53 protein-coding genes and 1 pseudogene (1 of these 54 only partly in view) are annotated in these 56427 nt (G+C 62.1%); 18 read left to right on the top strand and 36 right to left on the bottom strand.

Annotation, left to right across the window (positions count from 1 at the left end; genetic code table 11):
- A pseudogene (locus tag AC04SF_RS00005) lies at nt 1-227 on the bottom strand (5-aminolevulinate synthase); the annotation flags it as partial.
- Nucleotides 228-408: 181 nt separating this feature from the next.
- Entirely contained in the window at nt 409-813 is a 405-nt protein-coding gene (locus tag AC04SF_RS00010; protein WP_096454943.1) for a universal stress protein, read from the bottom strand.
- A 91-nt stretch (nt 814-904) separates the two neighbouring features.
- Between AC04SF_RS00010 and AC04SF_RS00015 the strand changes: the two genes are divergently transcribed.
- Nucleotides 905-1168 (top strand): hypothetical protein, encoded by a 264-nt coding sequence (locus AC04SF_RS00015; RefSeq protein ID WP_488475968.1) that lies wholly within the window; start codon nt 905-907, stop codon nt 1166-1168.
- On the opposite strand, the gene fixJ is transcribed toward AC04SF_RS00015, so the two are convergent.
- The gene (gene fixJ / locus AC04SF_RS00020) at nt 1165-1779 is read right to left on the bottom strand and encodes a response regulator FixJ (RefSeq protein WP_488475969.1); all 615 of its coding nucleotides are present in this window, start codon (nt 1777-1779) and stop codon (nt 1165-1167) included. The genes AC04SF_RS00015 and fixJ overlap by 4 nt on opposite strands.
- Nucleotides 1766-3418, bottom strand: coding sequence for a PAS domain-containing sensor histidine kinase (locus tag AC04SF_RS00025; protein WP_488475970.1), 1653 nt, complete (start codon nt 3416-3418; stop codon nt 1766-1768). The genes fixJ and AC04SF_RS00025 overlap by 14 nt, the downstream gene beginning before the upstream one ends.
- Before the next feature lie 138 nt (nt 3419-3556).
- Between AC04SF_RS00025 and AC04SF_RS00030 the strand changes: the two genes are divergently transcribed.
- The 6 genes from AC04SF_RS00030 (at nt 3557) to AC04SF_RS00055 (ending at nt 9843) form a co-directional block, all read left to right on the top strand.
- Entirely contained in the window at nt 3557-4369 is an 813-nt protein-coding gene (locus AC04SF_RS00030; RefSeq protein ID WP_488475971.1) for a universal stress protein, read from the top strand.
- A 7-nt stretch (nt 4370-4376) separates the two neighbouring features.
- Entirely contained in the window at nt 4377-7046 is a 2670-nt protein-coding gene (gene mgtA, locus AC04SF_RS00035; protein ID WP_488475972.1) for a magnesium-translocating P-type ATPase, read from the top strand.
- Between the two features lie 66 nt (nt 7047-7112).
- The gene (locus AC04SF_RS00040; protein ID WP_488475973.1) at nt 7113-7382 is read left to right on the top strand and encodes a DUF6455 family protein; all 270 of its coding nucleotides are present in this window, start codon (nt 7113-7115) and stop codon (nt 7380-7382) included.
- A 190-nt stretch (nt 7383-7572) separates the two neighbouring features.
- Complete coding sequence (gene ccmI / locus AC04SF_RS00045; RefSeq protein WP_488475974.1) at nt 7573-8706, top strand: c-type cytochrome biogenesis protein CcmI; 1134 nt, start codon at nt 7573-7575, stop codon at nt 8704-8706.
- Between the two features lie 3 nt (nt 8707-8709).
- Nucleotides 8710-9153, top strand: a complete 444-nt coding sequence (gene ccmE / locus AC04SF_RS00050) for a cytochrome c maturation protein CcmE (RefSeq protein ID WP_488475975.1) — start codon at nt 8710-8712, stop codon at nt 9151-9153.
- 138 nt (nt 9154-9291) lie between these two features.
- Complete coding sequence (locus AC04SF_RS00055; RefSeq protein WP_488475976.1) at nt 9292-9843, top strand: hypothetical protein; 552 nt, start codon at nt 9292-9294, stop codon at nt 9841-9843.
- A gap of 223 nt (nt 9844-10066) precedes the next feature.
- Here the strand turns inward: AC04SF_RS00055 and AC04SF_RS00060 are convergent, their stop codons facing one another.
- From AC04SF_RS00060 to AC04SF_RS00115, 12 genes are all read right to left on the bottom strand, one after another.
- Entirely contained in the window at nt 10067-10765 is a 699-nt protein-coding gene (locus AC04SF_RS00060) for a CBS domain-containing protein (protein WP_096454957.1), read from the bottom strand.
- 309 nt (nt 10766-11074) lie between these two features.
- Nucleotides 11075-11752 (bottom strand): CBS domain-containing protein, encoded by a 678-nt coding sequence (locus AC04SF_RS00065; RefSeq protein ID WP_488475977.1) that lies wholly within the window; start codon nt 11750-11752, stop codon nt 11075-11077.
- Nucleotides 11753-11834: 82 nt separating this feature from the next.
- Nucleotides 11835-11999, bottom strand: a complete 165-nt coding sequence (gene ccoS / locus AC04SF_RS00070) for a cbb3-type cytochrome oxidase assembly protein CcoS (RefSeq protein WP_488475978.1) — start codon at nt 11997-11999, stop codon at nt 11835-11837.
- Nucleotides 11996-14278 carry a cation-translocating P-type ATPase gene (locus AC04SF_RS00075; RefSeq protein WP_488475979.1) on the bottom strand — a complete coding sequence of 761 codons (2283 nt, stop codon included), beginning with the start codon at nt 14276-14278 and terminating at the stop codon, nt 11996-11998. Before AC04SF_RS00075 ends, ccoS begins: the two co-directional genes overlap by 4 nt.
- Complete coding sequence (locus AC04SF_RS00080) at nt 14275-14772, bottom strand: FixH family protein (RefSeq protein ID WP_488475980.1); 498 nt, start codon at nt 14770-14772, stop codon at nt 14275-14277. Before AC04SF_RS00080 ends, AC04SF_RS00075 begins: the two co-directional genes overlap by 4 nt.
- On the bottom strand, nt 14769-16334 hold the full coding sequence (ccoG, locus tag AC04SF_RS00085) for a cytochrome c oxidase accessory protein CcoG (protein WP_488475981.1): 1566 nt from the start codon (nt 16332-16334) through the stop codon (nt 14769-14771). The genes AC04SF_RS00080 and ccoG overlap by 4 nt, the downstream gene beginning before the upstream one ends.
- 161 nt (nt 16335-16495) lie before the next feature.
- Nucleotides 16496-17359: a cytochrome-c oxidase, cbb3-type subunit III gene (gene ccoP, locus AC04SF_RS00090; RefSeq protein ID WP_488475982.1), complete on the bottom strand. Its 864-nt coding sequence runs from the start codon at nt 17357-17359 to the stop codon at nt 16496-16498.
- Nucleotides 17360-17361: 2 nt separating this feature from the next.
- Nucleotides 17362-17511: a cbb3-type cytochrome c oxidase subunit 3 gene (locus AC04SF_RS00095; protein WP_202351169.1), complete on the bottom strand. Its 150-nt coding sequence runs from the start codon at nt 17509-17511 to the stop codon at nt 17362-17364.
- A gap of 10 nt (nt 17512-17521) precedes the next feature.
- Nucleotides 17522-18253, bottom strand: coding sequence for a cytochrome-c oxidase, cbb3-type subunit II (ccoO, locus tag AC04SF_RS00100; protein ID WP_488475983.1), 732 nt, complete (start codon nt 18251-18253; stop codon nt 17522-17524).
- A 10-nt stretch (nt 18254-18263) separates the two neighbouring features.
- Entirely contained in the window at nt 18264-19874 is a 1611-nt protein-coding gene (gene ccoN, locus AC04SF_RS00105) for a cytochrome-c oxidase, cbb3-type subunit I (RefSeq protein WP_488475984.1), read from the bottom strand.
- A 239-nt stretch (nt 19875-20113) separates the two neighbouring features.
- Nucleotides 20114-20827, bottom strand: a complete 714-nt coding sequence (locus AC04SF_RS00110) for a Crp/Fnr family transcriptional regulator (RefSeq protein WP_488475985.1) — start codon at nt 20825-20827, stop codon at nt 20114-20116.
- A gap of 143 nt (nt 20828-20970) precedes the next feature.
- The gene (locus tag AC04SF_RS00115) at nt 20971-21693 is read right to left on the bottom strand and encodes a Crp/Fnr family transcriptional regulator (RefSeq protein ID WP_488475986.1); all 723 of its coding nucleotides are present in this window, start codon (nt 21691-21693) and stop codon (nt 20971-20973) included.
- 121 nt (nt 21694-21814) lie between these two features.
- Here AC04SF_RS00115 and hemN point away from each other — a divergent pair, with 121 nt between their 5' ends.
- On the top strand, nt 21815-23188 hold the full coding sequence (gene hemN, locus AC04SF_RS00120; protein ID WP_488475987.1) for an oxygen-independent coproporphyrinogen III oxidase: 1374 nt from the start codon (nt 21815-21817) through the stop codon (nt 23186-23188).
- Between the two features lie 21 nt (nt 23189-23209).
- On the opposite strand, the gene AC04SF_RS00125 is transcribed toward hemN, so the two are convergent.
- From AC04SF_RS00125 to AC04SF_RS00150, 6 genes are all read right to left on the bottom strand, one after another.
- Entirely contained in the window at nt 23210-23641 is a 432-nt protein-coding gene (locus tag AC04SF_RS00125; RefSeq protein ID WP_202351164.1) for a potassium channel family protein, read from the bottom strand.
- Between the two features lie 75 nt (nt 23642-23716).
- On the bottom strand, nt 23717-24166 hold the full coding sequence (locus AC04SF_RS00130; protein WP_488475988.1) for a group III truncated hemoglobin: 450 nt from the start codon (nt 24164-24166) through the stop codon (nt 23717-23719).
- A 41-nt stretch (nt 24167-24207) separates the two neighbouring features.
- Complete coding sequence (locus AC04SF_RS00135) at nt 24208-25071, bottom strand: SUMF1/EgtB/PvdO family nonheme iron enzyme (RefSeq protein WP_488475989.1); 864 nt, start codon at nt 25069-25071, stop codon at nt 24208-24210.
- A gap of 64 nt (nt 25072-25135) precedes the next feature.
- The gene (gene nirK, locus AC04SF_RS00140) at nt 25136-26242 is read right to left on the bottom strand and encodes a copper-containing nitrite reductase (RefSeq protein WP_488475990.1); all 1107 of its coding nucleotides are present in this window, start codon (nt 26240-26242) and stop codon (nt 25136-25138) included.
- Between the two features lie 264 nt (nt 26243-26506).
- A complete protein-coding gene (locus tag AC04SF_RS00145) occupies nt 26507-26953 on the bottom strand; it encodes a pseudoazurin (RefSeq protein ID WP_096454989.1) in 447 nt (148 codons plus the stop codon).
- Nucleotides 26954-27106: 153 nt separating this feature from the next.
- Nucleotides 27107-28309: an NnrS family protein gene (locus AC04SF_RS00150; protein WP_488475991.1), complete on the bottom strand. Its 1203-nt coding sequence runs from the start codon at nt 28307-28309 to the stop codon at nt 27107-27109.
- Between the two features lie 230 nt (nt 28310-28539).
- Between AC04SF_RS00150 and AC04SF_RS00155 the strand changes: the two genes are divergently transcribed.
- Nucleotides 28540-29244 carry a Crp/Fnr family transcriptional regulator gene (locus AC04SF_RS00155; RefSeq protein WP_488475992.1) on the top strand — a complete coding sequence of 235 codons (705 nt, stop codon included), beginning with the start codon at nt 28540-28542 and terminating at the stop codon, nt 29242-29244.
- Here AC04SF_RS00155 and AC04SF_RS00160 read toward each other — a convergent pair.
- The 3 genes from AC04SF_RS00160 to AC04SF_RS00170 form a co-directional block, all read right to left on the bottom strand.
- Nucleotides 29241-29450, bottom strand: coding sequence for a DUF1858 domain-containing protein (locus AC04SF_RS00160; protein ID WP_488475993.1), 210 nt, complete (start codon nt 29448-29450; stop codon nt 29241-29243). The two genes, AC04SF_RS00155 and AC04SF_RS00160, sit on opposite strands and share 4 nt — an antisense overlap.
- A 107-nt stretch (nt 29451-29557) precedes the next feature.
- Nucleotides 29558-30001 carry a hypothetical protein gene (locus tag AC04SF_RS00165; protein WP_488475994.1) on the bottom strand — a complete coding sequence of 148 codons (444 nt, stop codon included), beginning with the start codon at nt 29999-30001 and terminating at the stop codon, nt 29558-29560.
- Nucleotides 30002-30404: 403 nt separating this feature from the next.
- Entirely contained in the window at nt 30405-31352 is a 948-nt protein-coding gene (locus AC04SF_RS00170) for a LysR substrate-binding domain-containing protein (RefSeq protein ID WP_488475995.1), read from the bottom strand.
- A 121-nt stretch (nt 31353-31473) separates the two neighbouring features.
- On the opposite strand from AC04SF_RS00170, the gene AC04SF_RS00175 reads away from it, so the two are divergent.
- The 8 genes from AC04SF_RS00175 to AC04SF_RS00210 all read left to right on the top strand — a co-directional run bounded on the left by AC04SF_RS00175 (nt 31474) and on the right by AC04SF_RS00210 (nt 40745).
- Nucleotides 31474-32514: an aromatic ring-hydroxylating dioxygenase subunit alpha gene (locus AC04SF_RS00175; protein WP_488476648.1), complete on the top strand. Its 1041-nt coding sequence runs from the start codon at nt 31474-31476 to the stop codon at nt 32512-32514.
- Complete coding sequence (locus AC04SF_RS00180) at nt 32511-33632, top strand: 2Fe-2S iron-sulfur cluster-binding protein (RefSeq protein WP_488475996.1); 1122 nt, start codon at nt 32511-32513, stop codon at nt 33630-33632. The genes AC04SF_RS00175 and AC04SF_RS00180 overlap by 4 nt, the downstream gene beginning before the upstream one ends.
- Before the next feature lie 45 nt (nt 33633-33677).
- Entirely contained in the window at nt 33678-34799 is a 1122-nt protein-coding gene (hisC, locus tag AC04SF_RS00185) for a histidinol-phosphate transaminase (protein ID WP_488475997.1), read from the top strand.
- Nucleotides 34796-36292: an FAD-binding oxidoreductase gene (locus AC04SF_RS00190; protein WP_488475998.1), complete on the top strand. Its 1497-nt coding sequence runs from the start codon at nt 34796-34798 to the stop codon at nt 36290-36292. Before hisC ends, AC04SF_RS00190 begins: the two co-directional genes overlap by 4 nt.
- Nucleotides 36293-36407: 115 nt before the next feature.
- Nucleotides 36408-38330 carry a DUF2817 domain-containing protein gene (locus AC04SF_RS00195; RefSeq protein WP_488476649.1) on the top strand — a complete coding sequence of 641 codons (1923 nt, stop codon included), beginning with the start codon at nt 36408-36410 and terminating at the stop codon, nt 38328-38330.
- 80 nt (nt 38331-38410) lie between these two features.
- Nucleotides 38411-39208: a transporter substrate-binding domain-containing protein gene (locus AC04SF_RS00200; RefSeq protein WP_096455011.1), complete on the top strand. Its 798-nt coding sequence runs from the start codon at nt 38411-38413 to the stop codon at nt 39206-39208.
- 81 nt (nt 39209-39289) lie between these two features.
- The gene (locus tag AC04SF_RS00205) at nt 39290-39997 is read left to right on the top strand and encodes an ABC transporter permease (protein ID WP_488475999.1); all 708 of its coding nucleotides are present in this window, start codon (nt 39290-39292) and stop codon (nt 39995-39997) included.
- 4 nt (nt 39998-40001) lie between these two features.
- A complete protein-coding gene (locus AC04SF_RS00210; RefSeq protein WP_488476000.1) occupies nt 40002-40745 on the top strand; it encodes an ABC transporter permease in 744 nt (247 codons plus the stop codon).
- Nucleotides 40746-40917: 172 nt separating this feature from the next.
- On the opposite strand, the gene AC04SF_RS00215 is transcribed toward AC04SF_RS00210, so the two are convergent.
- Nucleotides 40918-42252, bottom strand: coding sequence for a four-carbon acid sugar kinase family protein (locus AC04SF_RS00215; protein ID WP_488476001.1), 1335 nt, complete (start codon nt 42250-42252; stop codon nt 40918-40920).
- Nucleotides 42253-42255: 3 nt separating this feature from the next.
- Nucleotides 42256-43506 carry a 3-oxo-isoapionate-4-phosphate decarboxylase OiaX gene (gene oiaX / locus AC04SF_RS00220; RefSeq protein WP_096458789.1) on the bottom strand — a complete coding sequence of 417 codons (1251 nt, stop codon included), beginning with the start codon at nt 43504-43506 and terminating at the stop codon, nt 42256-42258.
- A 177-nt stretch (nt 43507-43683) separates the two neighbouring features.
- Here oiaX and AC04SF_RS00225 point away from each other — a divergent pair, with 177 nt between their 5' ends.
- Nucleotides 43684-44397: a transcriptional regulator NanR gene (locus AC04SF_RS00225; protein WP_096455019.1), complete on the top strand. Its 714-nt coding sequence runs from the start codon at nt 43684-43686 to the stop codon at nt 44395-44397.
- Nucleotides 44398-44400: 3 nt separating this feature from the next.
- Here the strand turns inward: AC04SF_RS00225 and apnL are convergent, their stop codons facing one another.
- The 9 genes from apnL to AC04SF_RS00270 all read right to left on the bottom strand — a co-directional run.
- On the bottom strand, nt 44401-46239 hold the full coding sequence (gene apnL / locus AC04SF_RS00230; RefSeq protein ID WP_488476002.1) for a D-apionate lactonase: 1839 nt from the start codon (nt 46237-46239) through the stop codon (nt 44401-44403).
- Nucleotides 46236-47270 carry a Gfo/Idh/MocA family protein gene (locus tag AC04SF_RS00235; protein ID WP_488476003.1) on the bottom strand — a complete coding sequence of 345 codons (1035 nt, stop codon included), beginning with the start codon at nt 47268-47270 and terminating at the stop codon, nt 46236-46238. Before AC04SF_RS00235 ends, apnL begins: the two co-directional genes overlap by 4 nt.
- Nucleotides 47271-47272: 2 nt before the next feature.
- The gene (locus AC04SF_RS00240) at nt 47273-48337 is read right to left on the bottom strand and encodes an ABC transporter permease (protein WP_488476004.1); all 1065 of its coding nucleotides are present in this window, start codon (nt 48335-48337) and stop codon (nt 47273-47275) included.
- Nucleotides 48330-49901 carry a sugar ABC transporter ATP-binding protein gene (locus AC04SF_RS00245; protein ID WP_488476005.1) on the bottom strand — a complete coding sequence of 524 codons (1572 nt, stop codon included), beginning with the start codon at nt 49899-49901 and terminating at the stop codon, nt 48330-48332. Before AC04SF_RS00245 ends, AC04SF_RS00240 begins: the two co-directional genes overlap by 8 nt.
- On the bottom strand, nt 49898-50581 hold the full coding sequence (locus AC04SF_RS00250) for a DUF2291 family protein (protein ID WP_488476006.1): 684 nt from the start codon (nt 50579-50581) through the stop codon (nt 49898-49900). The genes AC04SF_RS00245 and AC04SF_RS00250 overlap by 4 nt, the downstream gene beginning before the upstream one ends.
- Nucleotides 50582-50660: 79 nt before the next feature.
- Nucleotides 50661-51602 carry a D-ribose ABC transporter substrate-binding protein gene (locus tag AC04SF_RS00255; protein ID WP_096455029.1) on the bottom strand — a complete coding sequence of 314 codons (942 nt, stop codon included), beginning with the start codon at nt 51600-51602 and terminating at the stop codon, nt 50661-50663.
- Between the two features lie 420 nt (nt 51603-52022).
- The gene (locus AC04SF_RS00260; protein ID WP_096455031.1) at nt 52023-52850 is read right to left on the bottom strand and encodes a phosphogluconate dehydrogenase C-terminal domain-containing protein; all 828 of its coding nucleotides are present in this window, start codon (nt 52848-52850) and stop codon (nt 52023-52025) included.
- A 107-nt stretch (nt 52851-52957) separates the two neighbouring features.
- On the bottom strand, nt 52958-53989 hold the full coding sequence (locus AC04SF_RS00265) for an ABC transporter permease (RefSeq protein ID WP_096455033.1): 1032 nt from the start codon (nt 53987-53989) through the stop codon (nt 52958-52960).
- On the bottom strand, nt 53986-56427 hold the 3' portion of the coding sequence (locus AC04SF_RS00270) for an ATP-binding cassette domain-containing protein (RefSeq protein ID WP_488476007.1). The gene runs 42 nt beyond the window's last position; only the last 2442 of its 2484 coding nucleotides appear in the window; the start codon falls outside the window, past its right edge; the stop codon is at nt 53986-53988. Before AC04SF_RS00270 ends, AC04SF_RS00265 begins: the two co-directional genes overlap by 4 nt.

A 56427-nucleotide genomic window follows, 5' to 3' on the forward strand; every position in this document is an offset into this window, starting at 1 on the left:
CCCATCTTGCCGGCCGCTTCCTGGAACGCGGCGATGACATCGGCGTGCTGGCCCATGCCGAGATAGTCGTTGGAGCACCAGACGGTGATTTCCTCGGCGCGGCCATTGGAACGCCAGATGGCGCGCGGAAACTTGCCCGCGATGCGCTCGAGGTCGGCGAAGATACGATAGCGACGCTCCGCATGGAGCTGGTCGATCGCTTCTTCGAAGAACCGCCGGTAGTTCATGTCAAAGTCTCCTGAGGGAACGGAATGGCCGCGACACCTCGTCGAAGCTCGTGGCATCACCTTTGTGCTTGGCGGGCAGGCTCGCATTGAGCCAAGTCAATTCATTGATGTGTTCGATAGCTCGTCTCAAGAGGATCGCGGTGCTTGGGCACGCTTTTGCGATCGGCGGATTGGAGTAGGTTCATCCGGTGGATGATCCGCTCGCCATTGAGGGTTTGTCGTGTGCTTCCTGCACACGGCTGTACCCATAGCGACCCAGCACAACGAGATCGGCGGCTATAGTGCTTGCCAGTTGAAGGGCCGCTTCAGAAGCCTCTCCAAGGCGCCGATCCAGTATTTCCGAGCGGGCTTTGGCGCCGTGGCGCCCAAGGAAGAGCTTGACGTCGGCCACATTCTCGCGCGGTGCCAGCTCTGCATCGCGCACGGTTGCAATGAGCACATCACGAGCGCCAACGAGCAGGGGCAGGGCGTCGACGACCACGTGTCTCGTCGTCGTCGATGATTTGAACTTTTCGCCAGCCGTCTGCGCGGTGACGCAGATCGCGTACTCGCGGTTCCTGCGTTCCGGCGATGCGGGCTTCTTCATGAGCCGCCATGCTCGGGCAGACGCTAACTGTGCGGCCCGATGGGTGTGCTAACCCTAAATCATCGCGAACAGCACTTGGCGGTCGCGAAAAATGATTCAAATCAAAGCGTATCACGAGCCCTTCATTCACGATGGCTCGATGTGGAATCCGATCGCAAGCGCCCCATATGGCCGCAGCCTCGAACTGGCCGTCATCGATGAAGACGGCCCGCACACGCTCGTATTTCCGTGTGAAAAAGCGCGAGAAGGCTGGAAGGACGCCACGACTGGTGCTCGCGTCGACATCCGTCCGACCCATTGGCGTGACTGGGAGCCAGGCAACAAGCAGGCGGAGTCGCGTCCTGCTTCGTCCTAATGGTTGGAGTCGGCGATCAACGCCATGCGGACAAGATGCGAGAGGCTGCCTGCCCTCATCTTGCTCATGACATTCGCGCGGTGGATCTCGACCGTGCGTGGGCTTATTCCAAGATCATAAGCGATTGTCTTGTTCGGCAGGCCGGAGACAAGACCATCGAGCACTTGCCGCTCGCGCTCTGAAAGCGTGGATAGGCTCTTGTGAATCTCCGAGGCTTGCGGGTGGGCGACAGTCGAATGACTACGATTATCCAGGGCCAGGCGGATTGCATCGATGAGGATTTGATCGTCGAAGGGCTTCTCAATGAAATCGGCAGCTCCCTCTTTCATCGCCTGAACAGCCAGCGCAACATCGGCGTGACCCGTCATGACGATCACGGGGACAGTCTGTCCGCGCGCTCTCAGCTGCCGCAGAAATTCAATACCATCGATGCCTGGCATGCGCACGTCGGTAAGGATGCAGCCTTCAATATCTTTCGTCGCCGTGGCCAAAAAGGCCGTGGCCGACTCGTGCAGGCGCACGGCAAAGTCAGCCGTTGCGAGAAGAAATCCCAGCGACTTTCGAACGTCGACGTCGTCGTCGACCACGTGCACGACTTCATTGCTTGCCATTGGCGACCTCATCCTTCTCGACAATGCGCAGGGTGAACCTGAAAGCTGTTCCACCCCCAGGCATTGCCTCAGCCCAGATATGACCGCCATGCGATTCGACGATAGTGCGGCAAATGGACAGCCCCACACCCATGCCCTGTTTCTTGGTGGTTACAAACGGTTGGAACAGCTGCGCCGAAATCTCCGGCGCCAGGCCGGGGCCGGTGTCTTTCACGCTGACCTCCGCCATGCCGTCCGCGCGTGTCCTGGTAACCACTCGCAGTTCACGACGTGGCGCTCCCTGCATGGCTTCCACCGCGTTGCGCATCAGGTTGAGCAGAACCTGCTGGATCTGGATGCGGTCGGTCAAGACAAGTTCTGCTGCCGGGTCGAGCTCATAGCTGACGCGCACGTCGGCTTCCCTTGCGCCCACCAGGGCAAGGGACGAGGCTTCCTCGATAATTGTCGTTAAACGCTCAACCTGACGCTCGCTTTCGCCTCTGGCGACGAAATCCCGCAGGTGGCGAATGACGTCTCCGGCGCGCAAGGCCTGCTCCGCAGCCTGCTCGACGGCCTCACGCAACATATCGGCGTTGTCATCCTTACTCTTTTCCAGAAGCCGGCGACTGCCCTTGAGATAGTTGGTGATGGCCGTCAGGGGCTGGTTGATCTCATGGGCGAGTGTCGAAGCCATTTCGCCCAGCGCGGTGAAGCGAGCCATATGAAGCAGCTCCTGCTGCTGCTCCTGTATGCGGGCTTCCGCCTTATGCCGCTCGGTGAGATCGCGGCAGAAGCCGGTAAAGAAACGTCCCGTCCCCGGGTGCATCTCGCCGACGGCAAGTTCCATGGGAAACGTCGAACCGTCCTTGCGCATCCCTGTTACGGTTCGGCCCAGACCAATGATCCGGCGCTCGCCCGTGCTCAGATACCGGTGCAAATACTCATCGTGCTCCTCCCGATAGGGTGACGGCATAAGGATACTGACATTGGCTCCGATGACTTCGCTTGACTTATAGCCGAACAGCGCCTCGGCCGCGGTGCTGAAGGACTGGATATGCGCCTGCTCGTCGATGACGACCATTGCGTCGGGAACCGTCGCCAGAATTGAGCGCAGATGGTCCTCGCGCAACTGCAGGGCAGCATTGGCGAAGGAAAGGTCGCTGACATCCGTGCCCTGGACGAAGATCGCGGTGATGTGACCGTCCTCAGCCTTGATGGGCTGGTAGACGAAGTCGAGGATGCGTTGCTCCGTGGTTCCATCGTGCGCATTGCGAAGGACGACCTTGACACTGCGCCCGACATAGGGCTCGCCCGTCTCGCTTACCTGATCGAGCCGTTCGAAGAAGCCCTGACCCTCAAGCTCGGGCAAGGCCTCGCGCACCGATTTGCCAATGACCTGGCGATGACCGATCAAACTCTGATAGGCGGCATTGGCCAGCTGGAAGATATGGCCGGGTTCGCTCAGCAAGGTCATGAAACCGGGCGCCTGGTCAAACATCAGGGCGAGAAGCTCATGTTCCGCGGCGCCGCGCGGTTCCTTCCGGTTAGCCTCGGAAAGCACTGGCGGCGCGGTTTCCCGGTCGGATGAGACTGGCGCCTTCTTGCTCACTTGCTGCCCTTGGAGTTGAGAACCGGTAATACTGGCTGATGTAGCACTCATCCCGTCGCACGCAAACCGACCCAAGAGCCATGGCCGGTGGGATAGGCCAGCCAGCGTCGTTTGACCCGCATCAAGGCGGTGGCGCCCGCCCGATGCAAAGTTTGGCGCACCCGACCATCGTGAGCGCGAGGCGTTTTCATGTCCTACAAGTCAATAATCGTCAACCTCGCCGTGGACGCCGATCCCGCGCCTATCGTGAAACTTGCCGCCGGCCTTGCTGGGCGCTTCGACGCTCATCTGATCGGCCTTGCGGCGGCGGATGTTCCGCCATTGGTCTCGACCGGCGAGGGTTTGGTCTACGAGGGCGAGGTCATGCAGATCCAGCGCACCGAAATCGAAAAGCGGCTTGCCGAACTGCGCGGCGCGTTCGAGAGGCTGGTTCCGTCCTCAATCAGCAGCGAATGGATGCAGCAGGTCTGCAGTCCAACCCGCTTGCTCAGCACAGTTGCCCGCGCTTGCGATTTGATCGTGACCGGCGGGGAGGAGGGCGAAAATGTCTTTCGCGCCGTCGATATCGGAAGCCTGGCACTCGGTAGCGGCCGGCCGGTCTTCGTTGCAGCGAGCAATTTCGAGCATGTCCTGGCCAAGACCGCGCTTGTCGCCTGGAAGGATACCAGGGAGGCGCGCAGAGCTATCGCCGATGCCTTGCCCTTCCTGTCGAAGGCCAACGAGGTGGTCGTCGCCACGACCGATGGCAATCCCGATGACAATGTCCGTGACAGCCTCGCCGACGTAGCGGTCTATCTTGAGCATCACGGCATCATGGCGAGGACCGAAATACTTTCGGGCGAGGAGAATGGAGAACGCCTCCTGGTGTTTGCGCGCTCTATCCACGCGGACCTGATCGTCTCTGGCGCCTATGGTCACAGCCGGTTGCGGGAATGGGCGTTCGGCGGCATGACCCGGACGCTTCTGCAGGAGAGCGGCATCAATCGTCTGATGTCGTACTGAGACTGTGATGTCGATCGGCAAAATCGATCTGGCGCAACACTCGACATACGAGGCGGGCGACACGCAACCGGCTCGCCATTTGCCGGAAGCCTATTGGTCGTTTGACGCAGGGCAATTGGTGAAGCAACTGCAGACGTCCACGACCGGGCTGTCCGGTGTGGACGCGGCGGCCCGGCTGGCAAAATTTGGTCGAAACACGCTGACGGCGTCGCGGTCTGGACGATCGGCCGCAGCTGTTTTCGCCGGCCAGTTCCGCAGTCCGCTGGTTCTCATCCTCATTTTTGCGGCGATCGTGTCGGGCTTCGTCGGCGAAGGCAATGAAGCCGCGATCATCGGCGTGATCGTGCTGGCGAGCTGCATCCTGAGCTTCACGCAAGAGTATGGCGCGTCCCGCGCCATGGAAGCGCTCCGGCAGCGCATTTCCCGCAAAGCCAGCGTGTTGCGGGATGGCTTTGAACGTTCAATAGACGCTCAGGACATCGTCCCTGGCGACGTGATCAGCCTCGCGGCTGGAAATCTCATCCCGGCCGACGGCGTCATTCTGGAATCGCAGGATTTCAACGTCAGCGAAGCCGTGCTGACGGGTGAGACCTTCCCGGTAGTGAAGTCGGCGGGACGCTCCGCCCCCGAGGCTGGCATCGCGCAGCGGGTCAACACCGTCTTTGCCGGCACTTCGGTTCGCAGCGGCAAGGCGAAGGTGCTTGCCGTGGCCACGGGATCGAGCACCGAGTTCGCTCTTATCGCGAGCGCTCTCGAACGCCGTATCCCAGAAACCGGTTTTGCCCGTGGCATCAGGCAGTTCGGTTACCTGATGACCGAAATCATGCTGGCTATCGTCATCATGGTCTTCTTCGCCAATCTGATGCTTGGACGGCCGCTGATTGAATCGCTTCTGTTTTCCCTGGCGCTCGCCGTCGGGCTTACGCCGGAACTGCTGCCTGCAATCATCAGCGTAACACTTGCCCGAGGGGCTCGGACCATGGCGGCGAGCGGCGTCATTGTGCGTCGACTCGATGCCATCGAGAATCTGGGCAGCATGGATCTTCTTTGCACGGACAAGACAGGAACTCTGACCGAGGGCGTTATTCATCTCGACGGATGCCTAGATGTCGAAGGCAACCCGTCAGGCAATATCCAGCTGTGGGCCTACCTCAATGCAACGCTTCAGACCGGACTGAAGAACCCGCTCGACGAGGCAATCGCAACCACTCCGCTTGGAGACCTCGATCCGTCAGCGTTCACCAAAGTCGAAGAAATTCCCTACGACTTCATTCGCAAGCGCCTGTCCGTCGTGGTCCTCCACGACAAGGCTGAACAGCTTCTGATCAGCAAAGGCGCTGTGCAGAACATTCTTGAGGTTTGCGACTTCGCCCTCGGCGCCGATGGGAAACTCGGCGCCTTGGACGAGCGGCAACGGTCGGCGATTGACGACAAGTTTCGGCGTTGGAGCGCGCAGGGCTATCGTGTGCTTGGGCTCGCGATCCGGCGGTTCGCAGGCCAGTCGAAATTCACCAGGAGCGATGAAAGCGCGCTTGGCTTTGCCGGCTTTCTGCTTTTCCTCGATCCGCCAAAAGTGGGCGTGAAGGAAACGCTCTCGGCGCTTGCCCATCGCGGAATCGCGGTAAAAGTCATTTCTGGCGACAACCGCTATGTTGCCGCGCATCTGGCGCAAGCCGTGGGTCTTCGTGCCGACAGGATCATGACCGGCGAAGACCTGTCGAAAATGACGAAGAATGGGCTGTTCGCCAGTGTCGGCTCCACGGATCTCTTCGTCGAGATCGATCCTAACCAGAAGGAGCGTATCGTCGAAGCGCTCCGCAGAAACGGCCACGTTGTCGGGTACCTCGGCGACGGCATCAACGACGCACCGGCGCTACATGAGGCTGATATCGGCATATCGGTTGACACCGCCGTCGATGTCGCGCGCGAAGCCGCCGACATCATCCTGCTCAAGCGGGATCTTGCTGTTCTGGTGCGCGGGGTCGACGACGGCCGAAAGACCTTCGCCAACACGATGAAATACATCTCGATCACAACCAGCGCCAATTTCGGCAATATGATCAGCATGGCTGCCGCTTCGCTGGCCCTGCCATTCCTGCCGCTCCTGGCAAAGCAGATCCTGCTCAACAATTTCCTCTCCGATATCCCCGCTTTGTCCATCGCCGGCGACAATGTCGATGCGGATCAGCTGCGGCGGCCCCGCCACTGGGACATCCATTTCGTGCGTAGGTTCATGATCAGTTTCGGCCTCGTCAGTTCGTTGTTCGACTTCGTGACCTTTGCCTTTCTTCTTTTTATCGTGCACGCCGCCGTAACCACATTCCAGACAGCCTGGTTTGTCGAATCCCTGCTTACCCAGCTCTCCATCCTGCTGATCGTACGGACACAGAAGGCTTTCTGGGTAAGCCGCCCAAGCCGCTTGCTTGCCGGCCTTGCGCTTGGCATTGCCGTCGTGGCCGTGCTTATTCCGTATACCCCATTTGCTCCTTGGTTCGGCTTTGTGCCGTTGCCCCTGCCAGTGCTCGCGGGGCTGGTAGGAATCACAGCCCTTTATGTGGTGGCGTCCGAACTCACCAAGCGTTGGCTGTTCGACAAAGGCAGGCGCGGCGGTGCTCGGCCGAGGGCAATGAAAGAGATTGGCGCACGAGCATCGGGAACAGAGAAAGCCGGGCGCTAGCCAGATGATCCAGATCAATGTCGAACACCACAAATTGGCTACAACGCAGGGAAAGGAGTGAGCGACATGAGTCTTCTCGATTACTTGATCACAGTTGACGCGAGAACGGCCTTGATGGGCCGTATGATGCGCAAACTGGGGGTCGACAGGCAGCTGAAGGTCGTCGCGGATCACGTTGCAGTCTCGAATCGTGCCGTGGACAGATGCCGGTCTTGCGGCCATCAGGACGAATGCGCGGCTTGGCTCGACGAAACGCAGCACCCCGATCATCCTCCTGCCTATTGCCGCAACAGTGACTTGATCGCGCGCTTGCAGTCTATTTCGGACCATCGCTAATGCAGACATCTCGAGGCGTCATGAAAGCCGGAAAGTCCCGTAGGCTTGCTCGGCAAAATCCGGCCGAACGCTGACAAACCGCGTGGCGCGGACGATGTAAAATCCACCCGAACGGGTTGGTCCAGATCCATCCGCGGTCATGATATCGTTCTCAGTATTGGCAAGCGGGCCTGCCTCAATTGGAAGTGCCATGCTGTTCTGCGTCATAGCCGCAACCCTCACGCTCGGCGCTTGCCTGGCAGTGCTTTTGCCGCTGATCGGAGGGATCAAGGGGGGTCCCGCCGCCGCGGATCACGATCTCGAAGTCTATCGCGATCAGCTTGCCGAACTCGGCCGTGACGTGGCGCGTGGGCTGATCCAATCGGCAGAGGCCGAGGAAGCGCGCACCGAGATCGGCCGCCGCATCTTGCGTCTCGCTGCCGCCGAGCCCAGTGCGGAAACGAAACGGTCCACGCGCGTCACGCAATTCGTGGCGACAGTCGCGGTCTTGGCAATACCGTTGGTGAGCTGGGGCCTTTACGGCAAGCTCGGTTCGCCGGCTCTCCCCTCGCAGCCGCTGGCAGCAAGGTTTGCCAACAGCCCCACCAATTCCTCCGTGGACGCGCTGATCGCCCGCGCCGAAGCCCACCTTGCCGCCAACCCCGCCGACGGCAAGGGCTGGGACGTGCTGGCGCCGGTCTATCTGCGCCTGCAGCGCTTCCCCGCGGCGGTGACCGCCTATCGTAACGCGATCCGCCTAAACGGCAGCAGCGCCGCTCGCCAGACGGGCCTCGGCGAAGCGATCGCCAACGCCGCCGGCGGCATCGTATCGGCCGACGCGCAAGCCGCGTTCCAGGCGGCGCTAACGCTCGATCCCGCAAACGCCAAGGCAAGCTTCTACCTGGCGATGGGCTTGGCGCAGGAGGGCAAGAGGGCGCAAGCCACCGCCGTCTGGCAAAAGATGCTTGAGACGCTGCCGCCCGATTCTCCTTGGCTTGGCGCCGTCCAGCAGGCGCTCGGGCAGGCGGCCGAACCATCGGTTGCCGCCGAAGCGCCGGTCAACGGCCCGGACGCCCAGCAGATGGAAGCGGCACGACAGATGCTGCAGCAGGACCGCCAGGCAATGATTGAAACCATGGTCGCCGGCCTCGATAGCGGCCTGAAGCAGAATCCGCGCGACCTGCAGGGCTGGATGCAGCTCATTCGATCCTATGCCGTACTCGGCATGCCAGTGCAGGCGCGCGACGCGCTCAGCCGTGCCGTAGCTGCCTTTGGCACTGGCAGCGACGAAGCCAAGAAATTCACCGCCTTTGCCGTCTCGCTCGGCGTAACGGCGACGGAGTAAGAGGTGACGCGAAAACAGAAGCGATTGTCGGTGATCGTGGCCGGACTGGCCTTTCTGGGCGCAGCTACCGGTCTAACCTTCTACGCGCTCGGCCAGAAGGCTTCCTATTTCTACATGCCTGCCGAGCTCGCCACGGCAACCGTCCAGCCCGGCCAGCGCATCCGCCTTGGCGGCCTCATCGAAAAGGGCACCATCGTGCGCGGGGAAGGCACCAGCGTCGCCTTTTTCGTCACCGACGAGCAGAAGTCGGTAAAGGTCACCTATACCGGCATTCTGCCTGATCTCTTTCGCGAGGGGCAGGGCGTTATCACCGAGGGCGCCTTCGGTCCGGGTCACGTCTTCATCGCGGACAGCGTATTGGCCAAGCATGATGAGCGCTATATGCCCAAGGAAGTCGCCGATGGCTTGAAGGCCAGGGGCGTTTGGGAGCAAAGCAAAAGCGAGTAGGGCCTCGACCAGCTTTTGGCCTTCGGGAGACCGATACCGCATCGGGCAGCACCATGTTGACGCTTGAGTTTTGACGCGTATCAACGCAACCGGCGCTTTTGCACTCGATGGTGGTCTTGCATCCATAGGATAAGAAGTTTGGACCCCGTCGTTCTTTTCGAAGCCTTTCTGCTCTTTGTCGCGCCGGGGCCAACCAACGCCCTTTTGCTGGCGGGAGGCGTCAAGCGGCATAGGGCGTTGACGCTTTTGACTGCGCAGGCATGCGGATATGGGGTTGCTGCCGCCTGCTGGTTTTCGCTGCGTCCGTGGATGCCGCCCGGGGCAAGCGAAACCCTCAAGCTTATCGCAGCTCTGTGGCTTGGAGCCCTCGGGCTACGTCTCCTTTTGAGTACCAAGATCAGTTCGCCCAGAGAAGGCGGCGGAATTTCCGTGCTCACAACCAGTGCTATCAATCCAAAGGCGTTCATCTACTGCCTGGCAATCGTGCCAACCGATAGCGGGCCACGTTCGCTGGCGATCTATTGGATTGTATTGCTCCTCGTCACGCTTGCCACCGGGTCGGTGTGGGTTCTGCTTGGCAGGAGGCTTGGCGACGACGGAAGCCTAGCAGACAGGGTCGCTGGCGCGGCGCTCATTGCGTTCGCGCTTCTGCTGGTAAGACCATTGATGATACAGTTCACGGCGACCTGAGCGGAAAGGGCGAAAGCGGCGGAGGCTTACCCCGCTATGCGCTGGCACTTTGTCGCGGGCACATGACGAGCGTCCTATGCCCAAGGCGTGTGGCTTAATGCCTGAAGTACGAGGGGGAGGTCGGCAGGGGAGCAAGGCGGACGACAAGCCGTTCACCGAGATTGCTTGGCTGCACGCGAACGACCACTGCCTGTGGCTAAGGACATCAGCCGAAGCTTAGGGTCTAAGAAACGAGAATGACGGACACGGGTCCAGCGCAGAAAAGACTGTCCTTTACCGATATGACTCCGGGGACGTTTTCCGCGGCCACGATCGCCGCCTGGCGTTCGCGCTCGTCGAATATGGCGCCGCTCAGTTCCACCGCGCCATTTTCCACGGCGACGCCGACCATGTCGGCTCGAGCCCATTTTTGTACCGAGAGTTCTGCGACAATCCTGTCTCGTATCTCCTCGTCGCTGGCCGCAGCTGACGACGTGTTTGACAAGACGCCCGCCAACGCGCGAACGAGATCGGAGCGGGTGATAATGCCAACCACCTTTCCCTCGGCGACGACCGGAATGCGCTTGAAATTGTGACGGGTCATCAGATCGACGACTGCTGCAAGTGACGTTGTGGGCGTTGCGGTGACGACGCTGTCGCTCATCACCTCGTCGACGCGCCGTGCGTTGGCCAGGACATATTCTTCGGCGGCCTTCCCCGAACTGATCAAAAATTCCAGCCAGCGTGGGCGCTTGCGCTCGGTGCCCAGTTCCCGGCGGCGAAGGAAGTCGCCCTCGCTGACAATGCCCCTGAGTTCACCGTCGCTGCTAACAACGGGAAGGCCGCTGATCTTGTTGGCAAGCATTAGTGCCGCTGCATCGGCGACTGACGCAGAAGGGTGAATTGCAATAACCGGTGTCGTCATAATCGCTTCGGCTTGCATGGTTGCCTCCTGGGATAGTTTCCCTTTTCATATCGGGATCTCGGTCCCTCCGTCCTTGATCTGAATCATTTCGAACCGCTAACCTCGCGGCTGAGAACCGGTGCCGCGATCATTGCGTCCCGACCATGCCGGGGGAGTCCACCATCGCATTCACCACACCGGCGTCTTGATTGCCGCCAGCGTGCTCGCCAAGCAGGACGAGTGCCATATATGCCGAAGAAAGTCGCCGACGACCTCAAGTCCAATGGGAAGTGGGAGGAAAGCAGAACCCGGCACGGCTCGGCTTTGCGTTGCCGCCTTTTCTTGCAGCTACGAAACCATCGTGACCGAGAACGGATCTCTGCGGAAGTTGTCCCTCACTTGCCGGACGCCGGCAACGTTTTCCGCCGCAACGATTGCTGCCTTGCGTTGACGCTCGTCGACAATAGCCCCCGTCAGTTCGACAACGCCCTCGCTGACCCTGACATCAATCGAGTCACCACCACTCCACGATCGGCCCTGCAGTTCGGCAAGTATAGCCTTGCGGATCAGGCCGTCATCGGTTGACGTGGTGTCCTGTTTAGGCAGGGCACCGATCAGGACAAGCAGCAAATCAGTTCTTGTAATGATGCCGACGACCTTTTCCCGATCGACAATAGGCACGTTGTTGATGCGGTGTTGCATCATCAGGTCGACAATATCTGCAATCGAGGCGCTTGGAGGCGCGGAAATGACGTTTGTGGTCATCACCTCATGGACGATGCGTCCATTCGAACGAACATAGTCGTTGGCGATTGTACCTGGCCCGAGATCAAACTCCAGCCAACGAGGACGCACCCGCTCAGTCCCAAGTTCCTCTCGGCGCAACAAGTCGCTTTTGCTTAAAATGCCAACCAGGGCACCGTCGCTATCCATCACGGGGAGGCAGCTGACTTTGCTTGAAAGCATGAGCTCGACCGCTTCAGTGATCGTCGCGTTCCCATCCGTCGTGATGACCGGCTTGGTCATTATGGCTTCGGCTAGCATTTTCACCCTCCGATTTTTCGTCAACGACAATGGGACATCGCGACCCGCGGCGCTTTGATCTGGGTCACTTGGAACGAGGGGCCGCGCCGTCATCGCGGTCGATGAGAATGCGCTCGGCGGCGCCATCGAGGTCCTCATACTGACCGCTTCTTAGGGCCCACAAAAAGCCGGTAAGTCCAAGGGCACCAAGAAAGAGTGCTACCGGGATGAGGTAGACGAGTGTGGTCATGATGGTTGCGCCGCTACGTGTGTACCTGCGCGCCGGCCTGGCTTTGTGCCGGCGAACGACAGACCCTTGAAGGCCTGCAGGCGCATGGCGTTTCCAATCACGATCAGGGATGAGGCGGACATCGCGATAGCCGCGATAAGTGGCGTCACATGTCCGGTTATGGCGATCGGAACGGCAATTGCGTTGTAGATGATCGCGATGGCAAGGTTCTGCCGGATCAGATGCTTGGCCTTGCGCGACACTTCGATGGCGAGCGGCACGGCGATAAGGCTCTCGCGCAGGAAGACGAAGTCAGCGACGTTGCGGCCGACATCGGCGGCCGTCGCTGGGGCGATCGAGACGTGAGCGGCCGCGAGCGCCGGCGTGTCGTTGAGCCCGTCACCCACCATCAGCACCTTATGGCCCGCCCTCGTCAGTGCCTCTACGCATTCGACCTTGCCGGAGGGCAGGAGCGACGGGACGTAGTCCTCGATACCCAAAGTGCCGGCGACTTCGCCGCAGGCCTTGGCAGTATCGCCAGACAGCATCTGGATCGAAACGCCGCTGTCGTTCAGTTTCTCCAGCGCCAGCCTGGCATCGGCGCGCATGGCATCCTCGAATGCGAAAGTGGCGACGATCATCCCATTCTTGGTCAGCACTGTCCCACCATAGCCGCCGGCTTTGCCTTCGCCGCCGGTCCTTGCTTTCCAGCCGGCCCAACCGCGGCGGCCAAGCCTCCACGTGTTGCCCTCGGTGACAGCCTCCATGCCGAAGCCAGGGTGCTCGCTCACCGCTTCGAGCCTGGGTTGTGTAGGGGAACTCGCAAAGCGCGCTATCGCCTTTGAAAAGGGATGGCGGGAATGCGTGGCCATGTCGGCCGCGATCGCCAGCATGGTCGGGTCGATGGACGAAGCGTTGATCAGCCTCGGTTGGCCGAGCGTCAGCGTTCCAGTCTTGTCGAACAGCGCGGTGTCGACCATGGCCAGACGCTCCATGGCCGAACCGTCCTTGACCATCACGCCGGCTTCGAACAGACGCCGCGCCGCGACAACCTGAACGATCGGCACGGCAAGACCCAGCGCGCATGGGCAGGTAATGATGAGAACCGCGATCGCGATCGTCATTGCCTGGTGCCAGTCGCCGGCCGCCGCCATCCAGCCGAGAAACGTCAAGAAGGCGGCAAGATGGACAACGGGCGCATAGAGGGCCGAGACCCGATCGGCAATCCTGCGGTATTTCGATCGACCGCCCTCGGCGGCTTCCATCAACCGGACCATTTCCGCCAGGAAGGAATCCTTCGCGGCGGCTGTCGCTTCCATCGTGAGGGGACCGGTGAGATTGAGCATGCCGGCCTGGATGTGCGCGCCAGTCCCGACGGTTCTGGGCGTGCTCTCGCCTGAAACCAGCGAGCAGTCGAGGTCCGAGGTGCCACTGAGAATGGTTCCGTCAACCGGGATTCGCTCTCCGGCCGCGATCAGCAGCTGCATATGCGGCAGGATCTCGCCGACCGGCAAATATTCGCGGACGCCTTCACCGCGCAAAATGACGGCGCCGCGCGGTGCGAGCCGCGACAGGCCGTTGACGGCCGTCCGCGCCCGCTCGCGCATGACGTGGTCGAGCGTGCGACCAATCAGCAAGAAGAACAGCAGCGATACGGAAGCATCAAAATAGGCGTGCTCACCGTGGTTGATCGTCTCGTAAAGGCTCATGGCGTAAGCCAGCGAAACGCCGACCGCGATCGGCACGTCCATGTTCATGCGGCCATGGCGGAGCGCGTTCGCCGCCGAACGGAAATAGATTCCACCGGCAAAGAACAGGGCCGGGACGGCGATCAGCGCCGAGACCCAGTGAAATAAGTCACGCGTCGCGCCCTGGGCGCCGGACCAGACCGAAACCGACAACAGCATGATGTTGCCAGCGGCAAAACCGGCGACCGCGACTGCGCGGATAAGTTCGGATAGCGCCTTGTCGTTCCCGACCACTTCGGGATCAAAGAGATGCGCCGGGTATCCCGAGCGGCCAAGGGTTGCGAACAAGGGCGGCACCTCGTCACCGTGCCAGCGCACCGATACGCGCTTCGTCGACAGATTGACGCGAGCGCTTTCGACGTGCTCGAGCCTGGAGAGTGCCGTTTCGATCGTGTGGATACAGGCCGCGCAATGAACGGACGGCACCGATAGGTCGGTCTGGTGGAGATCGCCGCCGAGCGAGCGGCTCGCCAGTTTGATCTCGGCGCTCGATGGCATGACGGCGGTGGTATAGTCCAATGCCATTTCTGCGCCGGGTGCACAGCAGCTCATGGCATCGTCCCCTTGGAAATCATGATCCTGCGTACATCGCGATAGGGCTCGGCCAGGCCGGCATCGGCATCAATCTCGACAATCCAGACACCGTCCTTCGGAGTATGCCGGGCACTGAATTCCTGACCTGGGCCTGCCGCCAAAATGACAACCTTGTCCTCTGCCTCATAAGCAGGATGGCGAAACAGCACCTTTACCGCGCGCAAGGTGACCGGCTTGCCGGTCGCATCGCTCAATGAATAGCCGACTTCGCCCGATGCGATCGTCAATTTGGCTGTCCAGCCAAGCGCTGCCTGGGCGCGTCCCTCCTTGGCTTTCTGGTTGAATTGCTGGCTGGCGACATAGGTGTTCTCGACTACCAGCCCGGTCCAGCTTGTGCTTGCGAGTGTCGCCATGGTGACGTTGACGGCGATGACGACGGCAAAGAAACCGACGATCGTGAACAACATGTGCTTGCCGGTGAACTCGCGGACTTTCTGCGGTTGGGCGCTCACTTCGCGATCTCCGGTGCATTGAATGTGGCGATGTATTCGGCGGACTCGACGCCGCCCTGGTCTTTGATCCGGAATTTGAATGTCTGCGCGGCGCTTGCGACCTGCCCCGCCGGCTGGCGCACAAAGACCTTGAGCATCTTCAACCGATCAGGGTCGGCCACTGTCGTGAACGACTGGGCTGCCGGGAGATCGATACCAACAGCATTCATTTCGGCGCCTGGCAGCCCCTGCAGGCTGACCTCGATCGTCCGCGGCTCCGGGATCATGTTCAACAGCTTGACGGTATAGCCGTTGCGTATCGAGCCATCCGACAAGGTGACGAATTGCGGATTACGGTCATGCAGGACATTGAGTTCGAGACGGTCGCGCGTCACCACCGAATAGACCAGCGCCAGTCCGATCGCCGACCATGTGCCGAGATAGATGTATGTGCGCAGGCGGAAGATGTTGCGCAGATGGAAGTGTGCCAGGCCGTCGGCGAACGTCCCCTTGGCCGTCCTGACGAGAGCCGGGTTCACCGGCGTGGTGCCGCCGGCGGTCGCAAGCGACATGTTGGCATTGTAGTCTGAAAGCGTGGCATAGGCGATCAGGCCGCGCTCGCGGCCAAGCTTGTCCATGACACCGTCGCAGGCGTCGATGCACAGCGCGCAGGTGATGCACTCCAACTGCTGGCCGTCGCGAATATCAATCCCCATCGGGCAGACCGCCACACAGGCATTGCAGTCCACGCAGTCGCCCACCGATTGTCCGGCGGCCAGGCTCTTCTTGGCATGCCGCGTCCTCGGCTCGCCGCGCCAGTCATTGTAGGTGACGGTCAGCGAGTTTTCATCCAACATGGCGGCCTGGATGCGCGGCCATGGGCACATATAGGTGCAAACCTGCTCGCGCATGAGCCCGCCAAACGTGTAGGTGGTGGCGGTCAGTATGAGAATGGTCACATAGGCGACAGGGGCGGCGGTGCCCCTTGCCACGTCCATGGCAAGCGTTGGCGCGTCGGCGAAATAGAATATCCACGCGCCGCCGGTCGCGACGGCTATCACCAGCCAGATGGCGTGCTTGGATATGCGCAGCATGAGCTTTCGCGCGCTCCATGGCGCGGCGTCGAGCTTGATGCGGGCGTTGCGGTCACCTTCGATGGCGCGTTCGACAACCAGGAACAGGTCGACCCAGACCGTCTGTGGGCAGGCATAGCCGCACCAGGCGCGCCCGACCGTGGAGGTGACGAGGAAAAGGCCGACGCCTGCCATCATCAGCAGTCCGGCGACGTAGTAGAATTCCTGCGGCCAGATCTCGATGAAGAAGAAATAGAAGCGGCGGTTGGCCAGATCGAGCAGAACGGCCTGGTGGGGAGCAAAGGCGCCGCGATCCCAGCGCAACCAGGGGGTCAGGTAGTAGATGCCGAGCGTGATGGCCATTACCAGCCATTTGAACTGACGGAAACGCCCGGAGGCCCGCTTGGGGAATATCTTCTTGCGCGCGGCATAGAGGGGCTGTCGCGTCTTGGCCGAGTTGACCGCCTCGGCCTCGAGCCGTTCGACCTGTTTTTGATCCAACACCTGCATTCTCCAACGGGGCAACGACAATGCCTGGCGGATGTTCTAGCCGCCGGTCACGCCGCACCGCGTTGATGCAGGTCAAAGCGCGGGTGGAAACAGATCGAGGCCCGGCGCTAGCCGGGCCTCGTCGCCTGTACGGTAAGGGCCAGAGAATAGACCCCCGTTTTCTATTCTCCACCGCCAAGCGAATGCACATAGACCGCCAGCTCCTTGACCTTGGTATCGCCCAGGCGACCAAGCCAGGCCGGCATGACGCCGTGCTTGGGCGCACGCACTTGCGCCGCGATGGCCGTCTCGCCCGATCCATAGAGCCAGATGGCGTCGGTCAGGTCGGGTGCGCCAAACTCCTTGTTACCCTTGGCGTTGGCGCCGTGACAGGCCACGCAATTGTCCGCGAAGACCTTGGCGCCGGGCGTGACCAGGCTCGCATCCCCGACCTTGCCCGAGAGGCTGGCGACATAGGCGCTGACCTGAGCGATCTGGTCAGGGGTAATGATGTCGGCGAAAACGGGCATCTCAGATTGCCTTGTGTCCGGGTCGGACGTGAAGCGGATACCATGCATGATCGTTTGCTGGATCTCGTCGGGCTTGCCGCCCCATAGCCAATCGTCGTCGTTGAGGTTCGGAAAACCTTTCGATCCTTGAGCGCCCGAGCCATGGCACTGGACGCAATTGACCTTGAACGTGGCTGCGCCGGCCGCAACCGCGAATTCGCGCAACGCGTCGTCACTCAAGATTTCCGAAACGGACTTGTCCTGGATGGCGGCGACGAATTTGCCTTTGGCTGCTTCCGCAGCGGCGAGCTCATTCTTCACCTCGTTGCGCGAAGAATAGCCCAGCACGCCTCTTGTGGCGGAACTCAGCAGGGGCCAAGCCGGATAGGCGATCGTGTAGGCGGCGGCCCATGCGATCGTGATGTAGAAGGTTATCACCCACCACCGCGGCAAAGGGTTGTTGAGCTCCCTGATCCCGTCCCATTCGTGACCGGTCGTCGAAATGCCCGAGACTTCGTCGATATGCTCGTTGCTCATGGTCAGTCGTCCTTAAGCGGGATTTGGGCAGCGTGATCGGCCTGCGTCTTGCCGCCTGGACGGAGCGCGAAGGCGATACAGCCGACGAAGAACAGCGCCATGGCAAGCAGGCCCCAACTGTCAGCGAATTCCCGCATCAAATTGTAGTCCATTGTCTGTCCTTCAACGGTATCCAGCGGCTTCGTCGTAGTTCTTGAAATCGACGAGCGTGCCCAGCACCTGCAGGTAGGCGACGAGAGCATCCATCTCGGTAACCTGCTGCGGATTGCCGTCCAGATCCCCGACTTTTGCCTTCGGATATCGCGCTAGCAGCGCGGTCGTGTCGGAGTTGGGATCGGCTTGCGCCATAAGATCGGCGTTGGCGTGGGAGATCATGTCGTCGGAATAGGGCACGCCCACACGCCGATTGGCGACGAGGTGGGTGGAGAAATCCTTCACCTCGATCGGGTTGTCCTTCAGAAACGCGTAGCTCGGCATGATTGACTCCGGCACCACCGAGCGAGGATCGGTCAGATGCTGGACGTGCCACGTGTTGGAGTAGCGGTCGCCTACACGTGCCAGATCAGGGCCGGTGCGCTTGGATCCCCACTGGAACGGATGGTCGTACATCGACTCCGCCGCCAGACTGTAGTGACCGTAGCGCTCGACCTCGTCGCGGAACGGCCGGATCATCTGGCTGTGGCAGAGATAGCAGCCTTCGCGGACGTAGATGTTGCGTCCCGCGAGTTCGAGCGGCGTATAGGGTCGCATGCCATCGACTTTCTCGATGGTATTGTCGAGGTAGAAGAGCGGCGCGATTTCGACGATGCCGCCGACAGTCACGACCAGCAGCGATCCGATCAGAAGAAGCGTGGCGTTCTTCTCGATGATCGCGTGTTTGTCCATCAAGCCCATGACTGGCTCCTTATTCGGCAGGCTGGAGAGCGGGTACGGAACCCGGCATAGGTTGTTCTTCGCGCTGGTGGCCGAGGATCGTCATGGTGACGTTCCAGGCCATGAGCAGCGTGCCCGAGAGATACATCGCGCCGCCGACGGCACGCATGATGTAGTAAGGGTGCATGGCTGCCACGGTTTCGGCGAAGGAATAGACAAGGAAGCCCTGCTCGTCGTACTCGCGCCACATCAGGCCCTGCATGATGCCGGAAACCCACATGACGGCGGCGTAGACGACGATCCCAAGTGTCGCCAGCCAGAAATGCCAGGTGACAAGCCGCAGGGAATAGAGCCGCTCACGGTTCCACAGCTTCGGCACCATGTAGTAGATCGCACCGAACGAGATCATGCCGACCCAGCCGAGGGCGCCCGAGTGGACATGACCGATCGTCCAGTCAGTGTAGTGCGACAGCGAATTGACCGTCTTGACCGACATCATCGGGCCTTCGAAGGTCGACATGCCGTAGAAGGCGATGGCCGCGACCATCATGCGGATGATCGGGTCGGTTCGGATCTTGTCCCAGGCGCCCGAGAGCGTCATCAGGCCGTTGATCATGCCGCCCCATGAGGGCATCCACAGCATGATGGAAAACACCATGCCCAATGTCTGGGCCCAGTCGGGCAGGGCGGTGTAGTGAAGATGATGAGGCCCGGCCCAGATGTAGAGGAAGATCAGTGCCCAGAAGTGGATGATCGACAGTCGGTACGAATAGACCGGCCGGTTCGCCTGCTTGGGCACGAAGTAATACATCATGCCAAGGAATCCAGCGGTGAGGAAAAAGCCGACCGCGTTATGCCCATACCACCACTGGATCAGCGCATCCTGCACGCCGGAGAAGGCAGAATAACTCTTCGAACCGAGGAATGAGACCGGCATCGAGAGGTTGTTGACGACGTGCAGCATCGCCACGGTGATGATGAAGGACAGGTAGAACCAGTTGGCGACATAGATGTGCGGCTCCTTGCGTTTCAGGATCGTGCCAAGGAACAGGATGAGATAGGCGACCCAGACGATGGTGAGCCAGATGTCGACATACCATTCGGGTTCGGCATATTCGCGGCTCTCGGTGATGCCGAGCAGATAGCCGGTCGCCGCCATGACGATGAAGAGTTGGTAACCCCAGAACACGAACCAGGCGAGATTGCCGCCGAACAGCCGCGTACGGCATGTGCGTTGCACGACATAGAGTGACGTGCAAAGCAGCGCGTTGCCGCCGAAGGCAAAGACCACGCCGGATGTGTGCAGCGGCCGCAAGCGGCCGAAGTTGAGCCATGGCTGAATGTTGAGGTCAGGGTAGGCAAGCTGCAGAGCAATGACCACGCCGACCAGCATGCCGACGACGCCCCAGAACACCGTTGCGATCGTGCCGTACCGGACCGGCCCATCCATATAAGCCGAAGGGTCGACTGGAACCTCTGGCTTGAAATCCGAATTGCGCAACAAGATGGCGGTGAAGCCGGCCAGCACGAGGAACAGCACCCACATGTGCTGACGGAACGGCGCATCGACGCCGAAGCCCGCGGCGACAAATGCCCCGAACGCAAACAGGCTTAGAAGGAAGATCTCTCTGCCAAACTTCATCGCAGTCCCCATCTCGAATGGCCGGCAGAATGACCGCCGACAACACCAATTCGGAATTCTGGTCCCCGCGGCCTTGATCCAGGTCAAACGCAGGCTGCTTTTTTGATTGAAGGTCACCAGAATCCGCCACCAAACCCGAAGCGTCGACCGCGAGGCGGCAACGCGCGACCGGCAGTGCCGAAGGCGCGCAATTCCGAGAAGCCGGGACAGGCTGCGGAAGAGAAGCCGTAGTGCGCCGTTCAATCTCCGCAGCGTTCATCAAGCTTAGCGAGGCTCTCCAGGCTGATGTGCCGCTTGTTTGCAATCCGGATCACGCCGTCGGTGCGCAGCCGTGTCAGTTCGCGGCTCACAGTCTCGATCGTCAATCCGAGGAAATCACCGATATCCGCCCGCGTAAGCGGCAGGTCGAAATTTGTCGAGCCTTTGGGATTGTTCGCGGCATCCATGTTTGTGGCGATCATCAGCAGGAAGCTTGCGACTTTTTCCGAGGCGGTCTTGCGCCCGAGCGCCGCCATCCAATTGCGTGCTTCGTCGAGTTTCCTGAGCGTATGCTCCAGCAGGACACGCCCGAGTGCCGGCGTGTCCTCCATCATTCGCTCGATGATCGCCTTTGGAAACGAGCAGAGCTCAACCGTCGTCAAGGTGCTGGTCTTGATTGGCCATCGTGCCGTGCACGGCCTGCCAAGAAAATCGCGGGCGAAATGGAACCCGACAATCTGCTGACGGCCATCCGAAAGGTTCCTGGTGAGCTTCACCACGCCGGACAAGACGATTGAGTAGGTTTCATCGTCGGACAGGTCTGATCCAGCCGAAACCTGATGCCTTGATGAGACTTGGGCCAATCGGGCGCGTTGGCTGGCCTTGAGCGCACCGCACAGTCCACCTTGCCCGGCTTGGCAGGGTTTACAGGTCGCCGGAATGTCAGCGTGTTGAGTGTCCTGTCTGCCGGCCATCGTGTCGCCCATGATCAATAGGGGCAGCTAGTTGCGCTGATTGTGGCCTGCACCGCCTTGATCGAGATCAAAGGCCGGGGATCAGCCGGCTGCCGGTGATCGGTCGAGGTGGTGTGCCTGGCGCAAGCGATTGTTGGCGCGCTTCAACCACCGCAGCGCTGCTCCAGCCGGCTGAAGCCGTCGACGATTATGTGCCGGTGGTTTTCGATGCGGATCACTCCCTCGGCTCGCAGCCTGGTCAACTGTCGGCTCACCGTCTCGATCGTCAGCCCGAGGAAGTCAGCGATATCGGCGCGTGTCAGAGGCAGATCGTAACTCGTCGGCCCGGCATCAGTGGCGGGATTGATGTTGCGGGCGATCATCAGAAGAAAACTGGCGACCTTTTCCGAGGCGGTCTTGCGTCCCAATGCCACCATCCAGCTGCGCGCCTCGTCAAGCTCGTTCAACGCCTGCTCGAGCAGACGGTGCTCCAGCTCCGGTGTGTCTTTCATCATTCGCTCGACGACGGTCTTTGGAAACGAGCACAGCGACACCTCCGTCGCGGCATCGGCATTGATAGAACTTTCCGCCTTGAACGGTCGCCCCAGGAAATCCGGTGCGAACTGGAGCCCGACGATCTGCTGTCTTCCGTCTGGAAGGCTTTTCGTCAACTTGACCACTCCGGAAAGCACATTCGAATAGCATTCGACCGCTTCTGCATCGCCAACGAGCTCAATGCCGGGCTGAACGCCACGCCTCGACGAGGTCCTGGCCAACTCGACCAATTGCTCGGGCTCGAGGGCGCCGCAAACGCCGCGATGGCGTGCTTCGCAGGATTGGCAAAGCACGGGAACGCCGGCACCGTGGACATCCTGTCTGATCGTCATTGCATGGTCCGAGGCCAGAGAGAGGGATAGGACATCGCTGCCGTATCGCGATACCGCCCATGGGGCCAAACGCCTTGATTGAAATCAAAGCGCGGCATGCCTGCGCGCCTAGACTGGACCGATGCAACCGAAAACAGCCAACGACGCGCCCGCCCTTGTGACTGCCAATCCGGCTGAAAACGTGCCCCGCTACACAAGTTACCCGACGGCGCCGCACTTTCATCCGGGCGTCGATGCGGTGGTGGTACGCGGATGGATGGATGCCCTCGAAGGCGATGACGAGATATCGCTCTATCTGCATATCCCGTATTGCGACCGGCTCTGCTGGTTCTGTGCCTGCCACACGAAGCATACCCGTCACTATGCCCCGGTTGCCACTTTCCTGGACTCCCTGCACAGGGAAATCGAAACTGTCGGCCATCTTGTGCGCGACCGGGGAAAAGTCCGCGCGGTGCATTTCGGGGGCGGTTCGCCCACCACGCTTAGACCGCAAGATATCCTTGCGCTGGGAAAGGCTCTGCGGGACCGGTTCGACTTTCTCGCCGGCGCCAGTCTCAGCGTCGAGCTTGATCCAAACGATATGGACGAAGGGCGCCTCGATGCCTTCGCCGCGATCGGCATGACGCGAGCCAGTCTTGGCGTCCAGGACTTCGATCCCAAGGTGCAGAAGGCGATCAATCGCGAGCAGAGCTTTGCGCTGACCAAAAGCGTCGTCGATGCGGTGCGCGAGCGAGGTGTCGGCTCGGTCAATCTGGACTTGCTCTACGGGTTGCCACATCAGACGTGCGAGAGTGTTGCGACCACTGTCGCCCAGGCTCTCACGCTCGCCCCCGACAGGATTGCGCTGTTTGGCTATGCGCATGTGCCATGGTTCAAGAAGCATCAGACGATGATCGACGAGGCTTGGTTGCCTGATCCCGCCGCGCGTCTGGCGCAGTCGCAGCTTGCCGCAAGATTGATCGTCGACGCAGGCTACGAGATGCTGGGCCTCGACCATTTCGCCAGGCCGGACGATGCGCTGGCCGTTGCTGCCCGCGCCGGAAGAATCCGCCGCAATTTCCAGGGCTATACCGAGGACCAGTGCGAAACCCTGATAGGTCTCGGCCCTTCGTCGATCAGTCGATTCCGCCAGGGCTACGCACAGAATATCGTCGCGACCGGCAAGTACGAAAAAGTAGTGAATTCAGGAGAGCTGGCGATAGCCCGCGGCATCGAGTTGAGCGTCGATGATCAGGCGCGGGCGTGGGCCATCGAGCGTCTAATGTGCCAGTTCACCTTCTCGGCGGTGGAGCTTGTCGAACGCTTTGGAGCGGCCGGCCAAACGCTTTTGTGTGAAGCCAGCCGGCTGGCCATCGGCAGTGCCGGCCACCTTCTTCGCCTCGATGGTGAGAGGTTCGTCGTACCGGAGGAAAGTCGCCCGCTCGTCAGGACGGTGGCGGCGAAATTCGACAAATATCTGCGAAATGGAATTGGCAGGCACTCGCTAGCGGTTTGAGCAACGGCCTGAAGCCACCGATCAAAAGTGCTCGCCGGCCCTGAAGGGCCCGACGCGAGTGCCGGCCGCGATCAGATAGGCGGTCGACCAACCGATCAGCAGAAACCCGTTGATGCCTTCCAGTGCCGCCAGGACGCGCCAGTCATGGGCAGGTACCACGTCTCCGTAGCCGACCGTGGAAAAGGTGATGGTCGAGAAATAGAGCGCGGTCTCAAAGTCGCTCAGGATTCCAAGCAGCCGGTATATGCCGGCCCACAGCCAGACTTCCGCGGTCATGACGGCAAAAAGCCCCATCACGACGGTGATCATGGCTACGACCCGGCTGCGGCGGCCGTGCATGCGGAAGAGCGCCACAAGGCGTGCCATCGCATGTGTGATGGCGATAAGGCCGAAAGTATGGATCAGGACCGTCAGGCTTATGACGATCGTGCCGACGAAGAGATTGAGGATCATCCGGGGACATTACCGCACGAAGGACCGTAGTCCTTGCGCACGATCAAACGGCGATCCGACTGTCCTGGCGGTGCCTTATTGGCCACCTGCGGGGGCGGTATGACCAAGGCGAAAGAACATGGCTAGCTTCAGGCTCGTTGCTATCCGCTGTGCCCGCTCGACAAACACCACCGCGGTTTCGGGCGCAAACACCTCTGCCGCCGTTTCGCCGAAGAGGGCTAGCCAGATATCGAAATCGGCCTCGGTGACATCCTTTAGCTTCAGGTGAGCGGGCACCGGCCGCCCGTGGTAGTCGCCGCTCTTCAAGATGACGGCGCACCAGAAGTCCGCCATCTTTTCCAGATGAGGCTCCCAATCGCCCACAATCTCGCGAGCGAAGATAGGCCCGAGGCGCAGATCGGCTCTCACCTTGGAATAGAACTTGCGGACCAACGCTGCTATGGCCACCCGGTCGACGTCGGGCCGGAGAAGCGGCTGATCGGCGACGGGGCGAACCTTCTCAAGCAAGATCGACTTCGAGGTCATTCACGTTCCATGGTCTTTGAGAGGTCATTGGTCTTTGGCAGTCAGGTGAGTCCCAGGCGATGAACGGCGTCCTGAAGGAAGCCGCGACGGTCGTGGACGAGGCGAAAGCCGAGATTGTCGGGCGGGGTGCCGACCGCGCAGCCGCCGCTCTTGCCGTCCCGGATGAAGTTCGACATGTAGGTGCGATGGAAGCCCTCGACGGCATGAACGCCGCAATTGTCGATCGCGCTTGCCGTTTCCGCGTCATCACCGGCGATTGTCGTGTGAACGTAGCATGTCGAGGTCCATTCCCAGACATTGCCGGCAATGTCGGCCAGTCCCTTCGAGTTGATACCGAAAGCCCCTTGGGCTCTTGGCTCGGGGTCTGGTGCGCGCCCGAGCGACGATTCGGCGCGATACTGGCCGAGCCAGCGCTGCGCGGGGTTTTTGGGGTCGTTTTCATTTGCCTCTATGTCACCGCGAAAACGTTCGCCGGCGGCGTAGGCCCACTCGACATCGGTCGGCAGCCGCCACGTTTCCCCGGTGCGCTCGGAAAGCCAGCTTGCATATGCTTCGGCGTCGATGTGGCTCACGCCCGTGACCGGGACGTCGCCAACCTTGCGCAGTTCTGCCGGCCTGCAGGCGCCGTCGGCGACGCAACGCGCGTATTCCCAGACGCTCACCTGGTACTTCATGATCTCGAGCGGCGCGGCGATTGTTTCGCGCGCGACAGGCGCCTTGACCGGGTGATTGGCCTTGAGGAACTCACCTGGTTTGGCGTGATCGAATGTGCCGGGCGCAAGGATTGCCGTCACGGGTGACTGAAGTGTCAAATCGCGGCTGTCGTTGGCCTCATTGGCGATGCCCAGGCCGATCAACGCGGCAGCCGCAATGACGCCGAAAGTGAACACGGGATCGAAGGACATGGCACGGCACCCGATTTCCGGTGCAACCCCGCTGAGCTGCAGGGTTGCACAATCATCCGTTCGCTCAGGAGGCAATTGCCTTGGGCGCCTCGACCTGCATCATCAGGTCGTCGTTCCAGCTGCCGCCATCCACCGTGAAGTGTGCGGTGGCCCCCAGTTCGACCGCTTCGATCAGATTGTGGTTCACATAGGCGTAGACGCCCGGCTGCAGGAACGTATAGAGCGCCGCGCCCGCCGATCCGCCGCGAATGAACCAGGTTTCGAGATCCCTTGCCGGCGGATTGGCGAATTTTCCCTGTTCCCACACGAAGTCGCCATGGCCGCCGATGAGGTGAGGGCGGGTATCGCGATTGGCCTGGGAATGAATGATCAGGACCGTTTCACCGACCTTCGCCTTCATCGCGTGCTCGCCGGTGAGCGATCCTGCCTTGCCGTTGAAGACGACATGGGTGGGAATCAAGCCGCGCATCACCTTGACCGTGTCGTCGTAATTGTCGCCGGCCGAGTCGTACTTCTTGAATTTGCCCTGGTCGTCGCGCGGGATGTAGAAGTCGTTTTCGCCGACATAGTAGATGCGGTCGTAGCGAACGGGTTTGCCCTTGTCGTCCTTCAGGCCATCGCGGGGCAGGACCATGACGGTGCCGCTCATGCCGGACACGACGTGCCAGGGGATCATCGCGCCGCCGGGCGCGCAATGATAAACGAACGTGCCGGCCCGGGTAGCCTTGAACCGCAATGTTACCTGCTCGCCGGGATTGATCAGGGTCAACGCGCCGCCGCCGAGCGCGCCGGTTGCAGCGTGGAAGTCGATGTTGTGCGCAAGCGTATTGGTATCGGGATTGATCAGCGTCAACTCGAGGTAGTCGCCCTCATGGACGACCATCAGCGGGCCGGGGATTGAGCCGTTGTAGGTCATTGCGTTGAGCTGCGTGCCGTCGGCGTCGATGACGACAGGCTTCTCTTCGATCTTCATGGTGAACTCGACGACCTTCGGGCCGCCTTTGGCAACCTGGTCATGGGCATGCACGAAAGGCGGCGCCACCAACGTGACCTTCTCGCGCGGAAGTCCGGCGACGTCCTTCGCGCTCGCCGCTGTCGGCATTGCGCTTATGGTGGCAACAGCTGCTGCCGTGAGAACAGATCCCAACAAAGCTTCACGTCTGGTAAGCATCGTCTTCTCCTTGGTTCCAAATCCGTTGATGCTTCCAGATTACTCTCAGCCACGTACATTTCTTTGCGCTAACGCAAATCAAACTCCATCAGCGGGTGTCTTTCGATTTTTCGAATACTTTATTTCGCGCCGTGGCGATGCATCCGGCCGCTTGTTCAACTCCAAGACGAAACAGGCCGGACTGGACCTCTCCCCTGGTCCGCCCGGCCTTCCCCCCTCCGGACTTCGCCAAGACGGAGGGGGTATCTATGAAACGGTCGTCGTCTAGTTGGCTGCGGCCTTGCTGGCCTCAGCGAACAGTTCGGCGAACACCGGCTTGGCCTTCCCGATCTGCTTGACGGCCTGTGCCGCGTCCAGGTTGACAGGCTTGCCGACCAGGATCAGCGCCACCATGCCCATGCCATAATGGGGCGCGCACTTGACGCCGTAGAAGCCCTCCTTGGTGAGGGTCACGGTAATTTCTTCGCTCGGCTTTCCCTTGAAAGGCTCGGCGCCGTCCGGGATCATGTCCTTGATAGTCTCGGCGTCGTGGGACTTGTCGGTCGGAACAAACTTGATCGTGTCTCCGGGCGCCGCACGGATGAAGGCGGGCTGGAAGACCATCGCACCCTTCTCTCCCTTGTTCAGCATCTGCACGACGTGTTCTTCGGCATTTGCCGCGCCGGCAAGGGAGAGCAGCGCGACAGCCGCGGCGATCAGGGGCAGTTTCATCGGGAAATCCTTTCTTGAGTAGTTCACGGCTTCAACCGTTGGATCCCTTTTAAGCCACGCCTTGATCGCGCGACTTGCGCTGGCGCAAATTGATCAGGGAAATAATTCTTGCTGCCACATGGCATGTTGCAGGTCGCAGTGTTGGCGGCGTTCTCAGGCCGCGTTTGCAGGACGACGGGCTTGCAAACGCGGCATAACGAGCATTCGCCCGAACAGCACCGCATAGCCAATGAACGCGATTGTCCAAAGCGCCGCCGCCATATGCAGCAGCGTCGCGACCGCTGGCGCGAAAGCCGCCAGTATCCGCAACATTGCCGCAAGCAGGATCGCGGCGAAGACCACGCAGGTGCCGATGGTCGCGCGCAACTCGCGGCCAGTGTGGCCGAGTGTTGCGCGCGACATGACCGCAAGCGTCATGGAGGCCAATGCTCCGACGCCGAACGCGTGAATGCCTGCTGCCGCAGGCACTTCCTCCGGAACGAAAGTGGCGAGGCCAGCCAGGAAGAGTCCGATCGGGACGAAGGCGAATGATGCATGAAGGATCAACACCAGAGGATCGCGCAGTGTGCGGTCTCCAGCCCAGCGGGCAAGCCGAATGGCATTGAGGATCGCCGCCGTGATTAATATCGACCCGGTGACTGCGTGGTCGGGAAAGAACGTCCAGCCAATCAGCCCGAAAGCCGAGAGGAGGATTGTCGCCGCATCGAACCTGCCGAATGGCACCGGCAGGCGCCCTGGCCGCTCACGCGCCAGCCAATTGCGGGTGAAGGAGGGGATGATCCGGCCGCCTATGATCATGACCAGCACAATTGCAGCGCCAAGGCCGAGCCGGCGGCTGGTGTCCGTCACGCCTTGGTAGTGCGCTTCGGCATGAAACATCGCATTTGCCGCCAGGAGCACCGCCACCGGGAGCAGGACCTTCAGATTTCTCCAGTTTCTGCCCGCCACGATTTCCACCGCGGCGGCGATAACAACCGCAAGAAGGAAAGCGCAATCGACGACGGCGCCGAGCAACCAGCCCGTCTCAGCCGAAAAGAAGACGGCGAGCCGACCCGCGGACCAGAGCACCACCAGGGCCAGCAGCGGAAGACCCTGCAAAGGCAGCCTTCCTGTCCAGTTGGGTATCGCGGTCAGCAGGAAACCGGTCACGACCGCAGCCAGATAGCCGAACAGCAACTCATGCACATGCCAGTCCACTGCCGAGAAGGCGCTGAAGGTTTCGAGCTTGCCGTAGTACAATGGCAGCCAGAAGAGGATCGCGCCGCCGCCAAAGAGCGAGCCTAGCAAGAAGAACGGCCGGAAGCCGTTGGAGAGAATGGCCGGGTAGGCGCCCGGACGCGTGCGTGGAATTGCCATGAGATCCCCTAAGACAACAACGACCGGCAGCTGAAATAGGATGGATCGGCGGCCGCCAATCCGGATGTTGTATCTTGAATGAGGCAAGCTCAATTTGCCGTTGCGCAAACAAGGGCGGGAATGTCCGGAAACGCGGATGCCGCTTGCTGCTCCTCGGCTGCCCATGAGACAGTCGGCGATCAGCTAGCGATGGATTTGTTGAATGTCGTTTGATTTCAAAGGAGGCGCACGTGGGTAGCCTTGATCCGTCGCTCATTGCCGGGCTTCCCGTTTTTGAAGGCCTGCGAGCCGCGGATCTCGACCGCATTGTCGGTCAAGCCAGGTCGCTCCGGATCGCCAAGGACCATCCTGTGTTTGAGCAGGAGCAGGAAGCACATTCATTTTTCCTGTTGCTTGACGGCCATGTGCGCGTGGTCAAATCGGCCCCGGATGGTCAGGAGGTGACGGTGCGCTACATCAGTCCGGGCGAGTTGCTGGGGATCGCTCACGCGTTGGGCCGTGCCACATATCCGGCAAATGCAGTTGCTGCCGTCGATTGCGTGGTTCTTGCCTGGCCGAGTCGCTTGTGGTCGACCTTCGCCGCTGATTACCCCAGTTTTGGCGCCAACACCTACAAGGCCGTCGGCGGCAGGCTTCAGGACGCACACACACGCGTCATCGAGATGGCCACGGAACAGGTGGAGCAGCGCGTGGCCCATGCCCTGCTCAAACTTGCCAAGCAAGCGGGCAAGAAGACAGAAGAAGGCATCCTGATCGACTTCCCGATTACGCGCCAGAACATAGCCGAGATGACAGGTACGACGCTGTTCACGGTGAGCCGATTGCTATCAGCATGGGAAGAACAGCAACTGGTCAAAGGCGGACGCCAGAAGGTGACCGTGGTCGCGCCGCACCAGCTCCTTCTGATCGCCGAAGGCAGGACGCAGAAAAGCTAGTCGGAATTGCCAATCGCAGTGCGCAAATCGCAACTCAGCTGTTCCTCATCGAGCTCATGCTCGCGCGCCGCATCCGAAATCGTGTGGAACGATGCAATCGGACAACCGACGCAAAGCATACCGTTTTGAAGCACGATCCGGATGGCGGCCGGCGACATCCTCATGATCTCGTCCATCGTCGCATCATCGCTGAATTTGTGTTTCATGGCTGCTAATCCGCGCATTCGTCGCGGACATTCTGCATCAGTTTATGGAACGCTCGTTGCGATGGGACAAAGAGGAAGCAAGACTCGAAGTCGCTCCCTGGCTGAGATCAACCACCAAAAACCTTGCGCCTAGACTGGATGCGTCCTTGTTCGAGAAGCTTCGCAAAACCGGGGCTATTGGGGCAGAAATCCTGATAGTGGTTTTCGAAATCGAACGCGGCCTGGAGCCCACGGCACTGGCGACGATGCGGGCAGGTCATGCAGGTGCGCGACATGTCGCCGCGTGCAGCTTCCAACGTTTGGAAGCTGTCGGGATCAATGCCGACCGAACGCATTGCTGGAGTAAGCAGGTCTTCCGAGGCATAAGGGAGCCGCATGGCGTCGTCGAACTCGGTTCGCGTTAGACCCAGGTCGTTCAAAATTCCCGCGCACTTGTCCGAGCCCTGCGCCCAAAATTCTCTTCTAGCCGCCTTGCTCCGCTCTCGGTCTACAAGAAAGGAAATTGCGAACCGCCAAGCTTCGACAGTTTCACTCGTGAGATTGCGTGCCATTCGAGTTCCCATTTTCCTTGATCACCTGGAATCGACTTCGGCGGACATCATAACGCCGACGACCCGGCGCAACTTTGCGCTAGCGCAAGGTGCTCTGGTGGCGCGTTTGTTAGACTCTATCTGCCATGCAACAGCGCTGCGGCCGCTCGGTGGCTCGTCTATTGCGTAGTTGTAACGAAGCAGAAAACCGCAGGGAATCGAGGTCCGCGTTTCGATGCGGCCCGAACTGGACGCACAGGCTCGCCTGATTGTCGCGAACGATTTGGCGGCCGAGTTTGATGGAGTTCTTTTTTGAACGTAGCCAGCCCGGGTAGGGCAACGCGCTTTGAACGAACGAGAACAAACGACAGAAAACCCGTCTGGATACTCGATCCATGCCGGTATTTTGACATGCCCAGGTCGCTCAAGTGCTCGCTTGAGAGCGTTGCGGAACCCAGCCAGCTGAAAAAGCATCCAGGCGTTTGCAAATCGAAACGATCCAGGCTCGCAGTTCCGGTCCGAAGGGCTTGTCCAGCGCTGCACGATCCCAGGCAAGGAAATAGGCAGCGGGTAGCTGCACCCGTTCGTTGAAGGGTACGATCAGCCGGCCGGATGCAATGTCCTCCGCAGCCATGGACAGCTGAGCAAGAACAAACCCCTTTCCATTGATTGCGGCGTCTATCGCGGCGCTCGACAGTGAAAAGGCCACTTCACCGGAAGTCCTTCGGCGCGAGGCACCAATCCTGTGCGCCCACTCCGCCCAGCTTGGCGGCGATTGATGGTCCCGTGCCCATTCTATGCCAAGCAGGGGAAAATCAAGGATATCCGATGGCCTCTTCAAGGGACGGTTGGCCAGCAATCCAGGCGCGCAGGCAGGGACCACCCAGTCCGTGAACAGTTCAGCATAGTGATCGAACTCATGAACCTTCGTGCCGTACGAGATTCGAAAATCCACTTGATCGCTGCCAAAACGCGGCTCTTGCTCGGCGCCGATCAGACGCACCGTCGCGCCGGCGTGAGCCGTCTGCCAGTCCAGAAGCTGAGGCGCCAGCCATTTGCTGGCAAGCGATGGAAGGCAAGAGATGGTCAGCGCGCTCTCCGCACGCGCCCGCTCGACAATATGCTGCGCTTCGCGAAGCTTTTCGAAGCCTGAGGAAACGGCCGCATGGTAGGTTCGTCCCCAGGACGTTAGGGCTACGCTTCTGCCGCGGCGTTCGAGCAAACTCAGTCCGAGCGCATCTTCCGCCTTGCGGATCTGCTGGCTCACCGCACCAACCGAAACACCAAGCTCTACGGCGGCTGCCGTGACGCTGCCACATCGGCCGAACGCCTCGAAGGCCTCGATCGCACGGAGGGGCAGCGCGTTCTTCACCTGGGGACAATCCTGGGGTCCGTTTGGTTTAGCATTTCTAAAATAGAACGCAGATGCAAGCCCTTTGTCGTGCCCGGCCCGAGAGCTATCAGTCTGGCGGTTGCAAGCTCGGGAGGACGCCATGTTTCTTCGAAATTGTTGGTACGTAGCGGCATGGGACGCGGAGGTCGGCGAGGGGCTCAAGCCTGTGCGCATCCTGGGCGAAGACATCGTCCTCTATCGCAAGACCGATGGCGTGGTGGCCGCGCTTGAAGATGCGTGCCCGCATCGCAAGCTGCCGCTGTCGATGGGCCGCATCAAGGGCGACACGGTGGAATGCGGTTATCACGGGCTGACGTTCGACAGTACGGGCACCTGCACCCGCGTGCCCGGGGCGGAAAAGATACCGCATGTGGCGTGCGTGCGTTCCTATCCGATTGCCGAGCGCTACGGCTTGCTGTGGGTCTGGATGGGTGAACAGCAGAAGGCCGATCCCGCCTTGATCTTCGAGGTCGACCACTGGGGCGATCCGGCATGGGGGGTCAATCGCGGCGAGTCCATGACGCTCGACTGCAACTATCTCTACATGACCGACAATCTGCTGGACCCGTCGCACGTCTCCTGGGTTCATCAGTCATCATTCGGCGGCGTCCAGGCGATGGAAGACGTGCCGCTAGAAACCACCGTGGGTTCGGACGGGGTGACTGTCTGGCGCTGGATTGTGGATGTTGAGCCGGCGCCGTTCTACGCGCCGTTCCTCAAATTCTCAGGCCATTGCGACCGCAAGCAGCACTACGAAGTGCGCTACCCCAGCAACGCCATCATCAAGGCCATCTTCGTGCCCGCCCGTACCGGCGGCGAAGGCAAGCCATACCATGAAGACGTATTCCTCATGGACAGCTACAACTTCATGACGCCCGTCGATGACAATCAGACGAGATACTACTGGTTCCAGATGCGCAACTTCGCGCCCGACGACCAGGAGGTCTCGCGCCAGTTCGCCACATCCGTGCGCGGGGCGTTCGACGAAGACCGCGCTGTCTTGAATGCCGTGCACAAAGGCATGGCCAACAAGCTGACACCCAATCTCGATCTTAAGATCGATGTCGGACCGATGCGCTTCCGCCGCAATCTTTCAAAACTCATTGCCGCCGAGAGCCAGCAATTGGCCGCGGCCGAATGAGCTCACTGTCCGCCCGCGCAAGTGCTGGACGAAGCGGGTTTCGCGACCTGAAAGTCGTCGCGAAGGTAAGGGAGAGCGCGATCATCACATCGTTCCTCCTCGAGCCTGTGCAGGCGCAGGGCTGGCGAGCCTACCAACCGGGCCAGTTCCTGGTCTTCCGCATTCCCGTTTCGAAGCAAGCGGCGGCCGCAAAGGACTATGTGCTGCGAAACTACAGCGTCTCCGGCCCGCCGAGCGTCGTCGGCACTTACCGGATCAGCGTCAAGCGAGAGGCGCCGCCCAGTCCGGGGCTTCCCGCCGGGGTGAGTTCCAGCTTCCTGCACGACCAGGTGGAGGTGGGTGACGTCCTGTCGGCCGAGGGGCCGCGTGGCGATTTCGTTCTCGACACCTGCAGCAGCCGGCCCGTTGTCCTGCTCAGCGGTGGCGTCGGCCTCACACCGATGGTGTCGATGCTGCACGCGCTTGCATCGGCACCCGATCGCCGCGTCGTGTTCATCCACGCCTGCGAGAACGGGGACGTTCATGCGTTGCGCGACGAGGTGTCGGCCTTGGCGGCCACACGGCCCGGCGTTACGGTTCACTTCTGCTATCGCTCGCCGACGGAGCGCGACAGATCGGACCGGAAATTCCACAGCGAAGGCCTGGTTTCGCGCGAAATGCTCCAGCGTCTTTTGCCGCTCGATGACTACGACTTTTACCTCTGCGGTCCGCCGCCCTTCATGCAGGCGGTCTATGCGACCGTGCGGGGGCTTGGCGTACCGAAGGCGCGTGTCGCCTACGAGTTTTTCGGCCCGGCCACGGTGCTCGATGTCGCTCCGCCTGCCATCAACGTCCCGCCAAAGGTGGGGATCGAACCCGACGGCAAAGCCGTTGCGGTCGAGTTCCGCAAATCAGGAATCAAGGCGGCATGGGACGGTATCTCATCCCTGCTCGAATTCGCCGAGGAGCAAGGCCTGGAACCGGAATTCAGCTGCCGCGCCGGTGTCTGCGGCACGTGCAAGTCGCGACTGATCAGCGGTGAGGTCAGCTATTTCGAGGAACCGCTCGATGAGCTTGCGCCAGGCGAAGTGCTGCTGTGCTGCTCGAAGCCGCGCGGATCGGTCGTCCTGGATATCTGATGGATGGCATCCGCCAAAAGAGCGTATCGGGAAGGGAAGTCTGGATTGGAAAATTCGACCACATCAAAATCAAAGCTTCTCTTCAATCCGTATATTGCCGCGTTGCCTCCCTACAATGCGGGCATGAACATTGCGATGGCGCGCGCGCTCAGCGGGCATCAGGATATCGCCCGGCTGGCCAGCAATGAGAACCCCGACGGCTGCTCTCCAAATGTCATGAAGGCGCTGGCATCGCCATCGTTCGAGCCATGGCGCTATGCCGATCCGGCCTGCACGGCGTTGCGTGCGGCACTTGGCGAGAAAGTTGCAATCGACCCGGGTCTCATCGTTGTCGGCAACGGATCGGAGGAAATGATTGCCGCGATCTCACGCGCCGTGATCTCGCCCGGCGCCTCAGTTGTCACGACGGTGCCGAGCTTCGGTCTGCACGAAATCGAGCCCCTGGCGGTTGGAGCCAAGGTGGCCAAGATCCCCATGACCGCCGAAATGGGCTTTGATCTTCGCGCGCTCGAAACCGCAATTGCGGCGGGGCCGAGGATTGTCTTCATCTCTTCGCCCTGGAATCCTGTGGGACCGGGGCTCGACCACGCCGCCTTGCGGCGCCTCATCGCTGCCGTTCGCCCGGGCACGCTTTTCGTCCTCGACGAGGCCTATTTCGAATTCTCCGATCCGGGCGCGCCCGACGGCATCGAAATCTTGCGAGACAGCGGCATCGACTATGTCGTCCTGCGGACATTTTCGAAAGCCTACGGCCTGGCCGGGCTGCGCGTCGGCTATGCCTTGTGCTCCAGTGTTGAACTCGCGGCGGTGATTGCCGCCGCGAAAACGCCGTTCAACGTCAACGGCGCGGCACAGATCGCGGCCATCGCCGCACTGGCCGACGAGGGCTGGATGAAAGCGTCGGCCAGCCGCGTGAGAGCCGAGCGGGAGCGTGTCGCGGCGGCACTTGCCGGGCTTGGCCTCCGGGTTGCGCCGTCGCAGACCAATTTCCTTTTCTTCGATTGCAATGGCGACAGCACACGCCTGGCCACTTCGCTGCTCGGGCAGGGGATCATCGTCAAGGCATGGCGCGAGAGCGGGTATGAACACTATCTGCGCGTCACGATCGGCTCACCCGCCGACAATGATCGTCTCATCACAGCGCTTCAGGGGCTCGCAGGCCAATGAATGCCGCCGCTGTCGCAAGTCAGAATGAACGCATCGGCAGCCCGGTGCCGATGCCGGTGACTGAAAGCCTTCGTGCCATCGTCGGCACTTCGAACGTGCGTATCGCCGATACTGCCGGGACGGTCGATCAGGACGCCGCCATCATTGTGTTGCCCGCCTCCACGGACGAGGTCGCCGCGGTCGTTCGTGTCTGCCGTCAGCACGAGATCTCGGTCGTGCCACTCGGTGGCGGGACGGGCCTTGTCGGGGGAAGCATTTCGCATATTGGCGAGATCGTCCTTTCGACGGCACGCATGAACCGGATCGAGCGGCTCGATCCGGTCGAGCAAACTGCAGTCGTCGATGCCGGAGTCACCCTGGAAGAATTGCAAACGACGGCAAGAGCCCATGGCCTGGAACCGGGCATCGATCTGGCCGCGCGGGGCTCCGCGACGATCGGCGGCATGGTGTCCACCAACGCCGGTGGGATGATGGCGTTTCGCAACGGCGTCATGCGCCATCGGGTCCTTGGTCTCGAGGCGGTGATGGCGGATGGTTCTGTCTATTGCGACCTCACACGGGTGGTGAAGAATTCCGCTGGCTATGACCTCAAGCATCTTTTCATCGGCGCCGAAGGAACGCTAGGCATCGTCACGCGCGTCGTCGTCAAGCTCGACCCCTTGCCCAAGGCGACCGCCATCGCACTTTTCGGGCTGCCCTCTGTCGAGGCCGCTCTGGAAACCATCCGTATGGCGTTTCAATCCAGCGTTGGGCATTTGCGTGCCGCCGAGGCGATGTGGAATTCCTACTTCAGGCTGGCGGCGTCGGCGCATGGCTGGGCCGAACCGGTCGTTGCGCTCGATCAGCCAATATTCCTTCTGCTGTCGCTTGGTGGTGCCGGCCAAGATGCCCTTCATGAGGATTTCGAACGGCTCTTTTGCGAAACCATCGAGCGTTTTCCTGAGGCGACAGGTATCATCGCCAGCTCGCGACGGCAGGAAGACGATCTATGGCGGCTGCGTGAAGACAGCAGCGTCCTCTACCGCGCCCACCCGAACGCACCATCGTTCGACGTGTCCGTGCCCTTGTCGGAAATTCCAGCCTATCTCGATCGGGTCCTCACTGGCCTTGCCGCGATCGAACCCGATCTGGTCCCGTATGTTTTCGGGCATCTCGCCGATGGCAATTTGCACATCATCTTGAACCGTCGGGGACCGCTTCCCCAGCACATGGCAGAAGCGGTCGAGCGCGTTCTCTATGACGGCCTGCGCGAGCTTGGCGGCTCCTTTTCCGCCGAGCACGGTGTCGGGTCCAAGCGCATCCATTCGCTCCTGGCAACGGCCGACCAGACCAAGCTCGCCACGATGGAACGGATCAAGAAGGCGCTGGACGGTCAGTCGCTGATGAACCCCGACAAGGTGCTGCCTGGTCGGGGCTGGTTCGTCCGTTCTCCCGGGCCGCCTGCGTCCAATGAGCGCCGATCGCAACGTCAAGACGAGAACGCCAATGAATAGCCCCATCGCGCAATTGCATGGAACGGACAAATTGGCTGGCGCTGTTGACCGGGTGGAAGACGCCACGGCGCGGCACGATCATTCGACCCAGTCATACGCCGTCAGCTTCTCGGTGATGCGCGAAAGGTTCCGTAGGGCGGCGCAGCGCGCCGGCGCGGATTTGTCCGAATATCTGCATCCCCTGCATGGGCCGGACGGTGAGGTTCTTGCAACCGATGTTGCATTGTTGGGCCGGCGCGACGCCTCGAAACTTATCGTGCTCATTTCGGGTACCCATGGCGTGGAGGGCGCGTTCGGCTCTGCCTGCCAGACGGCCTGGCTCAGCCAGAAAAGCCCATGGAAGCTGGACGCGGAAACGGCCGTCCTGGCAATCCACCTGATCAACCCCTGGGGAACGGCGTGGTCGCGACGAGTCAACGAGGACAATGTCGATCTCAACCGCAATTTCATCGACTGGTCCGCAGGCACACCAGAGAACAACGCCTATGCCGGACTCCATAGCATACTGACGTGCAGGGAATGGGAGGGACCGGACCGCGTCGCTGCCGACGAGAAGCTGCTCGCAACCAGAAAAAGGCTCGGGCAGGCCGGGTTGGCGGCCATCGTCGAGGCCGGTCAGTATGAATTTCCGGACGGACTGTTTTATGGCGGCGCCGGCCCCGTCTGGTCGAATCGGACGCTGACCGACATCCTGTCGACTTTTGCCGCCGCCGCGCGCCATGCCATCGTCTTCGACCTACACACGGGTGCGGGACCCTATGCCTATCCGGCCTTGCTTTCGGTGGCCAGTTCCGAGCATCCCGGTATGGCCTGGGGCAAGTCCGTTTTCGGACCGGCGCTTGCCACGGTCATCACCGGCTCCAATGCGACGACCAGCACAGGCATCGCCGCGACCGCGACCGGCTATGTCTCCGAGGCCGTCGTGAGAGCCATGCCAGACGCACGGGTGCTGCCGCTCGTGGTGGAATGCGGCACGCTGGACGGAGCCACCGTCATGGATGCCGTCCAGGCCGACAACTGGCTGCATCTTTTCGGCAGGATCGATTCCGCCATCGGCAAACGGATCAAGGCAACGCTGCGCGGTGCTTTCATCCCCGACGATGCGGATTGGCAGCGAACCTGCTTGTCCGCCAGCCTGCGATACTTCGATCGCGCGCTCTCGGAATTGCGGACAGTCGAAGTCGTGACAAGCGAGCCTGACCTGAACGCACCGACAGTGCCGCCGGCCCGCATCGCCTCGGTGGATCACACTCCCGCGGCCACGGCGAGGGTCGCGACACCGGCAGTGCAGATCGAGGACCTGCACAAGAGCTTTGGCTCCCTTCTGGTGTTGAAAGGCGTCAACCTCACCGCCCATGCCGGCGAGGTGATTTCGATGATCGGCTCGTCCGGATCGGGTAAGAGCACCTTCCTGCGCTGTATCAACCTGCTGGAACAGCCGGACGGCGGCAAGGTCGCCATCGACGGCGAACTCATCAAGATGAAGCAGACGTCAAACGGCCGCGCCGGACCCGCAGACATGGCCCAAGTCGAGCGCATTCGCGCCCGCGTCGGCATGGTGTTTCAAAGCTTCAATCTGTGGCCGCACATGACGGTGCTGGAAAACATCATCGAGGCCCCCCGGCATGTCTTGAAGGAGCCGCGCGAGAAGGCTGTCGACCACGCCAACGCCCTGCTGAAAAAGGTCGGGCTTTCCGACAAGCACGCGCATTATCCCGGCCAGTTGTCGGGAGGTCAGCAGCAGCGTGCCGCGATCGCCCGCACACTGGCGATGCGCCCAAAAGTCATCCTCTTCGACGAACCGACATCGGCGCTCGATCCGGAACTGGTCGGCGAGGTGCTGCGGGTGATCCGGCAGTTGGCCGAGGAAGGAAACACGATGATCCTCGTGACGCACGAGATGCAGTTCGCGCGCGAGGTCTCCCACAAGATTCTATTTCTCCACCAGGGAAAGGTGGAGGAGGAGGGGGCACCGGCGGAGCTGTTCGGCAGCCCGCGTTCGGAGCGTCTGCGCCAGTTCCTGGCCCGGACGTTGTGAGCGAAAGGCGCACCCTCGAAGGCTCCGGTCCGTGCCGGGGCAAATCTGCCAAAAATGAACATCAACAAGGGGAACTGACCATGAAATTGAAAGTCTTGTCATTGCTCGCATGTCTTGCGGCAAGCACAGGAAGCGCGTTTGCCGCGGAAGGTGAACTGTCCATCGGCACGGAGGGCGCTTATCCTCCGTGGAGCATGTCCGACGCCAATGGCAACGTCACCGGTTTCGACGCGGATGTCGGTGCGTTGCTCTGCACCAAGCTCGAACTGAAGTGCCATTTCGTCGTGCAGGCTTTCGACGGCCTCATCCCGGCGCTGAAAGCCAAGCGCTTCGATGTCATCATCTCGGGCATGTCGATCACCGCCGACCGCAAGAAAGAGATCAATTTCAGCGTCGGCTACGCCGAACTGGCCAACATGTTCGTCGCCCCGAAGGGCTCGGATCTTGCCGGCGTTACCGACGTCGACACTTTACTGAAATCTCTCGCCGGCAAGAAGGTCGGCGTGCAGGCCGGCACGACCCATGCGCATTTCCTCGAGAAGCGTGCGCCCGACGCCGATCTGAAGACCTACGACACACTTGACCAGATGCAGATCGACCTGGCGAGCGGCCGGATCGACGCGGCCTTTGCCGATCAATCCGCCCTGCAGGACTTCCTGGACAAGCCCGACGGCAAGAACTTCCAGCTGGTCGGCGTGCAGATCAAGAGCACCTTCGACCCGACGCTTGGCGAAGGCATCGGCGTCGGCATCGCGCAGGAAAACACCGAACTCAAGGCCAAGATCGACAAGGCACTTTGCGCACTGACCGCCGATGGATCGGTCGGCAAGGCCAGCCAGAAATGGTTCAAGACGGACATTTCCAGACCTTGCAACTGACGCGCTTCAACGCGCGGCGTCGCATGCGCCGGACCGGCGCATGCGACTGCCTCGTTCACACTTGGGAATAGAGCAACACAGATGGAATTCGGTCTCTGGCAGGTTTGGGAAGCGGGTTGGGTGACCGCCATTCTGCGCGGCGCTGCCGTGACGGTCGCGGTCGGCTTGTCCAGCATGGTCGCCGGGCTGCTGATTGGCGTTGTCTGTGGGCTGATCAAATGGGCCAGGATATATCCGCTCTCACTCCTGGTGGACGGATATACGTCCGTGGTGCGCGGCGTTCCCGAACTGCTCGTTATCTACCTTCTGTTTTTCAGTTCGGTTCAATTTGTCACGAAGGTCATCACTGCTTTCGGCTACGCCGGGCTGGCGGAGAGCGGTTATGCGTTCGTCATCGCATTGATCGCCATTGGTGCGATCTCGGGCGCCTACTCGACCGAGGTGATCCGGGGTGCACTGGCATCCATCCCCAGCGGACACATCGAGGCCGCGCGCGCCCTTGGCCTGCCCGGCGGCCGTATCTTCCGCCGCATCATAGCCCCGCAGATGCTACGCATTGCTGTTCCAGGCATAAACAATGTCTGGCAGACGACGATCAAGGACACGGCCCTGGTTTCCGTGGTTGGGCTTCAGGAGCTGATGCGCATTTCCTACATCGGCGCGAACTCCACACGCCATCCGTTTATCTTCTATCTGATCGCGGCCGTCGTCTATCTGTTCATCACGCTTGTAAGCCAGGCCGGCTTCGATGGGGTCGAGCGCCTGCTTCGGCTGCGGGCGAGGAGGTAGGAACATGGAACTCATCCAGCTTGCGGTTCCAGTTCTCCTCAAGGGGCTATGGGTGACAGCCGCGCTGACACTGGTCTCGGTGCTCATTGGCTTCAATCTCGGCCTGGGACTGGCACTGATGCGGCTGTCGTCGAATGCCTTCTCGGCCGGCTTTGCCAAATATTACAGCAATGTCTTTCGCGGCACGCCGCTGTTGGTCCAGATATTCATTTTCTACTATGGGCTCGGCGAGGTCAGCCTGGTCAGGAACAACCCCGTTCTGTGGTGGGTGATCAGCGACGGCTCGCGATGCGCCGTGCTGGCATTGGCGCTTAACACCGCGGCCTATACGTCCGAGATCCTGCGCGGAGGGCTGATGTCGGTGCCAGCCGGCTTGGTCGAAGCAGCTCAGGCTTGCGGCATGTCGCGGGTTCTGCGCTTTCGCCGCATCGAGTTTCCGCTTGCGATACGCCAGGCTCTGCCGGCCTATGGCAACGAGCTCATTCTTGTGGTCAAGGGGACAAGCTTGGCCTCTACGATCACCGTGCTGGAAATCACCGGCTACGCCAAGCGGCTCATGAGCCAGACCTTCGCGATCTTCGAAATTTTCGCAATTGCCGGCATATTGTACCTGGTCATCAATCTGCTGTTGATCACGATCACCCGCTCGATCGAGCGTTGGCTTATGCGGCATGAGTCGCAATCGCGCCATGAATTCAGCTCGCCGCGATCAGAGGAAGCCGCAGCGGTTTCGCGAGGACCCTCCTGAAATTTGGCGAGCATGGCGGACCGCGCGTCATCTTCTAGGTTTTGCCGAGGACAGGCTTTGTGTTAGCGGTTATCGCAATCGCTCGTCCCGCTTCTCGCATCTGAGGCATCTGTGTCATTGATCAGTTCCCTGGCGATGGCGAGTAAATGCGGGTGAGTGCGCCATGATGCTGTCAACCGCCCACGCCATCACGGATCGCTGAGAAGTAGCGGTCAGTGCCGACCTGCCCGCCCTTCAACGCCACCTCCAGCCCCTCGATCACCTTGATGCGCGAATGGGCAACGCAGAGCGGCGAGCCGGGTGACGCCGGCAACGGCATCCTGACCGTCAGCGCGTCGACGCCCATCTGTCCCAGCGCGTGGCTCGACGTGTCGCCGCCGGCGATGATGACGCGCTTCAGGTCCTGCACTTCGGTCAGTTGCCGCAGCAGCGTGCCGAGGCCGCGGCCGAGCTTGTGGCGGGCGCCTTGCTCACGGTCGATCTCGGCGCCGCGATCAGCGGCAGGTCCGAGTGCCGTGTAGAGGATGACGCTGCGCCCGGCTTCCAGGCTGGCGCGGCCGCGCGCGGCCGCGCGCGCGATCGCCAGTTCGGAAACCTCCGAGACCAGTTCGATCGGATCAACTTCGATCCCATCGAATCCGTCGGTCAGCGCATGGCGGATCTGCCGTTCCGTGGTCGGCGAGCAGCTGCCCGAAACCACCGCGACGCGGCCGGCAGAGCCCGGTGGCGAAAAGCGGGACTCGGCGCGAACGGCGGCAGTCTCCGCCCATTCGGCGAGTAGCGCGTACTCGACGCCGGACGAGCCGACGACGAAGGAGCCGCCGGCCTTGCGGCTGCGCCATATCTCCTTGCCGGCAAGCGCCTGGCTTTCCGGACTGTCGACATCGATGAGCACGATCGCGGCGCCACCCTCAGCGAGGCGATCAAAGGCGGCCGACCGGTTGGCCGAACGCAGCGTCGCTAGATCAAGCAATCCCGAGGGCAGAGCGGTCTGCCGCGACAGATGGATCAGAAGGTCAGCCTCGTCCATTGGCGTCGCCGGATGGCGGCTCATCACCGGATGGCGGTCGATGCGGTAATATCGATCGCGATAGGCCGCGAACAGGTGGCCGAAGGCGGTGTAGCGCTTGAGCTGCGGTGCGCCGACCAGCAGCGGCACGCTGCCCTGTGCGAACACCGCGCGGCCGATCTCGATCGCCCGGCCGATGTTGCCGATCGTCGGGCTGGAATCGAAGGTCGAGCAGACCTTGTAGTGGCAGATGGCGGCGTTCAGCGTATTCAGCCATACGAAGGCCTCCTTGAGATGCGTGTCCATCCACTGCGGCGTCTCGCTGCGGCTGGTGCCGGCCAGGCCGACTGCACGGCAATGCGAGAACTGCGCCAGCTGCGCTTCGTCCGGCTGGCGCATGAACAGCACCGTCGGAACGCCACCGAGCTCCAGCGCCTCCATCACATCGGTCGATCCGGTGAGGTCGTCGCCATAATAGCTGAGCAGAAGGTCCTGCATGGCTCAGGCCGCCTTGCCGTCGCCGAACTTTTCGATCGAGCGGGCCAGTTCCGCATGGCTCCTGGCGAAGTCCGCCAGCGGAATGCCATCGACCGCCGCTTGCCAGGCCTGCTGCACGGCACGCACGCCGGCGCCCGGCCCGTCCGGATGGCTGACGATGCCGCCGCCGCACAGATAGAGCAGGTCGACCGTGCGGCCGGTGCGCTCATAGGTCTCCGGCGCCTGGCCGCCCCATTGGCCCGACCCCGCCACCGGCAGGGCGCAATCGTCGGGCGAAAACAGCGGCGTCGTCACCGCCTCGAAGGAACGGACGAAGGAGTCATCCGGCTCCCAATACTTTGATGCAATGCCGTTGATCTGGAACTGGTCGACACCGAGCAATCGCCAGAACTGCTGCCAGACCTTGAAATCCATGCCGAGGCCGGGATGGCGGGTGAGGATGTCCCAGCCATTGCGGTGGGCGTGCAGGACAAGGCTGGAGCGCTTTCTCAAGTAAGCCATGCCGCCGAAGCCGATGGAGTTGATGTTGACCACGGCGCAATTGCCGCCGGCCGCAAGCACCAGGTCGTGGTTACGCATCATCTCGTCGGGATCGGCATGCGAGATGCCGAAGGCATACATCACCTTCTTGCCGGTCTTCTGCTCGTGGTCGAGGATCAGCGGCATGATCGCCTTCACCCGCTCCGAGAGCGGCGAGTAGGCCGGGCTCATCAGCTTCTCATCGTCCTTGATGAAATCGACGCCGGCCTCGATCAACTCGCCCACCATCGCCGCCGTCTCGGGCGGCCGCAAGCCCAGCGCCGGCTTGACGATTGTGCCGATGATGGGGCGGCCCTCGACGCCGGTCAGCCGGCGGCTGCCTGCGACGCCGAACTGCGGGCCTGGGTGAGCGCCCTTGAATTCTTGCGGCAGCTTCATGTCGACGACCCGGATGCCGGACAGGCCCTTGATCGAGTAGGTGCCGCCGATGGCGATGGTCATCAGCGCCGAAAGGTCGGTGCCGATCGCATCGAACGGGAATGCGATGTCGACATCGGCGCGCTTGAAAGGGCCGCTGCCGGCCTCGGGAATGGACGGCAGCTGCGCATCGGGCAGATGCCGGATCGCCAGCACCCGCGCCGCCACGCGGGCCTTCAGCTCCTCGGTCTCGCCGGGCAGGGCGACAAAGGTACCGGTCGACTGGTCGCTGGCGATCTTGGCCGCCAGCGCTTCGATGCTGTCAGGCGTTTCGATGCGATAGGTGAGGATGATCATGGCCGGTCGAAAGCGTCCGAAAAAAGTTTTGTTGCGCTCCAAATCTGGTATAATGAGTACATAAGTATTGCAAGCAAATATCCCGATCTCGCATTACGCGGCGGGCAAGGCGCAGGCATTCCGGGAATCGCGCCGGGGATGCTAAACAGGAACCGGGCCAGGGAGTGATTCGTCACGATGAACCGTTCGGAGCCGATAGTCCGGCGCAAGCTTTCCGATGAAGTCTTTGCAAGGCTGAAGCGGCTGATCACCAGCGGCGAGCTGCAGCCGGGCGACGACATGCCGTCGGAACGCGAATTGATGGAGCGCTTCGAGGTTGGCCGGCCGGCCATCCGCGAGGCGATGCAGGCGCTGAGCAATATGGGCCTTGTCGCCATCTCGCATGGCGAGCGGGCCAAGGTGCTGCAACTCACCGCCAAGTCGATCATCAAGCAGGTCGATGGCGCGGCCAAGATCATCCTGTCGTCGTCGAAGGACACGCTCGAGCACCTCAAGACCGCGCGTATCTTCTTCGAGCGCGGCATGGTCAGGGAAGCCGCCGAGAAGGCCACCGTCGAGGATGTGCAGCGGCTCAAGGCAACCGTTGCCGAGCAGCGCGCCGCGCGCGGCGATTCCGAAGCCTTCATTTCCGCCGACATGAAATTCCACACCCAGATCGCGATGATATCGGGCAACCCGATCTATGTCGCCGTCAGCGAGGCGATGCTCGGCTGGCTGAAGGAATATCACACCGAGATGCTGATCTGGACCGGTAAGGAAAAGTACACACTGACCGAGCACGAAGAGATCGTCGACCGCATCGAGCAGCGGGACGCCGAAGGCGCCGAAAAGGCGATGATCAAGCATCTCGAACGCTCGCGCGCGCTCTACGTGATGAATTCCGAGAAGTAAGGCTTAACCGATCCTGATAGTGGCGTAGGGCGACATGACGAGATGGCCGTGGCCAAGCGCGGAAGCGTCGACCGGGACATCGTCCGCCGTCAGGTTCGCCAGCCACACAATGGTCTCGCCGGAGGCGGAGCGGCCGGCCAGTGCCGCAATCCGCGTCTCGTCGCTTGTCTTGGCGGACACATGGGCGAGGCCAGCCAGTTCACAAAGCCCCTTGATGGACTCGAAGATCGGCCGCGGTGACCCTTCGGTGACGGGTTCACCGGATGCCGCCAGCATGCCGAACGGCCCGGTGAAGCCGGACAGCGTCAGCATCTCCAGCCCGGCGGGCGCGACGCGCGCGGCATAGCCGATGGTCCAGGCGGCGGCGAACAGGCCGTTGTGGCGCGGATCGCGATCCGCCATGGCGATGCGCTGTCCCCGCGGATTGTCCTTGGTGGCGCCGCCATAGGGGTTCTGCCGCATGGCAATGGTCGAAGGCCCGATCCGGTAAGGCTTGTCGCCGAAGATCGCCTGCGCCGAACGGGTGATGAACGGCAACGCCTCCAGCGACTGCATGACGCTGAGATCGTCGGCGGCATGCACGATCGGGCAGGTGCAATGGGTGACGAAATCGAGCAGCCCGGCTGGGACGCGCTTGCGGTTGAGCTCGGTGAAATAGCTGAACATGCCGCCGCCGAGACGGATGTCGGGAAAGGCGCGGCGCGCCGCGGCATAGACATCCTCCAGCGGCGGGCAGGGCGGCCAGGCGCTGCCCGGCGGCGTCGACTGGCGGTCGACAGAAGGCGACACCGCAATGGCATCGAGCCGCAGACCTGCCCGACGCACGAGACCTGCGACGTCGGAGAGCTCGGCATCGAGATCACCGCTGCAGGCGACCACACATTCGAGCGTTGTCCGGGCAGGATAGGCACCGGCGAGCCGGGCGAAAGCGCGCAAAGCGTCGAGCCCGTGACCGCGCGTCGGATCGTAGTGAAACAATAGCTGTTGTGGACCGAGCGCCGACAAGGTGGCGAGGTTCGCCAGCGCTGTCTCGACATCGCGGGGATAGATGATCACGCCGACATCCGGCAGCGACGGACCGGGCTCGCCAAGCGTCACACGGACCGCACCGAACGCCTCGGCTGCAGCCGGTGTCTTGCCGTTGCCGGCAATGCGCAGGCTGATCGTCTGGCGGTTGGTTTGACCAGCCGGCAACACATATGGCCAAGGCAGCGCCAGCGGCCGCACATAGGTCTTGTAGGAGGCATCGGACCAGTTGCGCTGGTCCTCCATTTCGAAAATATCGCCTTCCATGCGGCATTCGGCGGTGACGCCGGGCCGCACCGCATGCGTGATGGCGCGCAAATCCTTGAACGGCTGCCAGGGGTCGATCAGGTCTGGCAGTTTCGTCGCCACCACGCTGCCGTCGGTGTGCTCGACCGTCACCGGGCTGCCGGCGAGGCCGGCGATCGGATGCAGGATGCAGAAGCCGCAGCGGTTGGTCTCGAAATCACTTTCGGGCAGCGCACTGACGTCGAACACCAGCCTGCCGTCCGCCGACCCCTTGATGGTGGCGTGGAAGGCGAGCCGGCTTCCGTTCGGCTCGGCGCAGCTTGCCGTGTAGCTGACGGAGAAAGCATCGGCGTACTGGTCGATGGTCAGGTCCGTCAACGCGGGTTCGTAGGTGCCCCAGTCGCGGTCGCGCACGATATAGGCGATGGCGCGCAGCACCTCTGTGCCGCCATGGCGGATGGTGCGCAGATTGCCGTTGACGAAATCGCCGCTGAGCGCACCGGCGGTCAGCCGGATCGGTTCGGGCTCCGCCGCGCTTGTGCCGCAGAGGAGGAAGCGATCCCAGGTCATTTCAGCAGATCGTCGATCCGCACCGGTTGCCGGCTTGCGGCGCCGGCATAGGCCGCCTCGACTAGTGCGAATGTCTTGAGGTTGTCGGCGCCCGAGGTTGCCGGCTCCTTGCCGTCTGCAAGGCTCTCGACCCAGTGCCGCTGGATCGCCAGTACGCTCTCCTGGATGTTGTGCCATGGCCGCGAGGCCCAGGGCAGCAGCGGTGGCGAGATATCGCTGACCGTCGTACCGCGCTTGCCGGTGACGGTGAGCAGGTAGCCCTGCGCCAGCCGGAGCGTGCCGTCGCTGCCGTCGATATCGATCAGCGTCTCGGGAAACGGCTCCACCGCAAGCCTGGTCGCATAGCTGCAATCGACCACCGAAGTGGCGCCGCTCTTGTGATCCATCAGCATGGTGGCGACATCTTCGCCGGCGATGGCCGGATTGATGCGCGCGGTGCGGGCGGTGAGGCTCGACACATCACCAAGCAGGAAACGCGCAATGTCGAGGATGTGGATGCCGAGATCCTCGATGATGAAACGCTTGCCCGTCGCTAGGTAAGGCTGGCCGGAAAACACGTCATAGGCGGAGCGAAAGGAGATACGCCCGAAGAAGGGCGTGCCGATCTCACCGCTGTCAAGCACGGCGCGCACCGCCTGGATCGGCGACTGCCAGCGGAAATTCTCATGCACCATCAGCGGCACGCCGGCCTCGGCGCAGGCCACGACCATCGCCTTGGCGTCGGCGAGCGTCGGCGCGAAGGGCTTTTGGCAGATCACCGGGACGCGGTGGGCGGCCGCCATCTCGACCAGCGGCCGATGGCTGGCCACGGTGGTGGCGATATCGACGAAGTCGAGCGTCTCGGCCGCGAACAGCGCCGCTGCATCGGTGTAGCGCCGCGCCACGCCGAACTGGTCGCCGACGATCCTGAGCCGCTCCGCATCGCGGTCGCAGATGGCGACGATCGAGGCGCCCTCTATGTCGCGCCAGGCATGCATCTGGTTGACGGCGAAGAAGCCGCAGCCGATCAGCGCTCCGCTCAAAGTCGCCATGCTCAACCCGCCTTTGCCATCTGCATCAGGGTGACGCGCTGCTGAAGCCGGCGCTGCGCCTGGTCGACGACGACGGCGACGATGATGACGAGCCCCTTGATGACCATCTGCCAGAACGAGCTTACGCCCATCATCACCAACCCGTCCGACAGGATGCCGATGACGAAGGCGCCGACAATGGTGCCGCCGATCGTGCCTCGCCCGCCCGACATCGAGGTGCCGCCAAGCACCGCCGCGGCGATGGCATTCAATTCGAAGCTTTCGCCCGTCGCCGGATGCGAGGCCATCAGCTCCGATGAGATGATCAGCCCGACGATCGCCGCACAGAAGCCGGAGAACATGTAGACGAACATCTTGACCATGTTGACGCGCACGCCTGAAATGCGTGCCGCGCGCTCATTGCCGCCGACGGCGAAGATGTGGCGGCCAAGCGGCGTGTACCGGGCGAGATAGGCAGCCCCCAGCGCCACCACGATCAGGATCCAGATCGATACCGGCAGGCCGACAAGCCTGCCGGCGCCGAGGAAGCCGAAACCGGTGGTGCCGAGTTCCGGCTTGCCGACGAGGTTGGGGAAGGTGCGGCCGTCGGACGACAGCAGCGCCAGGCCGCGCGCCACATAGAGTACGCCGAGCGTCGCGATGAAGGGCGCCACGTTGAGCCTGGTGATCAGCAATCCGTTGACGGCGCCGATCGCTATGCCGACCACCAGCGTGATCAATGCAATCTCGACCACGTTGAAATAGATAGTGTAGCCGATTTGCAGGTCGATGCCGTTGAGCACGAGATAGCCGGCCACCATGCCGCACAGGCCGACGATCGAGCCGACCGAAAGGTCGATGCCACCGGTGATGATGACGAAGGTCATGCCCATGGCGAGGAAGGCGTTGAGCGCCACATGCTTGGCCATCAGGATGAGGTTGGCGGCCGACAGGAAGTTCGGCGCGGCGATGGAGAAGAACACCAGCACGGCAATCAGCGCGATGAAGGTCCTGAGCTTCATCAGCGTCAGCAGCGCCGAGCCGCTGGAGGCCGATGCGGGAGCCGCCCTGGCGGGAATATCAGTCATCAGCGTTGCTCTCCAAATTCTGGGGCAAGATGTGCGGGGCGGGTCCATGGCCGAGCGCCGATGCGGCGACGATCGCGGCCTCGCTCGCCTCGGCGCGGTCGAACATGCCGGTCAGCCTGCCATTGCTCATCACCGCAATGCGGTCGGACAGCGCCATCACCTCGTCGAGGTCGGAGGTTGCGAAGAGGATGCCCAGCCCATCGCGCGACAGCTTGCGCATGGTGCGGAAGACATCGGCCTTGGCGCCGACATCGATGCCGCGGCTCGGCTCGTCCATCAGAAGCACTTTTGGTCCGGTGAGCAGCGCCTTGCCGATCACCACCTTTTGCTGGTTGCCGCCGGACAGCGACGAGACTTCCTGCGCCGGATCGGCGACCTTGATCGCCAGCTCCCGCACCATCTGCGTGACAGCCTGCCGCTCGGCACCGCCACGGATATGGAACAGGCTGACGAAACGCGACAGGCTGGCCAGCGTCAGATTGCTGGCGACCGAGAGGATCGACACCAGGCCCTCGCGTTGGCGGTCTTCCGGGATCAGCGCCAGGCCACGCCGGATCCGTCGCGTCGTGTCGCGTTCCCTGACCTGTTTTCCGTCGATGAAGATCTTGCCGCTGGCATGGCTGTGGCGGCCCATGATGCAGTCGAACAGTTCGCTGCGCCCGGCACCCATCAGGCCGTAGATGCCCAAAATCTCGCCGGCGCGCAGCGACAGCGAGACGTGGTCGACCGCCAGTCCGCCGGTGACGCGCGGCAGGCAGATGTCCTCTGCACGGAAGACCTCCTCACCGGGAACATGGCCGTCGGCCTTGGCAAAATCCTTGGCGTCCGAGCCGATCATCTGCCGCACGATCCACTGCGTGTCGACTTGTCTCACTTCCTCCTGGCCGGTGATGCGGCCGTCGCGCAGCACGGTGATGTAGTCGCCGATGCGGATCAGCTCCTCCAGCCGGTGCGAGATGTAGACGATCCCCACGCCGCGCGCCTTGAGGTCGGCGATCACCTTGAACAGGATCTCGACTTCCGCCGCACTCAGCGCCGAGGTCGGCTCGTCCATGATCAGGATGCGCGCGTCGAGCGAGACGGCCTTGGCGATCTCGACCAGCTGCTGCTGGCCGATGCGCAGATCCTCGACCAACATGTCCGGCCGGATGCCGGCTTCGAGCCGATCGAGGAATTCGCCGGCCCGCCGTTCCTGCGCCTTACGGTCGATCTTGCGAAACCGATTGGTGATCTCGCGCGTGGCAAAAATATTCTCAGCAACCGTCATGTTGCCGAACAGGTTCAGTTCCTGGAACACCATGCCGATGCCGCGGTTCACCGCGTCACCGGAGGAGGAGAAGGAGACCTCTTTGCCGTCGAGCAGGATGCGCCCGGCCGTCGGCTGCTCGACGCCGGCGATGATCTTCATCAGCGTCGATTTGCCGGCGCCGTTCTCGCCGACGAGCACATTGACCGCGCCCTTGCGCACCGCGAAATTGGCCTGCTTGACCGCGACGGTGCCGGCATAGACTTTCGAGACGTCTTCCAGCTTCAGGATGATTTCGTGACTGGGCGCCGTGGTCATGGCTTCGGCCCGATCTCGGCCTCCGCCGGGGTCACCAATGGCAGGTCCTGGCCGCCTTCGATCGTGTAGGCGCCGAGCACCTTGGCTGTGCGGCCCTCCAGCGCTTCGCGCGGCAGCTTGGACAGCACGGTCTTGTCGGCATAGGCATTGAAGGCTTTGCCGAACTGGGCGAAGTCGATCTGGTTGGTAAAGTCGTTGAACTGGACGAAGTCGAGGCTGTCTCGAAGTGCGGTTCCGCGCACCGCCGGCCCGATCTGGACGCGCGCATCCGCCTTGCCGTCGCCGTCGACGTCGATATCGATGGTGCCCGCGCGCGACTGTGTGTTTGCGGCGATGATCTTGCCTTCGACGCGGACCGCGAAAGTCCACGGCGAATTCGCCTGCTTCTTGGGGTTGCCGTATTTGGCGCCGGCCGCTGCCTGGTCGGTCTTCGCCAGCGCATGGACCTCGGCAAACGGCCCGGCCTTCTGCTGCAGATAGGGGATGACTTTCGAGGCCCAGATATCCTCGACCATCTTGTCCGGGTTGAAGCCGGACGCGTTGCCTGCGCCACCTTGGGCCGATGGCGTCGGCAGGATCTTGCAGGCGCCGAGGCCGAGGCCGGCGGCCAGCGCAAGGATCGGCCCAATCGCTTTGATCGGCCAAGTCCCCCTAATCCGCCAGGTCGGGTTGTTCAGCATGAAGGTCAAAGCATCCCGGTGAAAAAGGAGGCGAGGGACGAACCCTGGGTTCGTCCCTCGCTGTTTGCGTTGCGCCGGTTCAGTTCTTCAGCGCGAAGGTTTCCAGCTTGGCTGCATTGTCGCCATTGACGAGCACGCAATCCATCAGCTGCTTTTCCTTCTCAGGCGACTTCTTGTTCTTGATGAAGTCGTTGGCCTGCTCGACTGCCATCTGTGCCTGGGCGTAGGCCGGCTGCAGCACCGTCGCCTTGATGCCGCCTGATGTGATGGAGTCGCGCACATCGTTGGAGCCGTCGAAGCCGACGACGATGACATCCTTGCGATTCGCCGCGGCGAGCGCCGCATAGGCACCCATCGCCATCGTGTCGTTGCCGGAGATCACGCCCTTGATGTCGGGATTGGCCTGCAGGATCGATTCCATCTTGGAGTAAGCCTCGGTCTGGCTCCAGTTGGCCGATTGCTGCGCCACCATCTTCAGGTCCGGATAGTCATTGATGACGTCGTGATAGCCCTTGGAGCGGATACCGGCATTGGTGTCGGATTCCTTGCCGACCAGTTCGACGAAGTTACCCTTCTCGCCCATCAGCTTGACGAACTCCTGCGCGCCGAGCTGGGCACCCTGATAGTTGTTGGAGACGATCTGCGCCACGGCGACGCCGGTGGCGTTGATCTCGCGGTCGATCAGGAAGGAAGGGATGCCGGCATCCTTGGCCTTCTGCACCGCCGCGACGGTGGCGTCGGCGCCGGCATTGTCGAGGATGATTGCCTTGGCGCCACGGCCGATCGCGGTGTCGATTAGTTCGGACTGCTTGTTGGCGTCGTCGTCATGCACCAGCACCAGCGCCTCATAGCCGAGTTCCTTGGCCTTTGCCTCGGCGCCGACAGCCTCCGCCTTGAAGAACGGATTGTCGTGCGAGGGGGTGATGATGGCGATCAGGTCGGCCGCGAAGGCCGGCGCCGCCGTGCCGAGTGCCAGTACGCTGGCGAAAGCCGCAAGCGTCATTCTGCGAGTGAGTTTCATGAAGTCCTCCCGTTGAAAAGCTCGTGCCTTGATCGCGCAAGGCTGATGCATTGAATTGGTCAGGCTGCGGATCGCGCCGGATTCAAAAGCCGCGTGCCGGCTTATCCTGAACGGATCGTCGCTCCCCAGCCGTCCTCCACTCGTCCAGGTTTCCCAGCAGACCTGATGGATCCGAGTTCCCGAACAGCTTAGCCAACTGGTATAATGAGTCAACCACTATTTCAGATAATCTGTATCTGAGTGGTTGATGCTTTTTCCCTTCTCCCCTTGTGGGAGAAGGTGGCCTCGCGAAGCGAGGTCGGATGAGGGGTGCTCCAGGGAACGCCGACGTCTCACTCCGCTGGAACACCCCTCAACCGTCTCGGCGCTGCGCGCCGATCCATCTTCTCCCAGGGGGAAGGGAGAACCGAGCCCGCCCTCTCATGTAATCCGTTGAATGCTGGCGGCGATTTCTTCTGGTTCGAAGACGCGCTTCCAGTCGTCGCGCATCAGCACCGGTTTGCCGAATTCGATGGCCTTGTTGCAGGCATCGGAGAACACGCCCTTGGTCTCGCCGAAGATGACGGCGCCGAGCACATTCATGTGGCCGAGCAGGAAATCGAGCGCGGCCTGCCGGTCGACGCCGCGCGCCACGACCTCGTCGAGGGCTTCCTTCATGACGACGAGCAGCGAGGCGCACACCGTCTCCGAAAGGCCAGGCTCCAGCAGCGCCATATGTTCGACCGTGACGCGGTGCGAGCGCATCACCGGCGCCCAGATGATCTGGGCGATCTTCTCGCCCTTGGCGTAGTCTTCCTCCGGCCCTTGCATCAGGGCGCTGACGAAATGCTGCCTGGCCTTCACGCCGCCAAAAAAATCCTTCTTGGCGGCCATGTCGGTCTCGTCATTGAAGATCGGCGGATGGCAGGGATGGGTCACGAAATAGGTGAGGTCGGGACGATCGGGCAGATGGCCGGCGAAGGGTGCCGCCGCGTCGAGCACGATCACCATCGTGCCTGAGGCAAGCTTGCTTTCGATGCTGGCGGCGACCTTGCCGATATGCGTGTCCGGCACGGCCAGGATCACGACCTCGGCACCTTCGAGCGCCTCGTCGACGCCGACCGCATCGAAGCCCAGACCGGTTTTCAGCCGCTCCTTGCCCGCCTCGCTGATCTCGACGTGGCGGATCGTGTAGTCCGATCCGCGAAAATTGGTCGACAGGCGGTAGCCCATTTTCCCGCCCGCACCGAACAGCGCAATCGTTGTCATCTGGCTTTGCTCCTTGAACCTTGGGCGATCGTCGCGCGATCGTCAACTTATATACTGGTATGATCACTCTACCATAATTTGGCAAGTGGAATTGTCGGCCTGGCCCGTCACTCCGGCACAGACGCGGCCGCATCTGCCGGCGGCCTCGGCGTCGCGCCGTCGGCAGGTTCGGTCGTCGCGCGCCGCGCCAAGGCCTGTCGGCCGGCCAGCGCCAGGACGAAGATGACGACAATGCCCTGGACGATGTCCTGGGCGCCGGGCGGCAGCCCGATAATCTGCATGGTCGTCACGATCAGGATGAGCAGGATGCTGGCGAACAGCGTGCCGAGCGCCGTCGCCGAGCCGCCGAAGATCAGCGTGCCGCCGAGCACCACGGCGGCGATCGACTGCAAGAGGTAGGGCTGGCCCATTTCGAGGAAGGCGCCGCCAATATAGGCGCCGAGCAACAGGCCGTCGAGCGAGGCCAGCACCGACGAGATGATGAAGGCCGCCGCGATCACCCGGCCGTTGTTGATGGCGGCGAGGCGGGCGGCCGTGCGGTTCTGGCCGACCGCCGACAGCAGCTGGCCGAACACGGTGTAGCGAAGAACGAAGGAAGCCGCCGCCACGCCGAGGATGGCGATGATGGCCATGATCGGAACACCGGAGATGCGGCCCGTCGCCAGATCCTTGAGCGCCGGGCTGACGGCAAAGCCGGGGATCGCCTTGTTCGACAGCAGCGTCGCGGTCGCCAGCACATAGCCGGTGGCAAGGGTCGCGATGATCGCCGGAATGCCGAGGCCGACGACGAGCAGCGAATTGAGCAGCCCGACCGCGAGGCCGAGCAGGACGGTAGCGGCGACGCCAATGGCCAGGTTGGCATCCTGGCCTTTGATGGTGAGCAGCGCGACGAAGGCGCTGAGCGTGATCACCGAGGCGACGGAAAGGTCGATATTGCCGCGCCCGGTGGTGACGACGAACATCTGGCCGATGCCGACGACGGTCAGGAACGAGGCCGACAGCACGATGCCCGACAGGCTGGACAGGCTGAACCGGTTGGTGACGACGGAGAGCACGAGCCAGAGCAGGAGCACGCCGATCGCCGCCCAGATCCAGCGGTTTTTCTGGGCCCAAAGGGTGAAGGTGGACAGCGCGTTCATTGTTCGCTCCGGCGGTCCGCGGTCAGGCCGCGCAACGTCAAGAGCGCGATCAGGATCAGCCCTTGCGTCGCGGCGTTGAAGTCGCTGCTGACATTGAGCGTGCCGAGTAGCGCGCCGATCAGCGACAGCGTCACCGCGCCGGCGATGGCGCCGACCGGCGAGACGATGCCGCCGAGCAGTGAACAGCCGCCCATCACCACGGCGGCGACGCTGAGCAGTGTGAACGAATTGCCGGAGTTGATGTCGCTTGCCGTGTTGATTGCCGTCAGCGACAGGCCCGCGGCCGCCGCGAACAGCCCGGCGATGAGATAGCGCACCAGCGCGTAGCGTGTCGGCGACCAGCCCGAGCGGATCATCGCGGTGGGATTGTTGCCGAAGCCGCGCAGCACCACGCCGAGCGGCAGCCGGTCGATCGCCAAGACCACCAGGGCGACCGCGGCGATGAAGATGACGGATGTCGGCAGGAAGCCGACCGACCAGCCGAACAGCGCCGTCAGCCAGTCGGGGCTGGCGCCGCCCGGCGTCGGCTGCAGCGCATAACCCAGCCCGACCCAGATAAACGAAGCGCCGAGCGTGACGACGATGGCCGGGATCTTGCGCGCCTGGATCAGCCCGCCGAGACCGGCGTAGGCGGCGACCGCCGCCAGAAGCGCCAGCGCACCGAGCCATGGCTGGTCGTAGAGCAGCGTAGCGCTGAGCACGCTGACCAAGCCGGCGAAGGCGCCGACGCCGAGATCGATTTCGCTGCCGCCGACGATGAACATCTGCGCCGCCGTCACCAGCACCAGCGACAGTGCCGGCATCAAGAGCAGGTCGAGGCCGAAGATCGAGGCGACCGCCGGATTGGCCGAGATCATCACCGCCAGAACGGCGGCGAGGCCGATGAAGGGGGCTGCGTTCACCAGCCTGCGGACCAGCCCGGCCGCACCGGCCTTGCCTTGCGCGGCATCCGTGCGCTTGTCCGCCTGCTGGACGAAGGATGCCCCGACGATCGCGGATTCGGTGATCGCCTCGCCGATCAGCTCCTTGACGATACGGCCGCCGGCAAAGACCAGCACGCGGTCACAGGCCAGCAATTCTGCATCCTCGGTGGTGTGCCAGACAAGCGTCCGTCCGCTGCGTGCGATGTCGTTGCACAGCCGGTAGAAATCCTGCTTGGTGGCGATGTCGACGCCGCGCGTCGGATCGTCGAGCAGGATGATCGGCGTATCGGCGACAAGCGCGCGGGCAACCAGCGCCTTTTGCTGGTTGCCGCCGCTCAGCTCCAGAATGTTGGAGCCGAAGCGGTTTTCGTCGAGCCGCAGCCGGCCGGCGGCGTCGGCCGCGGCCTCACGGTTGACCCGGTCCGAGACCAGGCCCAGCGACGGGCGGCGCGCGAGGCTGCCGATGGAGATGTTGCCGAGCACGCTCCACAGCGGGAACACGCCTTCCTTCTGGCGGTCGCCGGCGATGAAGCCGGCTTCGGCGGTGCGGGTGACGGCGGCATCCTTTGCCGGATTGGGCTTGAAGATGGCATGCAGCAAATCCTTTTGGCCGCTGCCCTCGAGCCCCGCCAGCCCGACGATCTCGCCGCGCGCGATCTCGATGTCGCGGCCGAGTCCGGATGTCAGCGCACCGGACAGCCGCACCAATGCACCTCCGGCGCTGGCGGCGGTGGCGCCATGCTGGTGGACCGAATTGGCGTCGCCGCCCATGAGCTGCACCAGTCTGCTGATCGACGTATCGGCCACGTCCCCGCGCCAGGCGGTGCGTCCGTTGCGCAGCACGACAATTTGCGCGGCGATGTCGATGATTTCCTGCAGCTTGTGGCTGATGAAGATGAAGGCGAGGCCAGCCTTGGCCCGCTCGCGGATGAAGGCCCGCAACTGCTTGGAGCGATCGAGATCGAGCGAGGAGGTCGGCTCATCGAGAACGATGAGCCTGACGCCGGGCGTCGCGGCGGCGCGCGCGATCTCGACCATCTGCCGTTCGGCGATCGACAGCTGGCCGACGTCCGCGTTCACATCGATTGTGTTGCCGGGGAAGACGGCATCGAGCGCCGAGCGCGCGCGGCCTCTGTAAAGCCTCCGCCAGCCCGGGCGGCTTGCCGCGTCCTGCGGCGTCTCCAGAAAGAAGTTCTCGGCCACGGACAGGTTGGCGCACAGCGACAGTTCCTGATGCACCATGCGGATGCCGCGCCGTTGCGCTTCCGCCGTGTTGTAGTCGACGAAGTCAAGCGCCTGGCCGGCGAAAGCGATCGAGCCCAGGGTCGGCCACATCGTGCCGCAGAGAATGCGCATCAGCGTCGACTTGCCGGCGCCGTTGCCGCCGACGAGGCCGATGATCTCGCCGGCCGAAACGGCAAGATCGATCTCGGCATTCGCCAGCGTCGGCCCGAAACTCTTGGTGATCTGTGAAAGCGAGACGATTTCCTGCCGGATCGAAGCGGCGGGCGCCAT

This window comes from Mesorhizobium sp. CNPSo 4671, assembly GCF_057784245.1.

What these genes read in the sequence shown, in the direction of transcription:
- nirK (WP_488475990.1), bottom strand. Translation starts at nt 26,242, where the DNA reads ATGCTTACCAGACGTGAAGCTTTGTTGGGATCTGTTCTCACGGCAGCA.
- AC04SF_RS00110 (WP_488475985.1), bottom strand. Translation starts at nt 20,827, where the DNA reads ATGGCCGGCAGACAGGACACTCAACACGCTGACATTCCGGCGACCTGT.
- mgtA (WP_488475972.1), top strand. Translation starts at nt 4,377, where the DNA reads ATGTCGATCGGCAAAATCGATCTGGCGCAACACTCGACATACGAGGCG.
- AC04SF_RS00215 (WP_488476001.1), bottom strand. Translation starts at nt 42,252, where the DNA reads ATGCAGGACCTTCTGCTCAGCTATTATGGCGACGACCTCACCGGATCG.
- hemN (WP_488475987.1), top strand. Translation starts at nt 21,815, where the DNA reads ATGCAACCGAAAACAGCCAACGACGCGCCCGCCCTTGTGACTGCCAAT.
- AC04SF_RS00165 (WP_488475994.1), bottom strand. Translation starts at nt 30,001, where the DNA reads ATGGCACGCAATCTCACGAGTGAAACTGTCGAAGCTTGGCGGTTCGCA.
- AC04SF_RS00210 (WP_488476000.1), top strand. Translation starts at nt 40,002, where the DNA reads ATGGAACTCATCCAGCTTGCGGTTCCAGTTCTCCTCAAGGGGCTATGG.
- ccoN (WP_488475984.1), bottom strand. Translation starts at nt 19,874, where the DNA reads ATGAAGTTTGGCAGAGAGATCTTCCTTCTAAGCCTGTTTGCGTTCGGG.
- fixJ (WP_488475969.1), bottom strand. Translation starts at nt 1,779, where the DNA reads ATGGCAAGCAATGAAGTCGTGCACGTGGTCGACGACGACGTCGACGTT.
- AC04SF_RS00235 (WP_488476003.1), bottom strand. Translation starts at nt 47,270, where the DNA reads ATGGCGACTTTGAGCGGAGCGCTGATCGGCTGCGGCTTCTTCGCCGTC.
- AC04SF_RS00190 (WP_488475998.1), top strand. Translation starts at nt 34,796, where the DNA reads ATGAATGCCGCCGCTGTCGCAAGTCAGAATGAACGCATCGGCAGCCCG.
- AC04SF_RS00025 (WP_488475970.1), bottom strand. Translation starts at nt 3,418, where the DNA reads ATGAGTGCTACATCAGCCAGTATTACCGGTTCTCAACTCCAAGGGCAG.
- AC04SF_RS00125 (WP_202351164.1), bottom strand. Translation starts at nt 23,641, where the DNA reads ATGATCCTCAATCTCTTCGTCGGCACGATCGTCATAAGCCTGACGGTC.
- AC04SF_RS00010 (WP_096454943.1), bottom strand. Translation starts at nt 813, where the DNA reads ATGAAGAAGCCCGCATCGCCGGAACGCAGGAACCGCGAGTACGCGATC.
- AC04SF_RS00115 (WP_488475986.1), bottom strand. Translation starts at nt 21,693, where the DNA reads ATGACGATCAGACAGGATGTCCACGGTGCCGGCGTTCCCGTGCTTTGC.
- AC04SF_RS00130 (WP_488475988.1), bottom strand. Translation starts at nt 24,166, where the DNA reads ATGACCTCGAAGTCGATCTTGCTTGAGAAGGTTCGCCCCGTCGCCGAT.
- AC04SF_RS00075 (WP_488475979.1), bottom strand. Translation starts at nt 14,278, where the DNA reads ATGAGCTGCTGTGCACCCGGCGCAGAAATGGCATTGGACTATACCACC.
- AC04SF_RS00200 (WP_096455011.1), top strand. Translation starts at nt 38,411, where the DNA reads ATGAAATTGAAAGTCTTGTCATTGCTCGCATGTCTTGCGGCAAGCACA.
- AC04SF_RS00095 (WP_202351169.1), bottom strand. Translation starts at nt 17,511, where the DNA reads ATGGACTACAATTTGATGCGGGAATTCGCTGACAGTTGGGGCCTGCTT.
- AC04SF_RS00015 (WP_488475968.1), top strand. Translation starts at nt 905, where the DNA reads ATGATTCAAATCAAAGCGTATCACGAGCCCTTCATTCACGATGGCTCG.
- ccoS (WP_488475978.1), bottom strand. Translation starts at nt 11,999, where the DNA reads ATGACCACACTCGTCTACCTCATCCCGGTAGCACTCTTTCTTGGTGCC.
- AC04SF_RS00040 (WP_488475973.1), top strand. Translation starts at nt 7,113, where the DNA reads ATGAGTCTTCTCGATTACTTGATCACAGTTGACGCGAGAACGGCCTTG.
- ccoP (WP_488475982.1), bottom strand. Translation starts at nt 17,359, where the DNA reads ATGAGCAACGAGCATATCGACGAAGTCTCGGGCATTTCGACGACCGGT.
- AC04SF_RS00255 (WP_096455029.1), bottom strand. Translation starts at nt 51,602, where the DNA reads ATGAAACTCACTCGCAGAATGACGCTTGCGGCTTTCGCCAGCGTACTG.
- apnL (WP_488476002.1), bottom strand. Translation starts at nt 46,239, where the DNA reads ATGACCTGGGATCGCTTCCTCCTCTGCGGCACAAGCGCGGCGGAGCCC.
- AC04SF_RS00205 (WP_488475999.1), top strand. Translation starts at nt 39,290, where the DNA reads ATGGAATTCGGTCTCTGGCAGGTTTGGGAAGCGGGTTGGGTGACCGCC.
- AC04SF_RS00060 (WP_096454957.1), bottom strand. Translation starts at nt 10,765, where the DNA reads ATGCAAGCCGAAGCGATTATGACGACACCGGTTATTGCAATTCACCCT.
- AC04SF_RS00265 (WP_096455033.1), bottom strand. Translation starts at nt 53,989, where the DNA reads ATGAACGCGCTGTCCACCTTCACCCTTTGGGCCCAGAAAAACCGCTGG.
- ccmI (WP_488475974.1), top strand. Translation starts at nt 7,573, where the DNA reads ATGCTGTTCTGCGTCATAGCCGCAACCCTCACGCTCGGCGCTTGCCTG.
- AC04SF_RS00030 (WP_488475971.1), top strand. Translation starts at nt 3,557, where the DNA reads ATGTCCTACAAGTCAATAATCGTCAACCTCGCCGTGGACGCCGATCCC.
- AC04SF_RS00225 (WP_096455019.1), top strand. Translation starts at nt 43,684, where the DNA reads ATGAACCGTTCGGAGCCGATAGTCCGGCGCAAGCTTTCCGATGAAGTC.
- AC04SF_RS00065 (WP_488475977.1), bottom strand. Translation starts at nt 11,752, where the DNA reads ATGACCAAGCCGGTCATCACGACGGATGGGAACGCGACGATCACTGAA.
- AC04SF_RS00145 (WP_096454989.1), bottom strand. Translation starts at nt 26,953, where the DNA reads ATGAAACTGCCCCTGATCGCCGCGGCTGTCGCGCTGCTCTCCCTTGCC.
- AC04SF_RS00150 (WP_488475991.1), bottom strand. Translation starts at nt 28,309, where the DNA reads ATGGCAATTCCACGCACGCGTCCGGGCGCCTACCCGGCCATTCTCTCC.
- AC04SF_RS00250 (WP_488476006.1), bottom strand. Translation starts at nt 50,581, where the DNA reads ATGCTGAACAACCCGACCTGGCGGATTAGGGGGACTTGGCCGATCAAA.
- AC04SF_RS00245 (WP_488476005.1), bottom strand. Translation starts at nt 49,901, where the DNA reads ATGACCACGGCGCCCAGTCACGAAATCATCCTGAAGCTGGAAGACGTC.
- AC04SF_RS00240 (WP_488476004.1), bottom strand. Translation starts at nt 48,337, where the DNA reads ATGACTGATATTCCCGCCAGGGCGGCTCCCGCATCGGCCTCCAGCGGC.
- AC04SF_RS00135 (WP_488475989.1), bottom strand. Translation starts at nt 25,071, where the DNA reads ATGTCCTTCGATCCCGTGTTCACTTTCGGCGTCATTGCGGCTGCCGCG.
- AC04SF_RS00195 (WP_488476649.1), top strand. Translation starts at nt 36,408, where the DNA reads ATGCGCGAAAGGTTCCGTAGGGCGGCGCAGCGCGCCGGCGCGGATTTG.
- ccoG (WP_488475981.1), bottom strand. Translation starts at nt 16,334, where the DNA reads ATGCAGGTGTTGGATCAAAAACAGGTCGAACGGCTCGAGGCCGAGGCG.
- oiaX (WP_096458789.1), bottom strand. Translation starts at nt 43,506, where the DNA reads ATGATCATCCTCACCTATCGCATCGAAACGCCTGACAGCATCGAAGCG.
- AC04SF_RS00160 (WP_488475993.1), bottom strand. Translation starts at nt 29,450, where the DNA reads ATGAAACACAAATTCAGCGATGATGCGACGATGGACGAGATCATGAGG.
- AC04SF_RS00180 (WP_488475996.1), top strand. Translation starts at nt 32,511, where the DNA reads ATGAGCTCACTGTCCGCCCGCGCAAGTGCTGGACGAAGCGGGTTTCGC.
- ccoO (WP_488475983.1), bottom strand. Translation starts at nt 18,253, where the DNA reads ATGGGCTTGATGGACAAACACGCGATCATCGAGAAGAACGCCACGCTT.
- AC04SF_RS00260 (WP_096455031.1), bottom strand. Translation starts at nt 52,850, where the DNA reads ATGACAACGATTGCGCTGTTCGGTGCGGGCGGGAAAATGGGCTACCGC.
- AC04SF_RS00175 (WP_488476648.1), top strand. Translation starts at nt 31,474, where the DNA reads ATGTTTCTTCGAAATTGTTGGTACGTAGCGGCATGGGACGCGGAGGTC.